Consider the following 57,671-nt stretch of genomic DNA (forward strand, 5'->3'; position numbering starts at 1 on the left):
AAATACGAGGTACAACACGGCTAGGTTTTAAACAACTTGAAGTTGATCGCTGGCCGGCTTCTCCGATCTATATTTTGACCATTGAAAACGGCGATGTTGCTCGGCGTTTAAGTGCTCAAGGCGTGGTACTTGAAGTGACCTTAGGTATTAAAAATAGGCAAAAAATGGTCGAGAATTTTTATATTAAAGACATAAAAGCATCTGATGGACGAGCTTGCAATAAAAACCAAGATGTTAAACTGAGTTTAAATACAATGGTTAACTCCGGTTTAATCAGTACCCAATATTGGCTTGATAGTGGAATGATAAAACGATGAATAACATAAATGAACAACTGCCTAAATCTTGGGAACACGTTTACCATGCATCAGCAGAAGCAATTGAATGGGTTAATCAAACACGTCATTCATCCAAACGTTTAAATAGTGAAGCAGATAATTTAATTCTTGATTTACGCCGTTTGCGTAATAGCGCTAAACGATTAGGTGAGGTCTCTACCAAATCGGTTGCGGTCGGTTTTTTTGGACTTTCTCAAGCGGGAAAATCATACCTGATTTCGGCACTTGCCGCAGGAGATAATGGCAAACTTGAAACGGTTGTCGATAACCAAATTTTAGATTTTATCGATCATGTCAATCCGGTAGGAAGTGGTAAAGAAGCGACAGGTTTAGTCACGCGTTTTAGTCGAACTGCTAAGGGTGGAATTGCCAACTATCCGTTAGAGTTAAAATTGTTTAGAGAGATAGAAATTGTCAAAATATTAATTAATGCTTTTTTTAAAGATTTTGACCAGCAAAAAGTCTCTAATAAAATTGAATTTTCACAATTAAATCAGTTAATCCAACGGTTGGAAAATAAAAAACAAACCAGTTATGTCGGCGGTATATCGGAAGATGATATCGTTGAACTTTACGATTATTTGTCTGAAAATTTCGGCAACGCTTTAGAAGGATTAAAAGGGGGATATTGGGAAAAAGCAGTACATTTACTTCCTTATCTATCTGTTTCTGAACGAGGCGAGCTGTTTGCGGTATTATGGGGTGGAATTGCAGAGCTAACAACAATCTATATTCAGCTTGCTAATACGTTATCTCGTTTACATCATGCTGAAACTGTGTATGCGCCGTTAACTGTTTTGATTAAAGAGCAAAATGGTATTAAATCGCAAATTGACAGTATTATGAATGTAGACATCTTAGAGCGATTAAATACCGATAAAGATTCATCGGTTACGATAACGCCTATTAACGGTGAACCAACGGATTTATCTTTGGCGCAACTGGCTTTTTTAACAGCGGAATTAATCTTTCCATTAGTGAACAAAACGCGAGTTTCAACATTTGAAAAAGTTGATTTGCTTGATTTTCCGGGATATCGAGGACGCTTGAATTTAATCTCGATTTCAGATGTTAAAGAAGGTAATCCCATTTCTCAACTATTATTACGGGGTAAAGTTGCCTACTTATTTGAAAAGTATACCGATAGCCAAGAGATGAATGTATTAGTGGTTTGTACACCTTCTGATAAGCAATCTGATGTGAATGATGTTGGGCCGGTGCTTGAACGGTGGATCGGTAAAACACAAGGTGAAACACCTGAAAAGCGAGCAACCAAAGAAGTTGGCTTGTTATGGGCGATTACCATGTTTGATAAACGGATATGTACATCGTTGACCTTGTCGGAAGATAATCTTAAAAATAGTTGGGGTAAAGGTGGATTATTACAACAAACTATTTTAGAACGTTTTGGAAGTTATGATTGGCTAATGAATTGGTCAAATAATCAGAAATTCAACAATGTTTATTTGGTTCGTAAACCTGGTTTTGATGTACCGTTTTTAAATGTCGATCCTGCTACACGCCAAGAACTGTCTCATAATGAGAATTATCAGACTAAAATGGACGTATTAAAAAAGACTTTTATCGATAATGTTGATGTTCAAGAGTATGTATCTCAACCAAATGAAGCGTGGGATGCCATGCTTAAACTTAACGATGGCGGTATAGGTCGAATTAGTCAATATTTAGAAAAAGTAGCGATTACTGAAGTAAAACAACAACGTATTGTTGAGCAATTAAATGAAAAAATTGATTACATCACAAATATGCGTTTTGATACGTGGTACCAAGCTGGTAGTGATGAAGAACTTGGTAAGAAAAAACACGTTATCGCAGATGTGGTGAAAGAGTTGCAGGGTAAAGCATTGTTATTAGGTGAATTACTCAAAACTTTAGAATTGCCGGATCAAACAATTCGAGCTTTGTATCATTCCAACCATGTAGAAAACCAGATAGCTAAAGATAATGATGATAATTTAGTCGGTAATTTATCCAATGATTTTGGCTTTAATACTGAATTTGACCTTTTTTCGGACATGAATAGCAATTTAACCAGTAAGCCAGCAGTGACTTTGCCGACTGAATCTAAATTTGCTAAGAGTGTTTTTACAACTTGGTTAGAGCACTTAAGAAATATCGTGCTGGATCAGCATATTTTACAGTTTTTTGGTTTAAGCCAAAAATCATTATCTTTTATTGTTGAAGAGCTTATTACAGGAGCCAATCGTTTGAAGATTGAACAAAATTTAACTGAAAAAATCTTAAATAACGAAAATACTGGCAGTAAACGTGATGATCTTGAATCAAGACAGATAAGTACAATTCATACTCAATTATCTGATTATATTGCGTGGTTAGGTTTTATTGAAGGTCAGGTGGATAACATTCCAATGAGTCGTGTTAATCATGGCAAGCGTATATTTGCATCACCGTTAAATGAGTTTGTTATGCAATCATCTCACCAGTTGCCAAAATTGGATAATAATACTAAAAATTATTCTCAATTTGCGATATTTGATTGGTTTATAGCTTTTGCTACGCTTGCACAAGAAAATGTCGGACATCATGCTGGACGGGAAATAAGTCAGGAACAAAATAGCCGTCTGGGTGAGATTTTGGCATGTTTTAAACAATCACAAATTAAATTGGATGATTTCTTGTAAATTAATGCAATAACAAAGTGAAGTGACAGGATAGAGGACATTATGGCATTAAGAATCGAATTAAATGGTTATAAACCGGGTATAGCTAAATTTTTGGCATATAAATGGAATGGTAGTGCTGATATTGAAATATTGATTCAACGTAATCAGGATAGTTATTATTTGTCTGGATTAAATCAATGGAGTCCAGAAAAAAGTTGGCATACGTTGGCTGATATGACTGTCGAACATGAACAGTTAACCGGGCTTGTTGGTGAATGGCTGGTTGATTCGTTATTAACTCAAGAAAGTACTGCACGATTTTTGGTACAGATTTGTGATAAGCAAAACGAAAATTACAGTGACCGAGGCGTCATTAACATAGCTGATGGTGTGATGACGTCAGCTGCATTAAACACGGTTACTACTATGTCTGATACGCATCTTGAACCTGAGGAGTGTGTAGATGTAATCCCCGATGACGAAAAAATGGATGGCGAAACACAAACCATTTACGAGCCTGAAATCGAAGAACTTGTTGAACCCGTCGTTGAGGAAGTCGTTACATCCGTACCCACATCTGAAACTGTAACGGAAGAGACGTTGACACAACCGATTAAACAAAAAAGAAAATCAGGTTTAATATTCGGCTTGATCATTGCTATTTTACTGTTAATTGTTATGGGTATCGCAATTTGGTATTTTCTATTCTTCCAAAATCAACAAGCTAAAGACGCTGAACCGGCTATATTAGGTCAATGTAGTTTAAGTCAAGTAGGAGATGATGATCTCACTTTTATTCAAAAATGTTTGCAAACTAAACCACTAACTCCAATGATTATTCAGTTGATCAATGATGCTAAAAAAGCAAAAAAATGTAATATTGCTCAGCGGTTATATGCTAATCAATCACAAGTAAATTCAACCATTGCCATTTTGTATGCCAAAGAATATGACGAAAAGTATTATCAAGCTAATAGCTGTTTTGAAGCTGATAAAGAAACGGCTATTTATTGGTACGAAACCGCATTGAATAATGATCCCGATAATAAAGACGTAAAAGCACGGTTAGCTGAGCTAAAAAAGTAGGTAGGAACAAAAATGGAAAATTTAGCTATCTCAAAAATTATGTTTGTATTGAGCTTAACTTGTTTACCCTTGATAAGTTTTGCCAATGAACCGCTTAAACAGCAAGGTAAAACAACACTGTATCAACGCGTACTAAGTACGCCAACGTGTGAGTTAAAAAAAGATATTAGCGAGGTTACAGGACAGCAAGTTCCTGCATTTTCTCGCTATTATGTTTATGAACGTAAAAATCAAAATAACCAAGAATGGTTAAGTGTTGGGCCTGATTCCTATGGAAAAACGGTAGGTTGGATTAATGGCTCATGCGCAATTGAATGGAATATGCAAATGACCTTGGTTTTTACTAATCCGGTTGAACGTGATCCTTTGCTATTTTTTAAAGATAAAGATTCACTCACGGCAATTGTTGATTCTGAACATCCAGAAACATTATTAAAACCCATTCGTGAGGCATTAAACGTTAACCAAACTTCGCCAAAAGTTATCGCTCAAGAGCCGGCGGAATTTGTTGATTTTAAAAATAACTTCTATTTATTACCTATTTTACAAGGTGAAGAGGTCATGAATGGACAAGGGTTTTATGAGCGTATATTAGAAGTCGCCTCTGTCAGTAAACAAGATAAATTAGTGGCAACAACTCAGAACGTTAAGTCATCCACTACCACTCAAAAAACAGATGATAGTACTAATCAAGTCGCTCCTTTTAAAGCTGCAATTGTGTTTGTGATAGACTCAACGATTTCCATGGATCCGTATATTTCAAGAACCAAAGAGGCCGTTGAACGCGTTTATCAGCATATTGAAAAAGAGAAGTTACAAGATCAAGTTAAATTTGGCTTGGTGTCGTTTCGATCAAGTTTAACCGCATCAGATAAACTTGAATTTGTGACAAAAGTTTTTGCCGATCCAAACCAAGTAAAAAATCGTGAAGATTTTAAAAAACTCAGTGCATCACTTAAACAAGCCTCGGTATCAACGGCTTATTTTGCCGAAGATTCATTTGCGGGGGTTGCACAAGCGTTGAATGATATTAATTGGAACAGTTTTGGTGCGCGTTATATGATTCTTATTACGGATGCAAGTGCAATTCCGGGGGATGATAAACTTTCAAGCACTGGTATGGATGCTGCGCAATTAAGGCTTGAAGCACAGCATAAAGGGGTTGCGATTTATGCATTACATTTAAAAACGGCAAGTGGCGAAAAAGATCACCAAATTGCTGCGACGCAGTATTCTGATTTAACGTACAATGATTTTATTCATAAATCACTTTACTACCCTGTTAATGCCGGTAATGTGAATGAGTTTGGTCAAAAAGTTGACTCTTTAGCCAAAGCCTTAGCCGAGCAAGTGAAACTTGCTTATAAAGGTGAAGCGTCAATAGGTAATGCGATTAATGCTAAAGATAGTAATGCCGATATGTTAAATGATGCATTATTACTGGGTAAAGCTATGCAGTTGGCTTATTTAGGTGAAACTAATGGGTCTAAAGCGCCTTCGGTCTTCAAAGCGTGGATTGCTGATAAAGATTTTATTAAACCCACTATTCCAACAGCTGAACCTCGAATCTTATTAACTAAATCTCAATTAAGTGATTTAAGCGATATTGTTAGTAAAATCGCCAATGCAGCAAATGATGGATTAATTTCTGCCGATGATATGTTTTCGCAGCTGCGATCGGTTGCTGCTGCTATGGGGCAAGACCCAAGTAAATTAAAATCGAACGCAGTCACAAAAATTGCCGATTTGGGGTTACTTGGGGAATATTTGGATAATATCCCTTATAAAAGTGATGTAACCGGGTTGGATCAAGAGTTGTGGAAAAGTATGAGTGGTCTTGAGCAGGAGAAATTTATTCGTAATTTAAATAGTAAAATTCGTTATTATCAGAAATGTAATGCGGATGTTGATCGTTGGATTTCATTAGCGGAAGGTAGTGATCCTCGTGAAAATGTTTATCCTATTCCTTTAGAGATGTTACCGTAAAACAGATGCTAACGATAAAAAAACTTGCAATCACGCGCTCAACTGGTAAATCTTTTTTTAGTGTTAACCTTCCAGCGCTGACCGTTAAAGCGGGTGAGGTAGTTATTATTCGAGGTGATAGCGGTTCGGGTAAAAGCACATTACTTGAAATGATAGGTATGATCCTAAAGCCTGACCATATTGGTTGCTACAATCTTACTATGGGTAATGGTGACGTTGATATTGCTCAACTAATCCAACACGATAAACTGGATAAGTTAGCGGATATGCGCGCAAATTATTTGGGTTTTATGTTGCAAACCGGCGGATTACTCCCTTTTTTAACGGTGCATGATAATATTTTGCTTTCAGTAAATGTGTTACAAAAAAAAGTGGATAAACAACGATTTGATTATTTAGTACAAAAGTTGAGTATTTCACACTTGTTAAGTAAATATCCTAAACAACTCTCGATTGGTGAAAGACAGCGAGCTTCTTTTATTCGTTCAATTATCCATAAACCTGCACTATTACTGGCTGATGAACCGACTTCAGCGCTTGATCCTTATAATGCCAATTTATTATTTGATTTAATTATTGAGCAAGCTCAGCAGGATAATATTGCTGCCTTGATTGTGACCCATGATTGGCAACGTATTGCTGATAAAGGATTATTTACTTTAACGTCTCAAATTACCTCTTCTCATTCATCCGAATTTTTACCCTTACAAGATGAGATATAAGCGATGATCACATTATTATCGAAATGGCGGCTTATTACTCGGTTATCTTTGTCGGATTTATGGTACGACAAGAAGGTTTCATTTTGTATTATTGCATCGGTGATCTCGGTAATTACCCCACTGTTGCTACTCTTTAGCTTAAAATATGGTGTTGTTTCACAGCTTCGCCAGCAGTTACTTAATGATCCGCAAAATTTAGAAGTTAAAATTGTGGGTAATTTACAGTTAGATCATTCAATGTTTGAATGGATTGCCCAACAACCTGAAACTGCGTTTGTGATTCCGTTGACACGTTCCCTTAATACTCAAGCTGATTTAATGAAAGATAATCGTCATTTTGTTAATAATGCTGAAATTATTCCAACAGCTAAAGGTGATCCGATAACTCAAAGTTTACCGCTCTTGCATCATGAACAACAGATTTTAATATCCGCTTTAGCCGCAGAAAAAATGCAGGCAAAGGTTGGTGATAAAGTAAAAATGGTTGTGACAAGGCAACTCGATGGCAAACTGGAAAAAGGTATAGTCGAGTTAGAGATCATCGGAGTGATTCCCGAAATTTATTATGGTCGGGCTGCCGCATTTGTGTCTTTAGCGCTTTTAATTGATATGGAACATTTTTATGACGGTTATCAAATAAATATTTTTCAATCAACCACAGGGCTTGTTAATCCGCCAGAACATAACTCATTTGCCAGAGCACGTATTTATGCAAGGTCACTTGATGATGTAGCGCCTTTGTCTTATAAACTACGTCAACAAAATATTGAAACACGTACTCAAGCTAATGCGATAGAAAATATGCAAGCGATAGATCGGGTTCTCAATTTTATATTTAGTGTCATTGCAATAACAGCTGTATTAGGGTGTATTTTATCTTTTACAGGATCATTTCTATCTAATATTGAACGTAAACGCAAAGATATCGCTTTGATGCGATTACTTGGATTTAAATCAAAAGGGATTATGCTTTATTTAATGACTCAAGCCATGATGCTAAGTTGTTTGGCATTTATCATTTCTTGCCTACTTTTTTTATTTGGCAACTATGCCTTTAATTTTGTGTTAGGTAAAAATTTAGTTTCACATCCAGTAGTTAGCCAATTACAATTTTATCATTTTATTATCGCATTTTTACTTACTTTATTGATATCAGCTATTGTAGTAACGGTAGGAGGTCGACGTGCTGTTAAGATTCAGCCTGCAGAAAGCTTGCGCGAAGTATAATCATAAAAAATGGCATTATTGGGGACTAATCTTAAGTTTTATCCCTTTATGCAGTTATGCTGAGCCTTGGGATAGTAAGTTTTATAATCCTAAACCTGCCAGTGATGATGTGATTTTGCCGATGCCTTGTGATGGGCGTTTGGTGATGAAAAGGGTATTTACGCCTACCAATAAACCACTTGAGGATGTAAAAGTAATTTTAGGCAGTAATCAAAAAGAGTTAGGTTTTGCTGAATACGCAACACCTAATTATATTTCTGGTAGCTTTTCTAATGAAAACGAAGAAAGGTATTATTTAATCGGTAAATATGAAATTACAGCACTACAATATCAAGCGGTGATGAATGATACTTGTCCAACGGCTAAAGTGAGTTTGATTTTCCCTGTGACTAATATTAGTTGGTTTGATGCTATTGCATTTAGTAATAAATATAACCAATGGTTACTGGAAAACCAATCTCAATTAAAAGCGTTGCCAAAAGGCTATGTACGTTTGCCAACGAATACCGAATGGGAGTACGCTGCACGGGGTGGCATGAAAGTCACTGAATCTGAATTTCGCGAGACAGTTTTTCCTATTACGAGTGGTTTGGAAAACTATGCCTGGTTTTCAGGGGCAAAGTCAGCCAATGGAAAATTACAACTTATTGGTCGGTTAGCTCCTAATCCACTGGATCTTTATGATATTTTAGGTAATGCCAGTGAAATGATGTTTGATTCATTTAGAATGAATAAATTAGATCGTTATCATGGACAACCAGGAGGCATGATTATTCGGGGCGGTAGTTATTTGACTCCTGAATCTTCAATAACAACTGCCTTTCGTAGTGAAAAGCCTTACTATGATAATAAAGGTGCTTATCAAAGCAAAGATGTTGGATTTCGTTTAGTGTATACCACTGAAGTTATGCACTCTAAAGTTTCGATTAAAGAATTAGAAAAACAGTGGAACGAACTTGGTAATGAAGTCGAATCGTCAAATGATAACAATGTGGTGAATGAACTGGAAAAAATTACTAAACAAGTTGAAGATGAAAAAACTAAAAAAGAGTTAAATCAACTTAATCTACTTTTACGAAGTGCGAACCAGTCACGGGATGAGCAGCGAGATCGTTCCATTCAATCTGCCTTACAATTGGGGGCTTTTTTATGTGCGAATGTCTCTGATCTTAATGATAAATATGAATATAATCATAATTTATATAATACAATGATTAATGAAATTTGTGATGCAAGCGACTCAAGTGAGCTAGAGAGTACAGATATGTGTTCTAAAACAAAGTTAAATAATTTAAATCAAGTTGTTATTGATTCAAGAAATGCACGCAATTTTATATTAAAATATTATGCTGATACTATTGTTAGCACTGCATCAAATTACGAAAAAAACACAATTAATGAACAAGCTAAAGCAACACAATTTATTTTACAAAGTAGTGGAAAGGCAAATATGAGCGATTATTTAAAGCTCTATTTAAAACATATCAATCAATACATTGTATCGGGTAAAATAGAACAATCAGTTTGGTTACAAACCTGCAATGAAATTAAAGGAAGGAAATAATGAAAAAAATAGTTGTCATAATAACATTATGTTTATCTGTTGTCTTAACTGGATGTCAATCATCAGGGTGGAGAACTAAAGACGTTGATCCTGCATTAACCAATAGTAATACATCTCAATTTTTTAGTAAATCAGCCTGGCAATCGTGTGTCGTTGGTGCAGGATTTTCTGGTCTTAGCTGTATTTTAGTTGGCGGAAAACCGGGTGTTTGTCTGGCTACAGCAGCGGTAGGGTGTGGTGTATTAATGGGCGCTAATTATTATCTTGATTCTAAGCGTGCTGAGTATGCAGATGAAGAAATGCGCATTGATGCTTATATTTATGATATTCAGCAAAATAATATGGAAGTACAAGCTGTCACTCAAAATGCGCAAGCCGTATTGGATAAAAATTTAGCAACTTTGAAAGTGTTAAATAGTCAGATTGAAAATAAAACGTTGAGTAAAAGACAGATTAAAAATGAGTTGAAGCAAATCGATGCAAATATTGCTTACTTAACTGACAAATTAGATCGTATGAAAGGCATTGAAAGTGATTGGGTTATGCTTTCAGCAAGGGAAAAACAATCAGGGATTAATATGTCAAAATTAGATAAACAAATTAATCAGCTTCATAAACAGATAGCATTACTTGAAAAACAAATTAATGTGGTAAGTCAACAACGTTCAGCAGTACAGGTGAGCTAATGATGAAAAAAAGATACCTTATATTATTCAGCCCTATTTTGTTGTTAATGGGCTGTTCAACCACAACCGAACAGTGTGATCCAACGAATACGAATATCGGTTTTTTTGATAAGATAAGTTGTCATTATTCTGGCAACTATCAAGCCCGAATTGATCAAAAACAGCAAATTTTAGAAGATGAAAAAAAGGCAAATCAACAATTTAAAGCGATCTATGCCAATATAGAAAGACAGAAAAATGACACTGCCTTAAGTATTAAGCAAAAGCAAGCACAACAACAAAAATTGAAAGATGATTTAACGAGTTTAACCAACGAAATTAAAGAAAAAGCGAAAGATCGAGCAGACTTGCAAGCACAAGTCGATGATATTGAAAAACAACTTAAGCAAGTGAATAATTCAAATTCTTCAGAAATTGAAAAGAAAGTTGAGTTAGATAAATTAAATAAAAAACTTCAACAATTACAGAAAGCTTTGAATATCTAAATTTGCGTATTCATTATATCAATAGTTAGCAAAAGCGATGTTTAACATAAGGAAACAAATTAGCAATGCAACGTATAACCAGAATGTTATTTGATCCTAATGATTTAGATAAAATCTCGTTATTTGATCAATATAATTCAGTTTTACAATTGTTAAAGCCTAATGTTAGCGAACGTAGTTTTTCGATTTTAGCAATACCGAGATTAATTGAAGGCGATCATTATCTTGGTTGGTATACGCATCTTGAAGGTCAACCCGTTGCCATTGAAGATATTATTAATGAAGCAGATAAAAAGCAGATTGAAAAAACACTTCAAACACGTTTAAATGATATTGAAAATACTATCAAAATCAAATCATTAACGGAAGATCAACAAACGCTTCTTTCTGCTTGGTTACCGAGAATGAGAAGTTTAGGTAATGTGATTTATGTCATTAATAATGAACCTGTGATTGTTCATCATTTTGATGAGCCAATCCTGACTAATGAAGTGGCTCCAGCCCTTCCTGTCAAGACAACAAAATCATTTTGGCGTAGGTGGTGGTTTTTGACCTTAGCACTTGCTTTTATCGGGTTACTTGGATATCTATATTATTTATATATAAAAGATAAAGCCCCCGTACCTATTGCTGAACTATTACCACCAACGACCTCAAACAATCCCACTTCTGAAGTAATTAGCTGTATTTCACAGGAAGAAATCCAAAAAAACGAGCAAACCTCTAAAATGGTGATGATATTTGATAACTCCGCTTCGATGTATTTAACGCTTACTGAACCTCAAGCAGAAATTGAAAAATATTTGTCAAATGGGATTGATCGTCTTACTTTCGAAGAAGCCAAGCAATATGAAGAAAGAATGACCCGATTACCGAATCGACTATCGAGTAGTAAGCAAGTTGCGTTATCCAGTATTGATAAAATACAACCTAATATCAATATTGCTCTTGTCACGTTAAATAGTTGTCCTGTCGCAAAGGCATCTGCATTTTATCATTTTGATAATAGAGAAAAATTGAAGAATGAAATTAATCGTTTAACACCATTAGAATACGATAGTGCTACTCCGTTATATAGTGGTGTAAAGCAAGCCAGTTCAATGCTTGATGGCGTAAATCATGATGATTATATTTTAATTATCAGTGATGGTGACGATAATTGTTCGGAAGATAATATTTGTACTTTAGCCAATGAAATTGCCAACCAACAACCACGTTTAAAAATAAATATAGTGGACATTGTGGGACAGCATAAGATTGATTGTTTAGCGGATAAAACGGGTGGAAAGGTCTATATTGCTAACAATGTCACCGAGCTTGTTGAACAGATGAATAAAGCGGTTTCTGATATGAATATCAGTAAACCTTTGTGTGAATAAGTAGCATTCGAATAGGATATTATTCAGTGATGATCTTTAATATTTGGATGTTCATGTTGAAGCTGAGGTAAAATTAGAATGATCTGTAAGGAAGTTAATTTATCATGCAGCGAATAACACGGCATTGTTTTGATAGCAGTGATTCACAAAAAATCAATTTATTAGAACAATATAATTCATTACTATCGTTATTAAAATCACATCTGACTGAACGGGCTTTTTCTGTCTTCGCTATTCCAAAATTGATAGAAGATGATCATTACATTGCATGGTCTACCAATCTGGAAGGACAACCCATATTATTAAGCGATATCAGTAATGAACTATATCGACAAACGGTAACGACAACGTTACAAACACGTATTATTGATATTGAAAATACCGTTAAATTGATGCCGTTAACCCCTGAACAACAAACACTGGTTTCATTTTGGATACCAAGAATTAAAAGTTTAGGTAATTCAATTTTTGTCATTAATGATGAGCCTGTTATTGTTCATACGTTTGAAGATCCTGTTTTACCGCCTAAAGTACCCGAACCCAAGCTTCCAACCAAATCGACTTGGCGTTGGTGGTCTATATTCCTTTTAGCATTGCTATTACTGGCATTAATTGGTGGGCTTTGGTATGTCTTTTATCCATTTAATAAAGATAGTGTGGATGAAGCAAGTCATGTTTCAGCACCAGTAATAACACCTGCTGATGAAGAGAAAAAACCTCAATTAGAGCCAGTTGATGTTCCTGTCCAACCTGAACCAGAAATCAAGCAAGATCCTAAACCTGTTGAGCACACAGAAACAGTGGTTGAAGAGAAAAAACCGGAACCAGAAGAAAAGCCTAAACCAAAAGTTAAAAATCCTGCTAATTGTATTACCAAAGAAGAATTGGTCAGTAATCCCAATCCTTCTAAAATGGTGATGGTATTTGATAATTCGTTGTCGATGATAGTGACATTAGCAGAGTCACCCGCTGAGGTTGAACAGTATTTTCAGTATTTGGGTTATGGTTTTCCACGCTATATGTCGGAACAAGACAAGCTAAACTACGAAAAACGTATGACTCGATTACCAAGCCGTTTATCAAGTAGCAAAAAGGTTGCTTTAACTAGCATTGATAAAATACAACAAAATATCAATATTTCACTAGTGACCCTAACGGGCTGTCCATCGGCCGAGGTTTCACCTTTTTATAGTTATAAAAACCGTGGAACACTGAAAAATAAAATTAATAAACTGACGCCAACCGCTGCTGGTGGTGGGGGAACACCACTTTATAATGGATTAGAAAAAGCCAGTAATATGCTTGATGGGGTAAAACGAGATGATTATATTTTAATTATCAGTGACGGTGAAGATACCTGTACTCATAAAAATATCTGTACATTAGCTCATCATATTTCAGTCTCAAAACCTCGTTTAAAAATCAATATTGTCGATATTGCTGGTGAACATAAGATTGATTGTGTTGCAAATGCGACAGGGGGCAAGGTATATATAGCTCAGACACCAAAAGATATGATTAAACAGATGAATAAAGCCGTTTCAGATATGAAAATTAATCGCCCTGTATGCCAATAAAGAATATGACAGATGAATATTCATCGTAGGCTATTTTAGCGGTGAGTATTAATAAAAAAACCAGACTATTTTGAGTCTGGTTTTTTATTCCAATTTGAGCTAATTAAAAATCTAAGTTAGCTGCTTTAAGAGCATTTTCTTCGATAAATAATCGACGAGGTTCAACTTCATCCCCCATTAGTGTGGTAAATAGTTGATCCGCTTCAATAGCATCTTTAATGGTCACTTGTAACATTCGACGACTGGTTGGATCCATTGTGGTTTCCCATAATTGTTCTGGATTCATTTCACCCAACCCTTTATAACGTTGGATAGTCAGACCACGGCGTGATTCTTTAATTAACCAATCAACGGCTTCTTCAAAAGAACTAACCGGTTGTTTTCGTTCTCCTCTTTGGATATAAGCACTCTCTTCTAAGAGTTCTCTTAACTGTTTACCCAAATGACAAATGTTACGATACTCATTACTGTGAATAAATACCTGATCTAATGCATAGTTATTATCTACTCCATGCGTTCTCACTTTGATGACAGGTACATAAAGTTGTGTTTTTTCATTATATTCAGCTGAATAACGGTAACTACTACCATGTTGTTCTTTATTCGATAAATTGTCGACAATGGTTTTTGCCCAATTTTCGACTAATTGCTTATCTTTAAGTATATTTTCATCTAATACATCATGGTAAACCAGTTCAGACAATAATGCTTTAGGATAACGGCGTTCCATTTTCGCGATGAGCTTTTCAACTTTTTGATACTCAGCAATCAATCTTTCTAAGGCTTCGCCAGCCAGTGCAGGCGCATGATCGTTAACATGCAATGAAGCATCTTCAAGCGCTAATGCTATTTGGAATTGCGTCATCGCTTCATCATCTTTGATGTATTGTTCTTGTTTCCCTTTTTTCACTTTATAGAGTGGTGGTTGCGCAATATAAACATAACCACGTTCGATAATTTCGGGCATTTGACGATAGAAAAAGGTTAATAGCAATGTTCGAATATGTGAGCCGTCGACGTCAGCATCGGTCATGATAATAATGCTGTGATATCGCATTTTATCTGGGTTGTATTCATCACGACCAATTCCACAACCCAATGCTGTAATCAGTGTAGCAACTTCTTGTGAAGAAAGCATTTTATCAAAGCGAGCTTTTTCTACATTCAAGATTTTACCTTTAAGCGGTAAAATGGCTTGGTTTTTGCGGTTTCGTCCCTGTTTTGCAGAACCGCCCGCAGAGTCCCCTTCCACTAAGTAAAGTTCAGATAGAGCAGGGTCTTTTTCTTGGCAATCAGCCAGTTTACCCGGCAAGCCACCTAAATCTAATGCACCTTTACGCCGTGTCATCTCTCGAGCTTTACGAGCGGCTTCACGTGCTCTTGCTGCATCAATAATTTTACCTACCACGATTTTTGCATCAGATGGGTTTTCAAGCAGATATTCCGCTAATTTTTCACCCATTACCGATTCAACAGCCGATTTAACTTCTGACGAAACTAGCTTATCTTTAGTTTGAGATGAGAATTTTGGATCAGGTACTTTGACCGATACAACCGCGATGAGTCCTTCACGAGCATCATCACCGGTCGCACTAATTTTCGCTTTTTTGCTGTATCCTTCCGCTTCCATATAATTGTTTAGGGTGCGGGTCATTGCTCCACGAAAACCGGCTAAATGGGTACCGCCGTCTCGTTGAGGAATATTATTGGTGAAACAATAAATATTTTCTTGGTAACCGTCGTTCCACTGTAAAGCGATTTCAACACCTATACCGTCTTTTTCCGTACTGAAGTAAAAGATTTTTGGATGAATCGGGTTTTTATTTTTATTCAAGTATTCAACAAAAGCTTGTATCCCACCTTCGTAGTGGTAATGTTCGCTTTTACCGGTACGTTCATCAAGCAATCTGATTGAAACACCTGAATTTAAGAATGATAGCTCACGTAAGCGTTTAGCTAAAACTTCATAAACAAATTCAATATTAGTAAAAGTTTCTGGGCTTGGCCAAAAACGCACATAAGTACCCGATTCACTAGTCTCGCCAATGATTTTTAACGGCTCTTGAGGGACACCTAAATGGTAAACTTGTTGGTGAATTTTTCCTTCACGATAAATGACCAATTCTAATTTATCAGATAGGGCATTAACGACGGAAACACCCACACCATGTAAACCACCAGATACTTTATATGAATTATCATCAAATTTTCCGCCAGCATGTAATACCGTCATAATGACTTCAGCTGCTGAAACTCCTTCTTCTTCATGGATACCGGTTGGAATACCACGACCATCATCTCGTACTGAGACTGAATTATCAGGGTGAATGGTCACTTCAATGTGATGACAATAGCCAGCTAATGCTTCGTCAATGGCATTATCAACAACTTCAAAAACCATATGGTGAAGTCCTGTTCCATCATCAGTGTCACCAATATACATACCTGGACGTTTTCGGACAGCATCAAGTCCTTTAAGTACTTTAATGCTAGAAGAATCATAAGAATTTGACATGGATCTCTCGACTTGTTTGATTTATTTATATCATTCTGTATATTTAGGAAATTATACCAGATTTTATGTGAAAAATCTTATCATTTTCGTCAATCATATGGGTTACTTGGTCTTGGCTAACCGCTGTGATAAACACTTGTGAATTCGCCATTTTTAACCGTTTTGCTAATAATGCTCGTTTATGATGATCTAATTCTGACGCAAAATCATCAATTAAATAGACACAAGGTTGTGCGCTTTGTTTTGAATAATATTCACCTTGCGCAAGACGTAGTGCACACATCAATAATTTTAATTGACCCCGTGATAAGAAATCTTCAACAGGTATATTGTCGATACGCAAACGGATATCGGCTTTATGTGGGCCTAATGAAGTATAGTTGAGTAATCTATCTCGTTCATACTGTTTGTGTAATATGTCGCTATAATTAATGTTTTGTTCCCACCCTTGATAATATTGACAATTAAGCAGATATTCAGGCAAAAAGTCATGGCAGGTTTGTATGATTTCGGGAAAAATATGCTGTGAATACTCCGAGCGAATTTGACTTATTTTTTCAGCAATGGGAGCCAGCTCTTTATCCCAAGGTAACAGTTGATTATAACTCGTGGATTGTTTTAATAAGGCATTACGTTGCTTAAATAACCGCTTTAAATTGTTCCATAAATGGATAAATTCAGGATAATGATGAAAACACCCCCAATCAATAAAAGCTCGTCGATATTTTGGTCCACCAATAAGTAAATCAAATCCTTCTGGTGTAATTAATTGAATGGGTAAGAGTTTAGCAAGATCGGTTAATCGAAATCCCTCATCACCATCAATTTTAATTCTATTATCATTATTACGTGCTTTGACTAACCCAATGGTTCGGGTTTGTTGATTAGATGATTCAATTTGGCTAAATAACGTTAATTCAGATTGTTCATGCTGAATAATACGATTGGACTGTATATGTCTAAATGCTCGTCCATGACCAAGCATATAGATAGCCTCAAGTAAGCTAGTTTTACCACTACCATTATCGCCAACAATAAAGTTGAAATGGGGGGATAAACACAGCTCGGTATAAGATATATTACGAAAATGATGGATTTTGATCTGTGAAAGAATCATATAAGCTAAGTTATTCCGGCCTAAGCCGGAAAGGTTAAATTTGATTATAAGCGCATTGGCATCACAACATAAATGGCTGACTGATCATTAATGTCTTCAATTTGTACACTTGATGTGGCATCAGTTAAAAGTAGTTGTACACTATCGCACTTCAACGTATTTAATATATCTAATAAATAGGTCACATTAAAGCCAATTTCAAGTTCTGCTGAAGAGTATTTTACATCAACCACTTCTTCTGCTTCTTCTTGTTCTGGGTTATTTGCTGTAATTTTTAATTGGTTGTTGTGAACATGAAGTCGGATACCGCGAAATTTTTCATTGGATAAAATTGCGACACGTGATAACGAATTTCTAAACTCTTCGCACGAAACTTCTAACGGTTTATCGGGATTACGTGGCAATACTCGTTTGTAGTCAGGGAATCTGCCGTCAATCAGTTTTGAGGTGAAGGTAAAATCACCGAGATTAACTCGTAAATTATTATTACCAATTTGTATATTGATAATATCGTCATTATCACTCACCAATTTTGCCAGTTCAATAACGCCTTTTCTTGGTAAAATTACAGAACAAGACGTTGCAATATTTTGACCAATCGGTTGCGAACAAAGAGCAAGTCGATGTCCATCGGTTGCAACAGATTTTAAAAGTCCATCTTCGATTTCAAATAACATACCATTAAGGTAGTATCTTACATCTTGGTTAGCCATCGAAAACTGGACGGCATCGATAAGACGTTTGATTGTTTTTTGTGGTACAGAAAGTTCGACATCGCTTTGCCAGTTTTCTAAGTTAGGAAAATCACTGGCAGGTAGTGTAGATAAGGAAAATTTACTTCGACCAGATTGAATCATCAATCGATTGTCATCAACAGTTATTGAAATCTGAGCATTGTTGGGTAAATTTCGACAAATATCAAGAAACTTTCTCGCTGGGACTGTGGTTGCACCGGGTTCGTTTGCTTCCGTAAGCGGGATATGAGCAATCATCTCTATTTCAAGATCGGTTCCCGTCATGGATAGTGTACTATCACTTACTTGTAACAATAAATTGCCTAAAATTGGTAGCGTCGGGCGACTGCTTAAAGGCGCACTAACAAGTTGCAATGGTTTGATAAGTTTTTCTCGATCAATAATAAATTTCATAATGTTGATTCTTTTATTAAGTTGATAATGTTCGAATTAAATTGGAATAATCCTCTTTAATATCATTGCTTTCTTCTTTTAATTCAGCGATCTTTCTGCATGCATGTAATACAGTCGTATGATCTCTTCCGCCAAAGCCATCACCAATTTCAGGAAGACTTTTATTTGTTAATTCTTTTGCTAATGCCATGGCAACTTGCCGCGGTCTTGCAACAGAACGGGAACGACGTTTGGAAAGTAGATCCGATACTTTAATTTTATAATACTCTGCAACCGTTTTTTGGATATTATCAATAGTAATTAATTTTTCTTGTAAGGCAAGTAAATCTTTCAGAGCATCTTTAACAAAATCAATCGTAATGGATTTGCCCGTGAAATTTGCATTGGCAATTACCCGATTTAATGCGCCTTCTAGTTCTCGCACATTAGAACGTAATCGTTTAGCAATAAAAAAAGCGACTTCTTCAGGTAATTTTATATTATTTTCTTCGGCTTTTTTCATCAAAATTGCGACTCGTGTTTCAAGTTCTGGTGGTTCAATCGCAATCGTTAAGCCCCAGCCAAAACGTGATTTTAAGCGATCTTCAACGCCATCAATTTCTTTGGGATAACGGTCTGAAGTTAAAATAATTTGTTGGTTACCTTCTAATAATGAATTAAAGGTATGGAAGAATTCTTCTTGTGATCGCTCTTTATTGGCAAAGAATTGGATATCATCAATCAGTAATGCATCAACAGAACGATAGTAAATTTTGAACTCTTCTATCGCATTATTTTGCAGTGCCTTTACCATATCTTGAACAAATCGTTCCGAATGCATATAGACTACTTTGGCATTACTTTTGACTTCCATGATTTGATTGCCTACAGCATGTAATAAATGGGTCTTACCTAAACCTGTAGAGCCGTATAAAAATAGTGGGTTATAAGCTTTTCCTGGATTTTGAGCAACCTGTTTGGCAGCAGCTACTGCGAGTTGGTTGGATTTACCTTCAACAAAGCTATTAAATGTATGTTTATGGTTTATTCCCGAGTGATAGGTATGATTATTATTACTTTCTTTGGTTGTTTTCCAAGCCGGCATTACGTCCGTTTTAGGCTGATTATTTTTAGTTTTTTTTTCCATTGACAATGTTGATCCCACCTCAAGGTATAGCTTTAGGGAATCATCATTGAAAAGTGTATTGATCAATTGAGATATGTTGTTAAGGTATTTATTTTTTACCCAATCTAATACAAATCTGTTTGGTGCATAAATATAGAGTTTGTTATCAATCATTTCCGCTTGCAATGGGCGAATCCATAAATTGAATTCCGTTGTAGGAAGTTCTTCTTGTAGTTGAGAAAGACATTCTTGCCAGATAGCGGTAGGCACAAATCACTCCTTTAATTTTTATTATTAACAGCACATCGTTAATTATAAACTTTTTTGTGGATAATTTATAGAGTTTTAATGTTTATTCACTAACTTATTAGCAATAAAAAACCCGGATTAACCGGGTTTTTATTGTTTTGGAAATCGAAAATTAGTGAGTTGTTTCTCTAACTTGTTGAAGGTTAGTTGCTTTCACTTCGATTTGTACACGACGATCTGGTGCTAAACATGCTTTTAATGTAGCGCCACGTTTGCCATTACATTCGCTGCCAGTTACTGGTTGAGATTTACCTACACCACGAGCACTGATGATCTCAGATGGAACACCTTTAGATACTAAGTATTTCATCACAGATTGAGCGCGTTGTTCTGAAAGTTTTTGGTTATAGTTTTCTGAACCGATACGGTCAGTATGACCAATTACTACGATCGCAGTTTGAGTAGGGCTAAGTTTGATAAGATCTTGTAATAATCTATCTAACTCTTCACGACCTTTTTCTTTTAAGTCAGCTTTTGCATAGGCAAATAGAACGTCAGCGTTTAAATCGTAAACTCGTTCAGAAGTTTTAACAACAACTGGAGCTTCAACAGCTGGAGAACCTAAACGGTAAGTGATACCTAAGCTTAAAGTTCCTGCATCTGGAGATGCGTCAGTTTTAGTATGGATATGGTTAACATATTGATACTCTAAACGAGTAGAGAAGTCTTCTGCAAAACGGTAGTCTAAACCTAATGCATAAACTGGAGAAACGTCAGTTTTTGTTCCGCCTTTGCCATAACTTTCTTTAACGTATCCACCGTTTTTCCATTTAGCGATAGTGATCATTGCACCTGCACGACCATAAACATCTAAATCATCAGAGATGAAAGATAATGGATAGCTTAATTTACCAGTTAAAGAAACACCTTGAGCAGAAACTTTACTATGACCTACGTCATAAGTTTTACCTGCATTGTGGTAAGATCTTTTATATTTAGCAGAACCTAACCAATCATAACCTAATTCGAATGCTAAATATGGGTTAGCTTGGAAGCCAAGGAATGCACCACCAGCAACATTACTTTTGTCAGTTGTGCTGATTTTAACATCACGACTAAATGCACGTACTTTACTTTGATCTAAACTATAAAGTTCTGACCAGCCTAATTTACCACCAACGTAAAAAGTGTTGTCTTCATATGCTGCATTTGCCGCAGTAGCTGTTAAGCTCGCAACTGCGATTGCTAGAGCTAATGTTGTTTTTTTCATTTTGTTGCCTCAACTTGAATGTTGTTATAGACGTTGTTTGCTTTCCTTTTAATTAAATTTTACTTTAAATAAAGGATCGATTACTTATTGTTTTTAATTATGATGCACATAATTTGATTTCAATTATAGCATATATTATACGCAGATCTATAATTAATGACACTTTATGTAAAAAAAGTTTACACAATCTTTTAAGTAATTTTATTGATGACGATATAAAAGTCATTGATTGTTGTTGATAATAAGTTCGCCATGATGAAAAAATCGGCTTCTAATTTTTTATCAAATTCATCAGCGCCAATATCCTCATTTTCATCTAAAACACTAGAATCAAATTTTATTCGCTTCAATGTTAAATCATTATTGACGATAAAATTCACACCTCTTTCGTCGATAATTTTCACTTTTGTTATCCATTTTCCCGAATCAAAATGTATCATCATTTCATCACTGGTGATATCTTGATTTTTGCAGCTAATAATCCCGTTTCCTTCAAGTGGATCTTTTAATTCGGCTTGATCACCTAATATAAAAGGTGCAAAGTTCAGTTTTTCTTTGACCCAAGTTGTCATGATTTGCTCAACTGGTTTTTCAATGGAGAGCGGTGTTAATGCAAGAACTCCCAATTCCTTACGTAGAATAGCCAAAATATCTTCTGCTTGCTTAAAACTGCTGGTATCAAGAATAATACGTTTATTTATGGTGTCTATCCATAACCAGTAATGATTGTATTTACTAAATGCTCTAGGCATAAGGTCGATCATGACTTCATCTTTTAACGTTGCCTTTTCATTTTTAGTTAACTTTCTACTCAGTGCTTGTTCTTGTTTATCAATTTTTTCAAGTAGAGCTTGTTTGATAACAGGAGCCGGTAAAAGTTTTGTTTCTTTTTTTATACGTAATAAAAGGTGACCTTGCATATCAACAATAAAATCATCGTGATAATTATCATTATAAGGTGAAACCCAACCCATTTTCATGGTATCTATATTTCCACATGGGGTAAAAGGTACCGATTTGATAGCTTTTTCAATAGCGTTTTTGTCAAGTAAAGTGTCATTATTAAGTTGGTAAATAATGGCATTTTTAAACCAAAGCATAATTTTGATTTCCTAAATTTATTTTAATGATATCCAAACTGTATCAGGATTAATTTGATTAAATCGTTTATCTATATTGTATGGGGTAAATAAAAAGTATTGAAATTAAAATTTATAAGAGACTCCCATATAAAATGAGGTTACAGTGCTTTTGTTAACCATTGGGCTATTAGCTGCATCACCGGTTAATTTGTCGACATGCATGCCACCGAACAGATTAAGATGTTCGGTTAATGTATATTGTGCACCTATTTCGATATAGGGTGTGAAAGATCCGTTAGCATGATAATAGCGTAAATCAGAACGAGAAGATTCTTTATGTGATATCCCATAGTAATAATTATTGTGTTTGTTATTTGCCCAGTTAATACCTATTGTTGGAACAATAATTAAATTACCTAGCATAAATGGTACGCTGTAATCGGCATTGACTAAGATGCTATTACTTTTATTTAGCATGTCTGCTCCAATGCTGCTTGAAAAACTGCCCCAATTGGTATCAATAGAGTACTCAATTTCTGCTAATAATGTTGCATGACGGCTATCAAGCCGTTTTAATTGGCGATTATTTGAGTCGTGTGGTTTGAATTCATTATCAAGATAACGGGCACCGATAGATAAACTTTGATTATCGTTATTAAAAACATACACACCAGCCGATAGATCATCGATAAAAAATGTATCATTATCGTAATCGATATGGGGAACTGGATAGTAACTGGAACTATAACCTTTGTAAGGTGAATTTGACCAACCGCCACCAACACCGATAAAAGTAGGATCTGCTAATGCGGTTTCACCAAATCCTAATGCAGATAACGCTAAAATAGGAATTATGCAGTGTGATTTTTTCATAGGGTTTATATCCATTTGGGTAACAATGCTATCCTCTAGCAGAAAATTATTTCGCTGAGTTTGATACTATCGTCACACAATCTATACAGTAATTGTACATTGTAACAAACAATTTTCTTGAATAATAATGCCACATTTTATCGTGTTTGAATATGGATTAGTGAGATAATTATGAGTAAACCAACTTTAGAAATGATTAATAGTCGTCCTGACGATGCAACATTATTAGCTGATGAAGCTAAATATTGCTCTTTTGGTGATACTGTTCATTATGTTGAACCACCAAAGATTTTTGATGGTTGCGAAGGTAGCTACATGTATGATAAAGAAGGTAAAGCTTTCCTTGATTTACAAATGTGGTATTCAGCATGTAATTTTGGCTATGCTAATGAGCGATTAAACAACGTACTTAAAAAGCAAATTGATACTTTACCACAATGTGCTAGCCAATATTTGCATCCAACCAAAATTGAATTAGCTAAAACCATTGCACAAGGTATGGAACAGCGTTTTGGTTATCAAGGACGAGTTCATTTTAACGTTGGTGGATCACAATGTATTGAAGATTCTTTAAAAGTAGTACGTAATGCTACTGGTGGTAAGTCATTAATGTTTGCGTTCCAAGGTGGTTATCATGGTCGTACACTTGGCGCATCTTCAATTACTTCTAGTTATCGTTACCGTCGTCGTTATGGTCATTTCGGTGATCGTGCTATGTTTGTTCCTTTCCCATATCCGTTCCGTCGTCCAAAAGGCATGACCGCAGAAGAGTATGGTGAACACTTAGTTGCTGAGTTTGCACGTCTATTTGAAACTGAATACCACGGTGTATGGGATCCAAAAGTAGGACAAGCTGAATATGCTGCATTTTATGCAGAACCATTACAAGCAACGGGTGGTTATATTGTTCCACCTCGTAACTACTTTAAAGGTTTGAAAAAAGTATTAGATCAATATGGAATTTTATTGGTTGTTGATGAAATCCAAATGGGCTTTTATCGTACAGGTAAACTTTGGTCAATTGAGCATTTTGATGTTAAACCTGATGTGGTTGTCTTTGCCAAAGCGTTAACTAATGGTCTTAATCCACTAGGTGGTTTATGGGCACGTGAAGAGTTGATTAATCCTGAGGTGTTCCCTGTCGGCTCAACGCATTCAACGTTTGCTTCTAATCCATTAGGTACAGCAGTTGGCCTTGAAGTGTTAAAAATGACGTCAGAAACTGATTACGAAACCATGGTTATGGAAAGTGGTGCTTATTTCCTTGAAGGTTTAAAAACACTTGAGAAGAAACATAAAGAGATTGGTGAAGTTGATGGTTTAGGTCTTGCGCTTCGTGCCGAAATCTGTACCGAAGATGGTTTTACCGCTAACAAAGCGTTAGTAGATAAAATGGTGGATATCGGTATGTCAGGTGATCTTGATTGGAAAGGTAATAAAATGGGCTTGGTGCTTGATATCGGTGGTTATTATAAAAACGTGATCACTTTTGCTCCATCGCTACATATTACTCGTCAAGAGATTGATCAAGGTATCGAACTACTTGATCAGTTAATTACCCGAGCGAAAAAAGAACTTTAATTGTTAATTTCTAACCTTCCCGTCAACTCTTGTTGGCGGGACTGCACATGATAGCCAATCGTTTAAATATATTTATGAAATACATCAATCAGCTAGAACCAAATGAATTAGTCGACAATTTTTTGACTTATCCACCGCATGATTTTACGGCGTGGCTGAGTGAAAATGGTGTGCCTGCTTTTGCTGCAAAGTTTGATTTATTAACTACTGCTGATGATGATTTTAAGCATAAGATCCAAAAACTCCCTTTTTTTAAAAAATGGCGACATTGGTTACAGCCGAAAACTTGTTTTATAGGAACAACCGTTTCTGAATATGCTCTATTGACCGATCAGGTAGAAGCAGAACAGTTAGCGGATAACATTAAAACCGCATATACAAAAAAGTCTCCTTTTGTTATTGTCAAAGATTTGCCTTTATCCTCGCCTTTACTTAGCGAACAAGACAATCATTATTCAAACCAGCTTATTTCGGCATTAAAAACAAGAGGGTTTATTGAAGTTGAAGGACAAGCATTAGCTTGGTTACCGATTGATTTTAGTGATTTAAATGATGTGTTTTCACGATTTTCGTCCAGCCGTCGCAAGAATTTTAGACGTAAATTAAAAGCTCGCGAAAAATTAGAGATTAAGGTTTTGCATAGTGGTGATGAGTGCTTTTTTGATGATGAGGTGTTAGATCATTATTACCAACTTTACCTCAATGTGTATCAACAGAGTGAGGTTCATTTTGATTTACTGACCAAACCGTTTTTTATTCAATTGCTGCAAAGTAAATCTATCCAAGCACGCATTTTTACCTATTATCACGATAATGAACTAATTGGCTACAATATCTGCTTTGTCGTAAATAATATGTTGGTCGATAAATATATTGGCTTGGTTTATCCTCAAGCTCGTGACTTTAATCTTTATTTTGTTAGTTGGTTTTTCAATCTGGAATATGCCATTGAGCAAGGATTTAGTCACTATATTGCGGGTTGGACAGATCCTGAGGTTAAACGATCGTTAGGTGCGCAATTTACTTTAACCAAACATTTGGTTTACATCCGTAATCCATTATTAAGATTTATTTTAAGCAAATTGATTGGTCATTTTGAAAGTGACAAGGAGAAAGTAGCATGACATATCCTATTATACTCAATTTCGATCAGAGTGTAGGCGAGATTAATAATGCTAAAATAATTGATGTAACTCAGTGGCAAGATACGATTCGCTTTGGTTGCTCTGAAAAAAAATTCTGCCAATTTAAAGCTGAATTACAGCAATCCTTACCTGAACATTATGGTACAGTCTTTATGGGAAGTGGTGATTATCACCATATTTCATTGCTGCTTATTGAACGGTTGGCTAAACACTATTCCGCCGATAATCCAATCCAAGTAATTGTGTTTGATAATCATCCTGATAATATGCGCTATTTATTTGGTATTCATTGTGGTTCATGGGTTAGCTATGTGGCAAGTTTACCCTTTGTCAGTCATGTTCATGTGTTAGGTATCACATCTCATGATATTGGACTTTCCCATTTTTGGGAAAATAGATGGAAACCCCTTTTTCAGAAAAAACTGACGTATTGGAGTTTGGATGTCAATGTGTCGTGGGCAAAAAAAATAGGTTTGGGGCAAGCTTTTCGCCATTTTTCTACTCCAGATGATCTGATTGCTAGTTTCTTATCCGAACAATACCATAGCGCCGAACCTGTGTATTTATCGATAGATAAAGATGTATTAAGTGAAAAGGTCATTCACACTAATTGGGATCAAGGTCAATTACAAACTTATCATCTGCTTGATACCATTACTTCGTTAAAGCAACGTATTGTGGCAAGTGATATCACTGGTGAATTGTCAATATGGCAACCCTCTAATTGGTTCAAACGGTTGCTGAGTTCATTAGATAAACAACCTACTATTGAGGCAGATAACTTACACAATTGGCAACAAGCACAACATCAGCTTAATTTAACATTATTAAAAGCTTTATCAGTATAACGACAAGTTTAGAAGCTGTAGCTGATTATTTAAGAAATCAACTACAGTTTGAATTAACTTTTATTGATGATTATCAGCGTTTTGCTTAGCCAATTGGCTTTCCGCTAAAGCCAAAAACAAGATACCTGATACAATAAGAATGGTGCCAATTAACTTATATAATGTGATTGGTTCATGAAACAGCCATATCGAAGCTATCATGACCGTGACAACTTCAAAGTGAGAGGCAGCAAAAGCTGGTCCAACAGGGGCTTTTTTTAATAAAGTCATCCAAGTAAAAAAAGTTAAAATATAACCAGCGATAGAGATGTATATCCATGGATTAGTAAATACCCTGACTAACCAATCAACACTCATTGCTAGTGGTTCGGCATGGATGGCAGTTAATTTAAAGCTACATTGTGCAATAGTATCGAAAAAAAGTAATACCGTAAAACCGATTAAATAGAATCTAGCCATATTAAGACATCCCTACAAAGATTACGCCAGCAGTAATGAGTAACATACCAATGAGTCGGTAAACAGTTAATAGTTCTTTGAAAAGCACTCGACCAACTAACATAATGGTGATGATATTAAATGATGCCAGCAACACCCCTTGAGAAAGTGGAACCAATGTTAAAAATGCTAACCATAATAAAAATTCTGCAACGTAAGAAATTATACCAATCCAGATCCAATGATTTTTAGCCAAATCAACCCAGTAATACCAGCCATCTCGATTATTAGGGGCGGTTGCTGCATATTTAAAAGCAACTTGCCCTAATGTATCAAAACAGATATTACTAACCCAAAGTATAATCACTAATAGCGACATTATGAATTGGTTCCTTCTGCTATTTCATTGAAGAATGATGCGCACTCTTTAATGACTTCACGACGTTGGCTATCAATTGTAATTAAATGATAACTATCATAAAGTACCACTAATTTTTTTGATCCTGAAACGTGTTTCTCAACTAATTTAGCGTTGGTTTCAATATCAGCTATGTCATCATGACCAGAATGCATAATCAAACACGGTGAAGTCACCTTAGGTAGTGCTTGGCGAACGTTTTTAGCTAACAATTGCATTTCGGCCAGTGCAGGAAAAGGATTTCCAGCAAGTCCGGCAGATGCCGCATCACCACTCAGCATACTTTCCGATACAACGGCTCGGATCCGCTCATCTTTAAGCCCATAAGGTGGCTTTTCGATGAAAGAAACCTTTTGGAAAAGCCCCAGTTTTTTCAAATACACCAGCAAGAAAAAGAATTTTTTAGCCCAAAATGGCATGCTCCAACCATCATAATAAAAAGTAGGTGCTAAAACACCCACACCTTTAATTTGCTCTGGTCTATCTGATGCAAGTTTAAGCGCAAGGAGTGCGCCCATGGATAAACCGGCAACAAAAACATTATCAACATGTTTTGCTAAAAAATCAGCACCATCTTTTACACTTTGATACCAATCTTGCCAAGTGGTTTTACAAAGATCCTCTTCAGTACCACAGTGACCCGCTAATTGTATAGCATAAACGGTAAATCCGGCTTTATGTAAACCATTAGCTAAAATACGCATTTCGTTGGGTGTACCTGTTAAGCCATGTATCAAAAGTACACCATTTTTGTTACCCGGTAAAAAATAAGATAAATCTTCAATTGTACTCATTATTATTCCTAATTATTTTACCATCATGACAGGGATAAGAGCATCTTGAGTTTTTTTCAGTGCTGTCGTGACATCGGCAAAACGTTGAATAGCACAGTGTTCAATCTTGTTGGTTTCACAATATTGAATCAATTTGTCTTTTGCAAATACAAAGTCCACATTATGAGATACACAATAATCGGATGTGCCATCACCTACATACAGTATTTGTGGAAAGAATTGTTGTTTTTTAACATGATTACATTTGCAATTTCCACTTTGTTTAATACAGTTTTTATTCGCATAAGGAAATTCAAGACGCCAACTACGCCCATTATCATGCATTAATTTATTGGCATATATCGGGATATGTGTTATACCGTGTCGTTTTAAAACAAATTGAATTGCGTAATCTAACCCATCACTCACAATATGAACTGGGATATTATTCTGTTCAGTATAATCAATGAATGATTTAAACGTTGAATCAATTTCGATTTGTGATAAAACGTGATTGAGTTCATCTAAACTGGCATCCATTAAGGCAATTTGTTTACTCATGCACTCTTGGGAGCCAATTTTACCGTTAACCCATAACTCTTCAAGCTCATCACAACCATCTTGACCAAAATGACTCAGCAATGTATCTGTCACATCTTTGACACTTATGGTGCCATCGAAGTCACACAAAACAATAGGAGTTTGATGTTGTGTATAAGATGGTGTATATAGATGACTAGTAATTGATGAAAAAGTATTCATATTTGAAATAAAAATAGTCTATTTATATATATTGGCGCAAATTTTCTCACAGAGTCGCTTTGAACATTGTAGGCTCTTTGTATATATTTTGTAACGAAGTTAAAATTGTCTGTATAATAAGGATTCTTTTAGCACAAGTTACGGTAATGAGAACCTAAGATGAGTGAACGTATTTTAATCATTGAAGATGATCAAAGGTTAGCTAATTTAATAAAAGTTTATCTGGTTCGCCAAGGATATCTTGTTGATTGGCATAATAGTGGTGAAGGTGCAGAAGAAAAAATTCAAGAAATAAATCCCGATTTGGTTATTTTAGATGTGATGCTTCCCGAAAAATCTGGTTTTGATATCTGTCGAGATATACGGACATGGTTTACAAATTATATTCTTATCATGACGGCTAGCGAAGATAATATTGACGAAATTGTCGGTTTGGAATTAGGAGCAGATGACTATCTGGCAAAACCAGTCGAGCCAAGGTTATTATTGGCACGCATTCGAGCTTTATTAAGACGAAAGCAAATTGAATCCGAGAAAGAAGTAAATAAAGATCCCGTCACGGCAACGAATAATAAAACGTTGATTTTTGATAATCTGATTATCGATGATGAAAATCGAAAAGTATTACTTGAAGGTCAAGAAATCGATCTCACCACAGCAGAGTTCGATCTACTTTGGTTGTTGGCGAATAATGCAGGTAAAATTTTATCTCGTGATGATATTTTTTCTCAAGTTCGAGGTATAGATTTTGATGGAACGGATCGTTCTATCGATGCTCGTATTTCTCGATTACGACGTAAGTTACTTGATGATCCTGATAACCCTTCACGTATTAAAACGGTTCGAGGTAAAGGTTATCTATTTATGAGAGAAGGGGATAATCATTGAGACAATTATTAGCAAAACCGCTGTTTTTTAATCGTCGGATTGTTTTTTATCTGGTTATCTTACTTTCACTACAATGTATTATTGCCTATGGTGCACTACTCGTTTTTGATTCTTTGCCTTCTTCATTAACGGATATCCCTGATGACCACATTGTCTTTCGTGAATCACAACGAGGTACGGTCAATCTGATTCGAATGCAAATTAATGAGAATAAAGATCGTCCTCTGCAAGAAGTGGTAGATGAACTGCAACCCTATTTTGGGTATCCGATTGAAGTTTTACCGAGTCATACTTCGTTACCCCATTCCATCAATAAAGAGCTAGCAGAACTTGGATTTGCCTATGATGGTGACAAAGAAGTGGTCTATATTGATTTAAAAGAGGGGCATCTTCTTCAGCTAGGCCCTATTATGATGCGGGATATTCTAGAATCAAACACGATGTCTTTAAGTGTTTTTCTCGTTATTTGGGCGCTTTTTAGTGCAATTGTCTTTTTTATTTTAATCTATTTTGCGTTTAGTGCTGTTTGGAAGGATTTGGTTAGTATCAGACAGACAGCCGAACAGCTTGGTCAAGGAAACCTTAAAGCGCGTACTGAAAATGTTAAAGGCTGGTTATTTAAACCGTTAGCAAATGTGTTAAATAATATGGGAACACACATTGAGCATTTAGTTAGCACTAATCAAACCATTTCGCATGCAATGGCGCATGAACTTCGTACGCCACTGGCTCGTATGCGATTTGAGCTCAGTATGCTTGAAGAATGTGATGATGTACAAGAAAAGTTATTGCTGCAAAAAGGAATGAGCGATGATATTAATGAACTTGAAACACTCATTAATGCCAGTTTAAGTTACTTTAAAATGCAGCAAAGTAATATTGAGTTAAATTTAACGTCGGTATCACTCAAGCAGTGGGCGGAAAAAGTTTGTCAATCTCTCGAATTATTCAAACCTAAAGAATTTGAGTTAGTTTGTCACAGTCAAGACGTAAAAGCGCTTATTGATACTAATCTGGTTGAAACCATAGTTAAGAATTTATTACTTAATGCGTTCAAATATGCAACGCATAAAGCGGTTTTAAATATTACAAAACAGAACAATCGAGTTATTATAGAGATTGATGACGATGGTCCCGGTATCCCGTTTGATGCACGTGAAAAAATTTTTATGCCCTTTGCAAGGCTTGATACCAGTCGAACTCGTTCAACAGGTGGATATGGTCTTGGATTAGCTTATGTAAAATTAATGGCAGAGTTTCATAATGGGAAAGCATTTGTTGTCACTAGCCCTTTAGGCGGTGCAAGATTTGTTGTTTCAATAAAGTCTGGTGAAGAATAATTTTATTGGGAATTCGTTTTTAGAAAACAGAAAAGCATATCAATTCAAATCATGCTGTTTTTTCATTTCAGAAAAACAAAAAATTTGTTATATTCTCAAGTCAAATGAGATAAGTAACCAAACTAATAGTTAAAATTTTGTATTAGCTAACAACAATCAGAGGTTTTTATGAGCGGTTCACTACCGACCGAGACAGAGACACGTCCAACTAACTTTATACGTCAAATTATCGATGCTGATCTTGCAGCAGGAAAATATAAAACGACGCATACACGTTTTCCTCCAGAACCAAATGGTTATTTGCATATTGGTCATGCCAAATCAATTTGCTTAAATTTTGGGATTGCTCAGGATTATCAAGGTAAATGTAATTTACGTTTTGATGATACTAATCCTGTTAAAGAAGATGTCGAATATGTTGAATCGATAAAAGAAGATGTTCGTTGGTTAGGGTTTGAGTGGGATGGTGAAATTTGTTACTCATCTGATTATTTTGACCGATTATATGAATATGCGATTGAGTTAATCAATAAAGGATTAGCCTATGTTGATGAGCTTTCGCCTGATGAAATTCGTGAATATCGTGGTACGTTGAAAGAACCGGGTAAAAATAGTCCTTATCGTGATCGTAGCATTGATGAAAATTTAGCATTATTTATTCAAATGAAAGAAGGTAAATTTGCTGAAGGTAAAGCATGTCTAAGAGCAAAAATTGATATGGCTTCACCTTTCATTGTTATGCGTGATCCGGTGTTATATCGTATTAAATTTGCAGAACATCACCAAACAGGCAATAAATGGTGTATTTATCCAATGTACGATTTTACCCACTGTATATCTGATGCGATTGAAAATATTACTCACTCACTCTGTACGCTTGAATTTCAAGACAATCGTCGTTTATATGACTGGGTATTAGATAACATAACGATTGAAGCTCGCCCACATCAATATGAGTTTTCTCGATTAAATTTAGAGTATGCTATTACCTCTAAACGGAAATTAAATTTACTCGTATCAGAAAAAATCGTTGATGGTTGGAATGATCCTCGGATGCCAACTATTTCGGGTCTCCGTCGTCGAGGTTATACGCCTGCTTCAATTCGAGAGTTTTGCCGTCGAATTGGTGTGACGAAACAAGAAAACACGGTAGAGATGAGTACGCTTGAATTTTGTATCCGTGAAGATCTTAACGAAAACGCGCCGCGAGCGATGGCTGTTCTTGATCCTGTTAAAGTGGTAATTGAAAACTATTCTGAAACAATTGATGAAGTTCTCAACGTACCTAATCACCCAAATCGTCCTGAACTTGGTCATCGTGAAGTGCCATTCACTCGTGAGCTGTATATCGATCGTGCTGATTTTAGAGAAGAAGCTAACAAAAATTACAAACGCTTAGTATTGGGTAAAGAAGTACGCTTACGAAATGCTTATGTCATTCGTGCTGATCGGGTTGAAAAGGATTCACAAGGCAATATTCAAACGATTTATTGTAGTTATGACCCTGCCACTTTAAATAAAAATCCGGAAGATGGACGTAAAATTAAAGGCGTTATTCATTGGGTTTCAGCCAAATTTGGTAAACCAGCAGAAATTCGCCTTTATGATCGTTTATTTAATACGCCTAATCCTGGGGCAGCAGACGACTTTTTATCAACCATTAACCCAAGCTCTTTAATCGTTAAACAGGGTTTTGTTGAGCCAAGTTTACAAAATGCTGAAGTTGGACATGCTTATCAATTTGAACGTGAAGGATACTTCTGTTTAGATAGTAAATATGCAATTGATGACAATTTAGTATTCAACCGAACGGTTGGATTAAGAGATAGTTGGAACGAAGCTTAAATTAACCAGATTTGCCGACATGATGTCGGCAAATCACTTTTTAAATGTGATTACTCACCGATTTTAAACAATTTTGTTTGTTGATCTAAATAGCTGAGAATATCTGGCATTCGGTATTTACCTGCCATTGATTGTATGTTTTTAGCTGCACTCGTTAGTGCTACACCAACTGAGGTTACATAAAGCGGGTGTTTACTATGACCTCGGACAACTTCCATTAAATAGTCACTATTGCCTGCAAAAGGTTTTTTAGCCACGCCGATAATAGGTACTTTTTTATTTAAAGCATTATATAAATGCCCACCCAAACCTATTTTACCTTCATTTAAATGCACATAACCATCAATGATAATTGTTGAAATTTTATTAAGATCGACTTTATTGAGCAGGGATAAAATGCAAGGTAATTCACGTTGATAAAATTGACCAGATTGATAAGGAGCAACATTATCTTGATAGTCAGTAATTATACTTTGAATGTCAGATTTTGAATCGCACCAATGATTAAATAACACCCCCACTGTTTTTGCTCGAGTATCGATATAATAAACATCAATTGCAAGTATCATATTAAATTCCGTTTCGATAAAACTTATTGATCATTAAATCAATATACTGAGATTAATTTAGTAAAACAAGTCAGTATTTTTAATAATTGGAGTGATTAATTTGATTAAATTTTGTTTTTTTTAACATTATAAATAACTTAATTTTTATACTTTATTTTATATTCATAATAAGAAATAGCCATAAATAAAAATAATAATCTAACACATAGGGTTAGTTAACCCTATGTGAAATATGTAATTTACTATTTATTAGCCTCATTATTTTCAACCTTTATTTTTGGCGGTAATGGTGCTAAATAACCGATGATTAGCATCAGTATTGCTATAGCAATAAATGCAAATGCTTTCAATAATCCCTCAAGTTCAATGCTATCAATCAAAATTAACTTGATTACGACAATAGTTTGGAGTGTTACTCCTGTAAACCATGTAATACGTTGTTGATAACGATGACCAATAGTGACTAAGACAACGGCACCAAGCGTCCATATAAGTGAAATTGTTGCTTGAATGATTTTGGAATTCCATAATTGATAAAACGACCAAGGTATATCAAGCCATTGACTTAAGCATCTCAAAATCATACTGTTGGTCCATAAACAAGCCATGACAATTAATAGTATGGTAGCAAAATTAGGCAATTTTTGATTAATGTTAGACAGACTAATTTTCTGATCATCAAATTGTATGAAATAAGCGCTGAATTTTATCCAAATTCGAATCATGAGTAAGGCAAAAATTGCACTCAATTCAAGCGGATTAAATATTGGTATATAAGGCCAATTGATTATTTGACCACTATAAAAGATAAATATGAATAATTTCACAAATAAATAAATTATGATAGGGGCTAAACCTATTAACCAATAAGTTTTACTAATCGCAAAATGAGTTAATAATCTTTTTTTAACAAGAAGATAAAATAATAATACAATACCGCTATCCAGGAAGAATAATGTACAGTATTGAATAGTCTCTAAGCTTAGTGGTAATAAACTTAAACTATTCTTAATTTCTAAGAATAACCAATCTAAAGTCATCAAAAACAAACTAATATGCAGGATTAAATAAAAATAATTTTGAGCCTTAATTAATCTGTCTTTGATAATATACAAATAAAAATAGCAACTCAAAAAGGCGATTGCCCAAACCATGTTCCAGTTAGTCTTCAATAAATTAGTATCAAATAAGAATTTTTCATTGATTAATCGTAAAAATAACATGATCGGCCAGAGCAGTAAAACAGCAAATTTGAGCATAGTCCATTTTAGTTTTTGACCGATGTAATACCAGACCCATGTAGCAATTAGGAAAGCTAAAAGTAAAATTGGTAGTTTATGTGCTATTTGGTCAATTCTTATAATGCTATATAGAATCCATATTACCCAAGCGTGGCTAGCCAATACAAAAAATACGATTTTGAAAATGTTACCCCAATTATTTTGATTACAGTAATAGTGCCAAATAAGAGCATTAATCAGTAAAATCAGGCTAATCAATCCTAAAAAGAGTATATTTTCTGTGACGGTAAAGACTAAATTAGGCAAATTATAACAGAAGTATAGCAAACTAAATGTATTAATGAATGCCCCTAGCATGGCAAATTTGAACTGTCTGTTATTGAGCATTACCCAACTTAATGCAGTGCCTTCAAAAAACCAAATTAATACTGTCCATTCAAGATTAAACCAAAGAGCAATCGCTAATGTAATAAAAGAGAGTCCTATTGCAATACCAAACAATGAACTTGTTCTTGATGTAAATCGATTATAATGTAACGTGATATAAAATATTGTTAAATAAAATATTCCAAATCCCAACGAAGAAAATGTCGGTCCAAGCGGCCATTGTCGCGTGATAGCATATTGCAACATAAAGGCAGTTATAGGGGTGCCAAAAAATAAAATAATATCAATAATATGTGGATGGTTTTTCTTATTAGTTTTATGACCAGCTAATGAGGTAGCTAAAATGCCATAGGTTATCATGTTAACGATGATAAAAAACTGGCATTCAGTATAAAATTCTGGGCGAAAATTAATTATTCCCCATGATGCGGTAATTACAAAAGTAAATACAAATCCTATTAAGTTAAGTATTCGCCATGATTGCCAAATACTAATTACTAAAATTGCACTCGAAATGACGGAATAATAACTGAATAATGTAATGTGATTATCTGAATTTGTTGATAACAATATCGGGGCTAAATAGCCACCAATACTGGCAATAATTGCCAAACTCATTGCGCGTTGTAAAACAGCGAATAAAACGCTCACTGAACAGAGGGTGATTAATAAAATAATAGCAACTAAGAATGGAATAAGTGCATAAAGTTTACAGGCTGCAAATATAGTTAAATATAAAATACCTACAGAACCGCCTTGTAATATTAAGGCATATATCCGTTTTTTTGTGCGTAAATACCAACCAAACACAAATAATACTAAACCTAAGATCAGTGCACCAAAAATACGAACATTAGGTAAGATTAATTGATTTTCAATACTATGCTTAAATAAATATGAAAGACCAAAAAATAGGATAATAATGCCAACTTTAGCTATCAAATTGCCTTGAAAAAGCCAGGTAAAAAACGAATTGAAAACACTGGAGTTTTTGCCTTGTTTGGTTGATTGATTTCTTAATGGCGAGCTTTCCCATGGTTGATGTTGTGATGTTTGTGTTGACGTTACCGGTTGAATATTGGTTAGTTGTTGTAAATCATTGGTGTTTTCTGATTGCTCAACATATTCAGATTTTTTTTCTGCGATTTTTACATCCTGTTCAATAGTGGCTTTGAGGTTGGAATGAACAAGATCAGATTCTACCGACTTAGTATTGTTTTCTGTTAATTCATAACGTTGAATTTTTTTTGTTAGCTCATTAATTTGAGATTGTAAATTGTCTAAACTTGAATTCAAACATAAACTGATTATTATCACTATTGAAATCAGTAGAACGAAAATCAATAGTATTGTAAATGTGCTTATCATATTTCTTATATTTCTGAGATATTTTTTTATTAGTTACGGTATATTATATGTAATCGATAACAAATAACAAGGTGAATTACAACACAATAAATGTTTTAAAGATAGCCACATTGTTTACTTTCTTTTATACTATTGCTCTATTTTTTACCTGTTTTTGGCTTAAAAAGAGTAATTAGCATGAAAATTTTAGCTGGTTCTTCTGCTGTATCTGCATTTCGTATTCATAAACTTCTCTCTGCTTGTTCTGAACAATCTATCCCTATTATGAGTGTTGAAGCACAATATTTGCATTTTATTGATTTGAAAGGTGAATTAACTTTTGCCCAGCAGCTAACCCTTGAGAAATTATTACAATACGGGCCGAAATCGGCTCAAATCACTGTTTCGAACAAATCAAACAAAACGCTTTTTTTAGTTATACCAAGAATAGGGACAATTTCACCATGGTCATCAAAAGCCACCGATATAGCGCATAATTGTGGTTTACGACAAATTCAACGCATTGAGCGAGGCATTGCTTATTATATTCAAACGAGTTCACCATTGACTGATATACAAAAAAACGATTTTTTGGCATTCATTCATGATCGAATGATGGAAACAGTTTTGACTTGTCTGGAACAAGCAGAACAGTTATTTAAAGTCGAACAACCTGTTCCTGTGACTACTATTGATTTGTTAGGTCAGGGGCGTAAGGCATTAGAAGCGGCCAATATTAAATTAGGCTTAGCTTTAGCGTCAGATGAAATGGATTATTTAGTTGAAAACTTCCAAAAACTCAATCGTAATCCAACGGATGTCGAGCTTTATATGTTTGCTCAAGCAAATTCAGAACATTGTCGACACAAAATTTTTAATGCCGATTGGATTATAGATGGTGAAAAACAGCCTAAATCGCTGTTTAAAATGATTAAAAATACTTATGAAAAGACACCCGATTATGTTTCTTCTGCATATAAAGATAATGCGGCGGTAATGGATGGCTCTCAAGTTGGACGTTTTTTTGCTGATAGTAGTAATCAAACCTACAGTTATCATCAGGAATATGCCGATATTTTGATGAAGGTTGAAACACATAATCATCCCACAGCGATATCACCTTGGCCAGGCGCAGCAACGGGTAGTGGGGGGGAAATTCGTGATGAAGGCGCAACCGGACGAGGCGCAAAACCGAAAGCGGGTTTAGTCGGATTTTCGGTTTCCAATTTGCGTATTCCCCATTTTGAGCAACCGTGGGAACACGATTTTGGTAAACCTGACCGAATTGTCAGTGCGTTAGATATTATGCTCGATGGCCCATTAGGTGGTGCTGCATTTAATAATGAGTTTGGTCGCCCTGCGCTATTGGGGTATTTTCGTACCTATGAAGAATACGTTAATAGCCACAATGGTTATGAGCTTCGTGGTTATCATAAACCCATAATGCTTGCTGGAGGCATGGGCAATATCCGTCGAGAACATATTCAAAAAGGTGAGTTTCCTGCTGGTTCTAAGTTAATTGTGTTAGGTGGGCCGGCAATGAATATTGGTTTAGGAGGAGGTGCGGCATCATCAATGACATCGGGACAATCTGATGCAGATTTAGATTTTGCGTCAGTGCAGCGTGATAATCCCGAAATGGAACGTCGTTGTCAGGAAGTCATCGATCGGTGTTGGCAACTTGGCAAAAATAATCCTATTTTATTTATTCACGATGTAGGGGCTGGTGGTCTATCAAATGCGATGCCAGAGCTGGTCAGTGATGGTGGCTGTGGTGGTCAATTTGAATTACGGAAAATTTTAAGTGATGAACCCGGAATGTCACCGCTAGAGATTTGGTGTAATGAATCACAAGAACGTTATGTTCTCGCCATTCACCCAGATAGTCTTGATGTATTTGATGAACTTTGTCAACGTGAACGCGCACCGTATGCGGTAATTGGTGAAGCTACGTTTAATAAAACGGTGACACTACATGATGAGTATTTTAATAATAATCCGATTGATTTACCTTTAGATGTTTTATTGGGTAAAACACCTAAAATGTTAAGAGAAGTCAAAACACAACAAGCACATGGCGATAATTTTTCAACGGCTGATATCAATTTATATGATGCGGTTAAACGGGTTTTACATTTACCGACCGTTGCTGAAAAAACGTTTTTAATTACTATCGGTGATCGCACTGTTACCGGTATGGTTGCACGAGACCAAATGATTGGGCCATGGCAAGTACCGGTCGCTGATTGTGCTGTGACAACGGCGAGTTTAGATAGTTATTATGGTGAAGCCATGTCAATGGGGGAACGGGCACCGGTTGCTTTACTTAACTTTGCTGCCTCGGCAAGACTTGCCGTGGGTGAAGCCATTACCAATATAGCGGCAACCAACATTGGCGATATCAAGCGAATTAAGCTTTCAGCTAACTGGATGGCTGCAGCAGGCCACCCAGGTGAAGATGCTGGACTTTATCATGCCGTAAAAGCGATAGGTGAAGAATTATGCCCAATATTAGGGTTGGCCATTCCGGTTGGAAAAGACTCCATGTCGATGAAAACCACATGGCAACAAAATGGTGAACAACAATCGGTAACCTCACCATTATCGTTAGTCATTTCGGCTTTTGCTCGTGTTGAAGATGTCCGTAAAACAGTAACTCCCCAATTACGAGTTGATGTTGATAATACTTTATTACTTGTTGATCTTTCCAAAGGTCATCAAGCACTGGGTGCGACTGCATTGGCACAGGTTTATCGTCACTTAGGGCAAAAAACAGCTGATGTACATGATGCTAAAGAGCTTTTAGCTTTTTATCAGGCTATCCAAACGCTTATCAATCAAGATGCGTTACTTGCTTACCATGATCGCTCAGATGGCGGATTAATTATCACATTAGCTGAAATGGCTTTTGCCGGTCATTGTGGGATTGATGTTGATATTGCAGCATTAGGTCACGATATGATTGCCACCCTGTTTAATGAAGAACTGGGCGCCGTCATTCAGGTGGCTAACGAGCATCTGGAAAGTGTCATGGCATGTTTTAATCAATATGGATTGTCACATACCGTTCATGTGCTTGGTGAAGCAAAGACGGGGCAACAATTTATTATTCGCAACAACTCAGCTGTAGTTTACAGTGAATCACGTACCACGTTACGAACATGGTGGGCTGAAACCACCTGGCAGATGCAACGTCTACGTGATAATCCACAATGTGCAGATCAAGAACATCAAGCGAAACAAAACGAAAGTGATCCTGGTTTAAATGTAAAACTTACCTTTGATCCTCAGAATGATATTGCTGCTCCTTATATAGTTAAAGGCGTTAAACCCAAAGTCGCCATTTTACGTGAACAGGGCGTTAATTCCCATGTTGAGATGGCTGCTGCATTTGACAGAGCGGGGTTTGATGCCATTGATGTACATATGACGGATTTATTAAAAGGTCGTGTATCATTGAGTCAATTTAGTACATTGGTTGCTTGTGGTGGCTTCTCTTATGGTGATGTTTTAGGTGCAGGTGAAGGTTGGGCGAAATCAATATTGTTTAACGAAAAAGTTCGACAAGAGTTTGAAAAATTCTTTCAACGTGATAACACTTTATCATTAGGCGTCTGTAATGGTTGTCAAATGATGTCAAATTTAAAGGATTTGATTCCTGGTGCAGAATTATGGCCTCGTTTTGTTCGTAATGTATCGGAACGTTTTGAAGCTCGCTTTAGCTTGGTACAAATTCAACAAAGCCCTTCTTTACTATTAAGTGATATGGCAGGTTCGCATATGCCAATCGCAGTTTCACATGGTGAAGGACAAGTTGAAACGCGTGATCAAGCGCATCTAAATGCGTTAGAAGCATCAGGTTTAATTGCTGTTCGTTATATCGATCATTTTGGACAAGTGACCGAGCAATATCCAGCTAATCCTAACGGTTCACCAAATGGAATAACTGCTGTCACATCACAAGATGGTCGAGCAACGATTATGATGCCTCACCCTGAACGAGTGTTTCGAACGGTAACCAATTCATGGCATCCCGAAAATTGGGGAGAAGATAGTCCTTGGATGCGTATTTTCCGTAATGCACGTAAGCAACTAGGCTAAAAAAATCGCCGGCAAATTGTCGGCGATAACATTTTATCTAAACTAACATGATTATGATTGTGGTGACTGTTTTTGTCGATTAAGTAATGGTTTTCCTAACAGGATATTCATTTTTCGTAACAGCTTATCGGTTGTTTCCCAATTAATACAAGCATCCGTCACCGATACACCATATTTAAAGTTTTCTTTTGGTTGCTCGGAAGATTGATTGCCTTCGTTTAAATTACTTTCAATCATCACACCAATAATAGCATTATTACCTTGTTCAATTTGGTCAATGATTGAGTTCGCAACAATGGGTTGATTTCGATAATCTTTATTAGAATTAGCATGGCTGCAATCAATCATAAGATTAGGTAGTAAGCCTGCTTTTTGCATTTGGATCTCACAGAGTGCAACATTTTCAGCATCAAAATTAGGTGCTTTACCACCTCGTAAAATGACATGTCCATTTGGATTGCCCAGTGTTTGAAGTACGGTAACTTGTCCTTGCTGATTAATCCCGACAAAACGGTGTGCCATTGAAGCCGATTTCATCGCATTTATAGCGACATCTAAGCTACCATCAGTCCCATTTTTAAAACCAACAGGCATTGAAAGACCCGATGCCATTTCACGATGAGTTTGTGATTCTGTTGTTCTTGCCCCAATTGCAGCCCAACTAATTAAATCACCAATATATTGCGGTGTGTTGGGATCGAGAGCTTCGGTCGCGATTGGTAACCCAATTTTGACGATATCAAGTAATAATTTACGTGCTTTTTTTAGACCAAATTCAATATCAAACGAACTATCCATATGCGGATCATTGATCATACCTTTCCAACCAACAGTGGTTCGTGGTTTTTCAAAATAGACACGCATAACAATAAATAGATTATCTTTAACTTCGTCAGCTAGTTTTTTTAACTTATGTGCATATTCAATGGCAGCATCAGTATCATGAATAGAGCAAGGGCCGCATACAATTAATAAGCGGTGATCTCGGCGTTCTAAAATATCAACTATGGTTTGACGTGATGATGCAATTTGCGTTTCTAATTCATGTGATAAAGGGTAAAGCGCTTTTATTTCTTCAGGGGTAATTAACATGTGCTCATCTCGAATTCGGACATTATTGAGTGTATCTTTTAACATTTTGCATTCCTTATGAGAGTCATTTAAATATTTTATATGTAAAATATTTATTACATAAACGGACAATATGTAAACACAAAAATACAATGTAGTAAACCAAATTTTTTAAATCTTAAATAATAAAGATTGTTTTATGTGTTGTATCTATAAATTATCTGTTTTTTATAGATTACAATGAATAGATCGATAATATTATTTTAACTGTAATTAATTTTTTACAATCTATATAGATTAATCGATATACGTGTAATGACACAGGCTTTAAAACCTGCTGTTAATGGTTTGAATAATTGCAGGAGGGGAGTGATATTTCATTTATATTAATAAATTTTAAGAGGGAACATATTTGGTAATAAATCTCATTTTTATAAATAGACGCTAATAAAACCTGATAGTGACTTAATCGCTCAATATTATCCGTGCTTGGATTGATAACGATAAAAACGTCACTATTAGTTAATTAGTTCAATTTAAGTTCGCGCTATCGATTGTATGACTACATTTTTATCAATTCCATCAATCACTTCAGCATGACCAATCTGGGTTGGAATCACTAATCTCAGTTTGCCTGATAAGACTTTTTTGTCACGGAGCATGTGTGGTATATAAGATTCAATCGACATTTGTGTTGGTCTAACAACGGGTAGATTGGCTTTTATAAGTAAATTTTTAATGCGATCGACTTCTGTCACTGAAAGTTTACCCAGTATGGATGCAGTATGCGCAGCCATGACCATTCCCACACTGACAGCTTCACCATGTAGCCAATTGCCATAGCCAAGTTCGGCTTCGATCGCATGTCCATAAGTATGACCAAGGTTTAGTATTGCTCGCATATCTTGCTCGGTTTCATCTGCGGCTACCACTTGGGCTTTAAGCTCACAGCATCGATAAATACAGTAACTTAGTGCATTTACATCTAAATTGAGTAAATCATTAATATGCAGCTCTAACCAATTAAAAAAATCACTATCTAAAATAATGCCATACTTAATCACTTCTGCTAAACCTGCCGAAAGTTCACGCTGTGGTAGCGTTTTTAGACAATGAAGATCAATGACAACTGCTTGCGGCTGATAAAATGCGCCGATCATATTTTTGCCCAATGGGTGATTAATCGCGGTTTTACCCCCTACCGATGAATCAACTTGGGAAAGTAACGTCGTGGGTACTTGGATGAATTGAATACCACGTTGATAAGCTGAAGCTGCAAATCCTGCTACATCACCAATCACGCCACCACCTAATGCAATCAGGATTGAATTACGGGTATGGTTATTGGCAAGTAACGCCGTTAACATCTTGTTCCATGTTTCCATCGTTTTGTATTGTTCACCGTCAGGAACAATAACACAATCCGTTTCAATGCCATGCGTTTTAAGCATGTCGATTAGATTTTGCAAATAAAGTGGTGCAATGGTTTCATTTGTTGCAATCATTACCCGTTGACCTGCTTGAAGTTTAAAATGTTCAAATTCATTAAGAAGGTTTTCACCAATAGTGATGGGATAGCTACGTTTTGCTAGTGCCACATTTAGAATTTTTTGCATAATTATTTCCAAACAAGTTCAAGTCGAGTTAATGTTGCATGTTAGCGATAAAAATGTGGCAGTGCAACATAGAATCATTTAAACTTATCGGCAATTTTGTTTTATGAAATTAAATTTTATATGGCTATATCTATTGTTTTAGCACAAAAAAATTGGCGTGTGGGTGATATAGAAGGCAATACTGAGCAGATCATTGAACTGATCAAGCGCCATTCATGCCACGACCTGATTATATTCTCTGAACTGGCTTTATGTGGTTATCCACCAGAGGATCTTATTTTCCGCTCCGATTTTAAAGCTCGTTGCCAAAAAGCATTATTGTCTATTCAAGATGCAAGCAAGCAGTGTGCTGTTATAGTAGGTCATCCATCTTGGCAAAATGGAGAAATCTATAATTCACTTTCATTTTTTTCTGAAGGAAAACAGTTGGCTTGTTATCATAAGCAACTATTGCCAAACTATGATGTCTTTGATGAAAAGCGCTATTTTACAGCCGGAAATCAAAGCGGTGTTGTCTCTTTCAAAGGAAAGAAAATAGGTTTATTGATTTGCGAAGATCTTTGGCAAAATGATCCTATCGATCAGCTTAGTGAACAAAAAGTTGATTTGGTGATCACAATAAATGCTTCTCCTTATGATTATCAAAAACAGAAAAATCGTCAAGCATTGATCCAAGATCATGCTACACGAACACAACTACCGATTGTTTATGTTAATCAAATTGGAGGGCAAGATGAGTTAATCTTTGACGGCGGTTCGTTTGTTTGCAATGAAAAAGGTGAGATTGTTTGTCAACTTAATCATTTTGAAGAACAAATTACTCATTTTGAATTTGGTCTCGATCATCCAGCATTGGAAATTCGTCAGAATCATGATTTAGCTTCTGTTTATGATGCGTTAGTGCTTGCGACACGTGATTATATTACGAAAAATGGTTTTCAAGGCGCAGTATTAGGGCTTTCAGGAGGGATTGATTCTGCTTTAACACTCGCCATTGCGGTTGATGCGCTAGGTAAAGATAAAGTACAAGCGGTAATGATGCCGTTTCGATATACTGCTGATATCAGTATCGCTGACGCTAAAGAAGAAGCCGAAATTTTAGGTGTAGAATTTGATATTGTATCAATAGAACCAATGTTTGATGCATTTATGTCGTCTTTAAGTCCAATGTTTGCCGGTACACAAAAAGATACTACTGAAGAGAATTTACAAGCCCGTTGTCGGGGTGTCATTTTAATGGCACTTTCTAATAAACGTCGCAGACTGGTGTTAACAACGGGTAATAAAAGTGAAATGTCGGTCGGTTATGCCACGCTTTATGGGGACATGGCAGGCGGATTTGATGTACTTAAAGATGTACCTAAAACCTTGGTTTTTGCATTATCCAAATATCGAAATACACGATCTTATGTTATTCCAGAACGCGTCATTACGCGTCCGCCTTCTGCCGAACTTGCACCTGATCAGAAAGATGAAGATAGTTTACCTCCTTATGATATTTTAGACGGTATTTTAAAAGGCTATGTTGAGCAGGATCTTTCCGTTGCAGAACTGGTTGAGCAAGGCTATGATGAATCAACAGTAAGACGAGTCATAAAATTAGTTGATATTAATGAATATAAACGACGCCAATCAGCAGTAGGACCTAAAATTACGGCACGTAACTTTGGTAAAGGCAGACGCTATCCGATTACTTCTGCTTTTGGATTTAAGAATTGGTAATATCGAATAAAAGGCAAATAGAGATGAAAAAAATTGAAGCGATTATCAAACCCTTTAAATTAGATGACATTCGAGAGGCGCTTGCTGATCAAGGTATTACTGGTATGACGGTGACCGAAGTTAAAGGTTTTGGTCGCCAAAAAGGACATACTGAGCTTTATCGTGGTGCTGAATATATGGTGGATTTTTTACCCAAAGTAAAAATTGAACTGATAGTTCCTGATGATATTTTGGAAATGTGTATTGAAACAATTATGAAAACAGCACAAACAGGAAAAATTGGGGATGGTAAGATTTTTGTGTATAACGTAGAACAAGTAATACGTATTCGAACGGGTGAAATGGACGAGTTAGCAATTTAATTCATCAAATGTTACTGGATATCAGGGCGTTCTCGCCTAAGCAGTTCAGATGTGACGGCGCCTTGAATCGAACACATAAGTAAAGTCATACTGCCGTTTTTCTCAAGTAATAGCAATTTTTCAATCGTATTTGGTGCAGGAATCGTTTTCACACCAACAACAGTACCTGTATTAGTATGCCAAACTTGATTATCATCATTGAGGCTCCGAATTTTAGGATTGGCAATATAAAGCTGGTTATCTTCCATGTTTTTCCAGTTGAGATAATTTAATGTATTTTTGATCTGATTAATATCATTATCAATGATGAATCCCCAAAAATAATATTTGCCAATTTTACCTAAATCCATTGCACTGTCATAGTAACCTTTTATGGTTAAATTTTTGTATTTGATAGGCAGCGAAAAATACATAAAATTTTTACCCGTATCAAATCGATTAGTGACAGGAATATAAGCCAGATTACCGTCAAAAATTTGGACATTGGTAAAACGTTTTAACTCATCTTTATTGCTATAAACAGTATTGAAAAAATTTGGATTACACAGGACGAACGAATCTATTAGTGGTTGTCGATCAGCAGATGCCACAAACGAAAAAAATAGAGAAAATAAACCAAAAATTTTTTTAATCATGATAATGGATAAAGACAAAATGAATTTAATAAAATCTACTGGAACAGATTGTATAATTATTAAGTCAGAATAACAATCTTTAAGCTACTTTTCTTTTGGAATTCTGGGGCGAAATACACCTAAAATTTACAATTGCAACACTTTTTTTGATATTTGTCAGTAATAACAATAAATCTTTCGATAATTAATAACTTTTGTCTAATTATGGAAGACAGATCGCAATATTGATTAATGGATACGAAAATTAGTTGGAGTATTGAGTAAAATACGATAGTTTTGATTTGATAATTAAGTTGGTTAAGTGATTTAGTACAGAATTAAGTAAAAAAATGGAAATAAAATATGAGTTCAACCTTTGCAAATCAAATATTAACAAAATTCTCTGGCTTTAGTGGCATTTCAATTAAAACCTTTTTTGGTGGGTTCAGCATTAGTAGCGATACAACAATGTTTGGATGGATAAGTCAAACGGATTTTTATTTAAGAGGACATACATCATACCGTTCATTCTTTATTGAACAAGGTATGCAACCGCTAACGTTATCATCAGGTGTTTTAACCAAATTACTTGATTATTATAAAGTTAAGGATGAGTGGCTCAATGATCTGCCAAAACTACATTCATTGGCTAAAATGGCAATTGAATATGCTAAACAAGAAAAACATGAAAAAAACGAAATAAAAACGAATCGAATAAAAGAGCTACCCAATATGACATTGTCATTAGAACGATTATTGTGTAGTGTTGGAATTAAAGATGTCGAGACTTATCGTAAAATAGGTTATTTAGAAACCTATCATAAAATTAAGTCTAAAAAAGCTGAAATCTCTAAAAATATTCTTTTTGTCTTATATGGTTCATTGCATCGATGCCATGTTGCATCATTATCAAAAACGACTAAAAATGCAATAGAGACTGCATATCAAGCTTTTTTAAAGCAACGAAAAAAAGACTAACATTTCAATCGTCATTTTTGGGTGTTAATTGCACAAATAAAATAATCACTATAGTTATCTAAAAAGCATTACTGTTTAATGATAATTTTAGATAACTATATTTATGATGATCAAAAGATCAGTTATGACGATGATCTTCTTCTGGGTGGACGTCTAAACGCTTTTGGCGCTGGTAAGTCCGTCAACAAGGCCGAAGGATCATATTGACTAACAGGGATTGCATGCGCAATGGCTTTTTCAATGGCTGGCAAATTTTGTGAGTATCGTTCACAAGCTAAAGAAATTGAATTACCTTCAGCGCCTGCTCGTCCAGTACGACCGATTCGGTGACGGTAATCATCGCAATCATCAGGGAGATCATAGTTAAAAACATGTGTTACATTCGGGATATGTAATCCCCGTGCTGCAACATCTGTTGCAACGAGAATATCAATATCACCTCGCGTGAATTGTTCCAAAATAGATAAACGTTTTTTCTGAGCAATATCACCCGTTAATAACCCAACTCGATGACCATCAGCAACTAAATGACGCCAGATTTTTTCACATGCAATTTTAGTATTCGCAAATATGATACAACGCTCAGGCCATTCTTCTTCAATAAGTGTTTGCAATAAAGCTAATTTATCTTCATTGGAAGGGAAAAATAGTTCTTCTTTAATACTATGTCCGATTTTCTGTTCTGGTTCTACTTCAACATATTGAGGATTATTCATATGCTCAAAAGCAAGTTCACGCACATTGTGTGTCAACGTTGCAGAAAATAACATCGTTAAGCGTTTTTCAGGTGGTGTCATATGTTTAAAAATCCAACGTACATCTCGAATAAAACCGAGATCAAACATACGATCTGCTTCGTCTAGAACCACAACTTGAATTGATTCTAAATTGATATATTTTTGTTTAGCATAATCAATTAAGCGACCTGTTGTTGCAATTAAAATATCTACACCTGCGGATAACATTTTTAATTGTTTATCATAGCCATCACCACCATAGGCTAGTCCTAATTTTAGCCCGGTTTCTTTAGATAATAACTCTGCATCATGATAAATTTGCACAACTAATTCACGCGTTGGGGCAATAATGATAGCCCTAGGTTGATTCGCTTTATGATCTGGCAAGGGTTGATGATTCAACAAGTAGTTAAATGTTGATGCCAAAAACGCCATTGTTTTGCCTGTTCCAGTTTGTCCTTGACCGGCGATATCAATTCCTTTTGTTGTAAAGGGTAAAGCTTGTTCTTGAATTGGCGTACAATAAACAAACCCTTTTTTCTCAAGTGCTTTAATCACTAATGGATGAAGCGGAAATTGATTAAATGTTGTTTTTGTTAGATAAGATTGAATCATTGTGGTTTTAAGTTTAATTATCGGAATAGTGGGATTATAACATATTAAACTTACGGTCATCACTAATAATTATACCCTATTATAATAATTACTAGCGAAGAAAACGAAAATATCCTAATATAAAACCATGTAATTCTATATTTGGAGAAAATAAATGAGCAATAATATTGTTTCTCTTTCTGAAACTACTTTTGATAATACAATCAAAGAAGCAACAAAACCTGTATTGGTTGATTTTTGGGCTGAATGGTGTGGGCCGTGTAAAATGTTAGCCCCAATTTTAGAAGAAGTTGCCCAAGAATATAGTGATAAAATTGTGATTGCAAAATTAGATGTGCAAGAAAACCCAAATATTGCACCGAAATTTGGTATTAGAGGCATCCCAACACTATTGATTTTTAAAAATGGTCAAGTGGTTGCAACTCAAGTTGGTGTATTGTCTAAAGCTCAACTTAAAAGTTTCATTGATGAACAACTTTAATGTTGTTTTAGATTTTTCGAATAAATTAATTTTAGTACCTAAAGCATAAAAAGAGTAATTAAATTGCGTATTACTCTTTTACTCATTTACTTATTGTAATAATAATATTTACAAATTTATTAAAACAAACTGAATTTATTATAGACATATTACTGTTTTTAGTGTAAATTGCTAGCTCTTACGAAGACCCCTTTCTACAATTCATTGTTTTTCTTGATAAAGTGGTGAAAATTCTATATTCAGATATTAAATTATCATTAAAAGCTTCATAACAGATTGAATTTGTGTATTGTCAGAGAGAGAATTTTTTTTATAAGTAAATGAAACGAATATACAAAAATAACATTAATTGCAAACATATCAATTTTATCCTCAAGAATTTTTAAAATTATGAATTTAACTGAATTAAAAAACACATCTGTTTCCGAGCTAGTAGCGCTTGGTGAAAAAACAATGGGGCTAGAAAATCTTGCCCGTCTTAGAAAACAAGACATTATCTTTGCAATCCTTAAACAACATGCCAAAAGCGGTGAAGATATTTTTGGTGATGGTGTGCTTGAAATTTTGCAAGATGGATTCGGATTTTTACGCTCAGCTGATAGCTCTTATTTAGCGGGGCCGGATGATATTTATGTCTCACCAAGTCAAATTAGACGATTCAATTTAAGGACTGGTGATACCATAGCAGGTAAAATCAGACCGCCTAAGGAAGGCGAGCGTTATTTTGCTTTGTTAAAAGTGAATGAAGTCAATCACGACAAGCCTGAAGATGCCCGCAATAAAATTCTTTTCGAAAACTTAACTCCACTTCATCCTAATTCTCGTTTACGTATGGAACGTGGGAATGGATCAACTGAAGATATCACCGCCAGAGTACTTGATTTAGCTTCGCCAATTGGTAAAGGTCAACGTGGTTTAATCGTTGCTCCGCCGAAAGCGGGTAAAACAATGTTGTTGCAAAATATTGCTCAAAGCTTAGCAGTTAATCACCCTGAGTGTGAACTGGTCGTATTGATGATTGATGAACGTCCAGAAGAAGTTACCGAAATGCAACGTTTAGTTAAGGGTGAAGTGGTAGCATCAACCTTTGACGAACCAGCAGCAAGACATGTTCAAGTTGCTGAAATGGTTATTGAGCGAGCAAAACGCTTAGTTGAACATAAAAAAGATGTCATTATTTTGTTAGACTCTATTACGCGTTTAGCTCGAGCTTATAACACAGTGGTTCCGTCATCGGGTAAAGTATTAACCGGTGGTGTAGATGCCAATGCGTTACATCGTCCAAAACGCTTTTTTGGTGCTGCTCGTAATGTCGAAGAGGGTGGGAGTTTAACGATTATTGCTACTGCGTTGATTGACACAGGTTCAAAAATGGACGAAGTCATTTACGAAGAGTTTAAAGGTACGGGTAATATGGAAGTGCATTTATCTCGTAAAATTGCTGAGCGTCGTGTCTTCCCAGCTATTGATTTTAACCGTTCAGGTACGCGTAAAGAAGATTTAATGACTTCACCAGATGAACTACAAAAAATGTGGATCTTACGCAAGATTCTTAACCCTATGGGTGAAATCGATGCAATGGAGTTTTTAATTGATAAACTTGCCATGACTAAAACGAATGACGAGTTTTTTGAAATGATGAAACGCTCATGATTTTTAGGGTAGAGATGTTAAACCAGTAAAGTTATAAAAATGCCGTATTCTATGCTGATACGGCATTTTTTGTGGCAAATATAGCATAATTTTATTTTATAAAACTTATTTAAAGTTTTGGATGTTGTTAAAAAACCTTATTAGAAAGGTTATATAAGATTAAATAAAGGAGCCAAATCATGTCTAAACAACAAATCGGTGTTATTGGAATGGCGGTCATGGGGCGTAACCTTGCGCTCAATATTGAAAGTCGTGGGTTTTCTGTTGCTATTTACAACCGTTCTAAAGATAAAACAGAGCAAGTTGTCGCCGAGCATTCCGATAAACAATTGGTTCCTTACTTTACGATTGAAGATTTTGTCAATGCTCTGGAAAAGCCGCGTCGTATATTAATAATGGTTCAAGCAGGTAAAGGGACTGATGCGGTGATTGATGAATTACGTCCTTTACTTGATAAAGGCGATATAATCATTGATGGTGGTAATGCTTATTTTGAAGATACGATTCGCCGTAATAAAACACTTTCTGAAGAAGGATTTAACTTTATTGGTGCTGGTGTTTCTGGTGGTGAAGAAGGAGCATTAAAAGGCCCTTCGATTATGCCAGGCGGTCAAAAAGAAGCTTACGAATTAGTCGCTCCAATCTTGGAAAAAATTGCCGCTAAAGTAAATGGCGAGCCTTGTGTCACCTATATCGGACCAGATGGGGCAGGTCATTACGTCAAAATGGCTCATAACGGTATTGAATATGGCGACATGCAATTAATTGCTGAAAGTTATTCTTTATTAAAACACGCAGTAGGTTTAAATAATGACGAGCTTGCTCAAGTTTTTACTGAATGGAACAAAGGTGAATTAGATAGTTATCTCATCGAAATTACGGCTGATATCTTTAAACATAAAGATAAAGACGGTAATTATTTAGTGGATGTGATTCTTGATGCAGCGGGTAATAAAGGAACGGGTAAATGGACTAGTCAAAGTGCTTTAGATTTAGGTGAACCCTTATCATTAATTACTGAGTCAGTATTTGCACGCTACCTTTCAGCAATTAAAGAGCAACGTGTTGTGGCATCTAAAGTTTTAAGCGGACCGAAGCAGGTTGCTTATTCGGGAGATAAACAAGCGTTAATTGAAAAAATCCGTAAAGCACTTTATATGGGTAAAATTATCTCTTATGCTCAAGGTTTCGCTCAATTAAAAGCCGCTTCTCATCAATATCAATGGAACTTGAATTATGGTGAAATTGCGAAAATCTTTAGAGCAGGTTGTATTATTCGTGCTCAGTTCTTACAAAAAATCACTGATGCCTATGCGGCGAATAACGAGATTGATAATTTATTACTCGCTCCATACTTTACGCAAACCGTTGAAGCTTATCAACAATCACTGCGTGATGTTGTGTCTTTAGCTGTACAACAAGGGATTGCTGTGCCGACATTATCTGCCGCTATAGCATATTATGATAGCTATCGTTCAGCAGTATTACCAGCTAATCTAATTCAAGCACAACGAGATTATTTTGGTGCTCATACTTATAAACGTACCGACAAAGAAGGTGTTTTCCACACTGATTGGTTGAATAATGAGTCATAAAATATAAAAAATCACTCCTGTTTGACAAAATAAAGTGCAAGTGAGTCTTGCACTTTTTCTTTGTGCTTGAAATTTCTTTGCAAAACAACCTTTCTTATCTTTAGGCTTTACATATCAAAAGACTTGTCGTACTTGGCTTGAAGCGTGTCAAGTAATTTAATTTCGTAAAATATCTAGAAAAACACAATATATGGTGTATAATCTCAATATATCTACTATATATAGTATTATTTAAGCTATGTGAAAATCTCTGTCTATCTCAAAAAACACTTAATATTCTTACGAGAAACGAATAATTCTTAATAATTACAATGAATATTAATATGTGAACTAAACCTTGCCCCAGCGCTAATTATTAATGAATATTGAGGAGTATATATGCCTGTAGTTATCAAACGCGATGGTTGTCAAACTGCATTCAATGAGACTCGAATTAAAGATGCTATAGTTAAAGCTGCGGTTGCAGCGAATGTTAATGACCCGGATTATTGTGCTGACGTTGCTCGTATGGTGACCAACCAGATGAGCGAACGCGAAAGCGTTGATATCAACGAAATTCAAAATGCTGTTGAAAATCAATTAATGTCAGGCCCTTATAAAAAATTAGCGAGAACTTATATCGAATATCGTCACGACCGTGATCGTGCTCGGGAAGAACGTAGTCGTTTAAATCAAGATATTCGTGGGCTAATTGAACAAAGTAATGTGGCTATTTTGAACGAAAATGCCAATAAAGATAGTAAAGTGATTCCAACTCAGCGTGATTTACTGGCAGGCATTGTGGCAAAGCATTATGCCAAACAGTATTTGTTACCAAAAGATGTTTCTCGTGCTCATGATATTGGTGAAATCCATTATCATGATTTAGATTATGCGCCTTTCTTTCCAATGTTTAACTGCATGTTAATTGATTTAGATGGAATGTTAACCAATGGTTTTAAAATGGGAAACGCTGAAATTGAACCACCAAAATCTATTGCAACTGCCACTGCGGTCACCGCACAAATAATTGCTCAAGTTGCAAGTCATATCTATGGTGGAACAACAATCAATCGCATTGATGAAATATTAGCGAAATTTGTAACCATCAGTTATCAAAAACATAAACAGATTGCTGAAGAATGGCATATTCCTAATCCTGAAGCTTATGCAGAAAGTCGAACACAAAAAGAGTGTTATGATGCGTTTCAATCGCTTGAATATGAAGTCAACACCTTACACACCGCTAATGGTCAAACCCCTTTTGTAACGTTTGGCTTTGGTTTAGGTACCAGTTGGGAATCACGTTTAATTCAAGAATCCATTTTAAAAGTACGAATTAAAGGTTTAGGTAAAAATCACAAAACCGCAGTTTTTCCTAAACTTGTTTTTGCTATTAAAGATGGTATTAATCGTCAACCTGATGACAAAAATTACGATATTAAACAACTTGCATTAGAGTGTGCAAGTAAACGCATGTACCCTGATATTTTAAACTACGATAAAGTTGTTGAAGTGACTGGTTCATTCAAAACACCTATGGGATGTCGAAGCTTCTTAGGTGTTTATGAAGAAGACGGTGAACAACTTCATGACGGTCGTAATAATTTAGGTGTGATTAGTTTAAACTTGCCACGTATTGCCATTGAAGCAAAAGGTAATGAAGCAAGCTTTTGGGAACTTTTAGATAAACGTTTAACGCTTTGCAAAAAAGCCCTGATGACACGTATTGCCCGTCTGGATGGCGTTAAAGCACGTGTTGCACCAATTTTATATATGGAAGGGGCATGTGGCGTAAGACTAAAAGAAGATGATAGTGTATCTGAAATTTTCAAAAATGGTCGAGCTTCAATTTCGCTTGGTTATATTGGACTTCATGAAACTTTAAATGCGTTATATGGCAATCAAACACATCCTTTTGATAGCGAAATTTTACGAGAAAAAGGCGTAGCTATTGTCGAACATTTACGTAAAGCGGTTGAGCAATGGAAAGAGGAAACCGGTTATGGATTTAGTCTATACAGTACACCAAGTGAAAACTTATGTGACCGTTTTTGCCGTCTTGATACAGCTGAATTTGGTGTTATACCAGGAGTGACAGATAAAGGTTACTATACCAATAGTTTCCATTTAGACGTTGAGAAAAAGGTCAATCCGTACGAAAAAATTGAGTTTGAAAAAGCATATCCTGCGGTGGCAAATGGTGGGTTTATCTGTTACGGTGAATATCCAAATATGATTAACAATGTTAAAGCGTTAGAAGATGTTTGGGATTATAGCTATTCTCGAGTACCTTACTATGGTACTAATACGCCAATTGATGAATGCTATGAATGTGGTTATACCGGTGAATTTTCATGTACCAGCAAAGGGTTTGTTTGCCCAAGTTGTGGTAATCATGATTCGGCTAAAGTCTCAGTAACTCGCCGTGTTTGTGGATATTTAGGTAGTCCCGATGCACGTCCATTTAATGCAGGTAAACAAGAAGAAGTTAAACGTCGTGTTAAACATTTGGATAATGGGCAAATTGGTTAAAAAATTATTACCTATTTATGAACTATCATCGTTACTATCCTGTTGATGTTGTAAATGGTGAAGGTACTCGATGTACGCTTTTTGTTGCTGGCTGCGTTCATCAATGTCGTGGCTGCTACAATAAAAGTACATGGTCATTAGATTCGGGTTTACCATTTACACAGTCAATAGAAGATCAAATCATCAAAGATTTACAAGATACAGAAATAAAACGTCAAGGATTATCGCTTTCTGGCGGTGATCCTTTGCATCCTCAAAATGTGCCTACAATTCTAAAATTGGTCAAACGTGTAAAAACAGAATGTGACAACAAAGATATTTGGCTTTGGACAGGGTATAAACTTAATGAATTAACACCCGAACAACAGGCTGTTATTCCTTATATTGATGTCTTAATTGATGGCAAATTTGTTCAAGAACAAGCCGACCCAAAGTTATTATGGCGAGGAAGCAGTAATCAAATTATCTACCGCTTCAAATAAATTTTAGCCAATAATTATTGATCTTTGTGTAAATTTAAAAGATAAGAAATCGCTTCCCGATAATTAATCTCAAGATTTTCGCTACTTGATGAAGTAATATGTAAATCGGTAATCTTACCATTATCAATGCCATACACCCAACCATGCAAATTGACTTTTTGACCGCGTTGCCATGCTGACTGAATAATGGTTGAATGACCTAAATTATAAACCTGTTCAATAACATTTAATTCGCATAATATATCCATGCGAAGTTCTGGCGCAAATTTACCAAGTAGTGAACTATTTCGAAACCATAGGTCACGAATATGTAACAACCAATTATTGATTAAACCGAGATCTGGATTTTCGACTGCAGCTCGAATGCCCCCACAGTCTAAATGACCACAAACGATAATATCTTCAATTTTTAGCACATCAACAGCATATTGCACGACCGATAAACAGTTAAGATCTGTGTGAATTACTTGATTACCGACATTTCTATGGACAAACATCTCTCCTGGTTTGAGTTTGATCAGTTTTTCTGCTGGAACACGGCTATCCGAACAGCCGATCCATAAAAATTTAGGATTTTGTTTAACTGCAAGTTGTTTAAAAAATTCAGGATCTTCCTGCTCAATCTTTTCTGACCATTCGTGATTAAAACGAATTAAATCGTTTACGTCAAACATAATAATTATTTCCTAATTTATTTCATCGATATGATTAAACTAATTTATTATTTAATTAACAGTATGCAGTCTAATATAATTTATTCCATTTTTATATGCTGAATTTTACTTTTCATGATTAATTTACGCCAAAAAGGGGTAGTTAATATTTTGGCTTTGACTATTTTACTGTATAGCTTTAATCGTAACGGCAAAGTTTTAAAATAATATCGTTTATTTGGATCGGGATCAGTGCTATTTAAGATCTTACTTAAAATCTCGGCGCTATCAAGCGCATAACTAATGCCCTCTAAAGAACTGGCACTAATAAATCCTGCTGCTTCACCGATTAAAAAAATGTTCTCGTTTCCTGTATAAAAATCACGAAAGCGGTTTGGATAAATCACTAAGCATTTTTCTGTCTTATGGGGTTCTCCGAAAATAAATCCTTGCTGAGTTAATTTTTTTTTCAGATTTTCAAAATGTTGATTGGCTGTTTTTTTAGGAAATGCGCCACCAAAAATAAATGACCCGTCTTTTGAAATGCTCCAAGCATAACAATTGGTTGATTGATTATCAAAAATACAAGAATAAAAAGGATGGGGATGCTTTTCTGCAAACCATTGTTGTATAGCAACATACTGTCTTATTGAATGGGAAGGATAGCGCATTCGTCTGACTAGTGAATTTGCGCCATCTGCGCCAACAACATAACGAGTTGTGATTTTTTGCTCTATGTTATTTTCATCAATATAAGTAATTTGATAACCTTCTATAATACGCATTATTTCTTTGCATAATGTATTGTGATGCACTTCAACAGAGAGTGGAATCAGTGATTTCAACCATAAATCGAATTTATGCCGATCGAAACTAACATAAGTACGTTGATAATTACGAATAAGATTAGTCTGTAGATCATAAGTTTTTACGCTGAAAATTTGCGGATCAGACAAAATATCAGTAGGTAAATTCAGTTTTTGCCGAATAAATGATTTTTGTGCATCATTTGCTAGTAATCCACCACAAGGTTTATGAAAACCTGCATCACCGGATTGATGTTTTTTATCAAATGCAATAATTTTAAATGATGGGCTAAGTAAACGTGCTAAGGTACTGCCTGCAGGTCCAAGACCTACAATTGCGATATCATAATCCATACTATTAAGTCAGTTATCCTATAAATAATAAATTGGGTCTATGTTATCATATTTGGATTTAATATTACTATTATGTATGCGGTTTAGGATATGTGATTTGTCTTCAAATGATCGGTAAATAGACCTTTTTGTAAAAAAGCTAGTTCAGTTCAGCTAATCTAAAAATTTATGTTGAAAGCAAGTTATATTTTTTTGCTTTGATTAGAGGGAACAAATGAATTAAAAAAGTCCCCGATTAATTGAAAAAATGGATTTTTATTACATAAAAGTCAATAAAATTTAACCGTTATTAAATGGCAATAAAGAAGAGTGAATACCATATAATTTTTTAATAACGGAATAAATTGATGTAATAACCTATTGAATGCAAGTTAACGATTATATTTCCATGGTTTTTAAAAATGCCTGATTCAACTCGTCAAAAGGTAAGGGGCGACTGATAACGATTAACTTCGACTCTTTCTCTTGTTCATTTTGCCAAGGCGAACCATAATCAAATCCGACTACTTTATGAACGCCTTGCACTATTAAACGTTGAGCATTCCCTTTGATAGCCAATACACCTTTATAACGCAACATGTCATTACCATATTGCTCAACAAGTTGTTCCATAAATGAACCTATCTTTTTTAAATTAAGTTGTTTTGCTTCGAAAAGATAGGAACAGATTTCATCATTTTT

At 35.5% G+C, this 57,671-nt stretch carries 46 protein-coding genes (2 of these 46 running past the window's edge); 26 read left to right on the forward strand and 20 right to left on the reverse strand.

From position 1 onward, the window contains the following. From ACGH4F_RS01115 to ACGH4F_RS01165, 11 genes are all read left to right on the forward strand, one after another. Positions 1-317, forward strand: partial view of a virulence factor SrfB gene (locus ACGH4F_RS01115; protein ID WP_267379767.1) — the 3' portion only. It extends 2,710 nt beyond the left edge of the window; 317 of the gene's 3,027 nt are visible here — the last part of the coding sequence; its start codon lies off the left edge, out of view; it ends in the stop codon at positions 315-317. Next, complete coding sequence (locus ACGH4F_RS01120) at positions 314-3,001, forward strand: putative virulence factor (protein WP_411589659.1); 2,688 nt, start codon at positions 314-316, stop codon at positions 2,999-3,001. The genes ACGH4F_RS01115 and ACGH4F_RS01120 overlap by 4 nt, the downstream gene beginning before the upstream one ends. Before the next feature lie 42 nt (positions 3,002-3,043). Then, a complete protein-coding gene (locus ACGH4F_RS01125; protein WP_411589661.1) occupies positions 3,044-4,069 on the forward strand; it encodes a hypothetical protein in 1,026 nt (341 codons plus the stop codon). Between the two features lie 12 nt (positions 4,070-4,081). Then, positions 4,082-6,055: a vWA domain-containing protein gene (locus ACGH4F_RS01130; RefSeq protein WP_411589662.1), complete on the forward strand. Its 1,974-nt coding sequence runs from the start codon at positions 4,082-4,084 to the stop codon at positions 6,053-6,055. Between the two features lie 5 nt (positions 6,056-6,060). Continuing rightward, positions 6,061-6,777, forward strand: a complete 717-nt coding sequence (locus ACGH4F_RS01135; RefSeq protein WP_411589664.1) for an ABC transporter ATP-binding protein — start codon at positions 6,061-6,063, stop codon at positions 6,775-6,777. Between the two features lie 3 nt (positions 6,778-6,780). Next, positions 6,781-8,004: an ABC transporter permease gene (locus ACGH4F_RS01140; protein WP_267379780.1), complete on the forward strand. Its 1,224-nt coding sequence runs from the start codon at positions 6,781-6,783 to the stop codon at positions 8,002-8,004. After that, positions 7,961-9,568 (forward strand): SUMF1/EgtB/PvdO family nonheme iron enzyme, encoded by a 1,608-nt coding sequence (locus ACGH4F_RS01145; protein WP_411589666.1) that lies wholly within the window; start codon positions 7,961-7,963, stop codon positions 9,566-9,568. The genes ACGH4F_RS01140 and ACGH4F_RS01145 overlap by 44 nt, the downstream gene beginning before the upstream one ends. After that, positions 9,568-10,254: a hypothetical protein gene (locus ACGH4F_RS01150; RefSeq protein ID WP_267350403.1), complete on the forward strand. Its 687-nt coding sequence runs from the start codon at positions 9,568-9,570 to the stop codon at positions 10,252-10,254. Before ACGH4F_RS01145 ends, ACGH4F_RS01150 begins: the two co-directional genes overlap by 1 nt. Beyond that, positions 10,254-10,739 carry a hypothetical protein gene (locus ACGH4F_RS01155; RefSeq protein WP_267358827.1) on the forward strand — a complete coding sequence of 162 codons (486 nt, stop codon included), beginning with the start codon at positions 10,254-10,256 and terminating at the stop codon, positions 10,737-10,739. The genes ACGH4F_RS01150 and ACGH4F_RS01155 overlap by 1 nt, the downstream gene beginning before the upstream one ends. Before the next feature lie 65 nt (positions 10,740-10,804). Continuing rightward, positions 10,805-12,118, forward strand: a complete 1,314-nt coding sequence (locus ACGH4F_RS01160) for a vWA domain-containing protein (protein WP_411589669.1) — start codon at positions 10,805-10,807, stop codon at positions 12,116-12,118. A 104-nt stretch (positions 12,119-12,222) separates the two neighbouring features. Continuing rightward, positions 12,223-13,695 carry a VWA domain-containing protein gene (locus ACGH4F_RS01165; protein WP_411589671.1) on the forward strand — a complete coding sequence of 491 codons (1,473 nt, stop codon included), beginning with the start codon at positions 12,223-12,225 and terminating at the stop codon, positions 13,693-13,695. Positions 13,696-13,798: 103 nt separating this feature from the next. Here ACGH4F_RS01165 and gyrB read toward each other — a convergent pair whose 3' ends face one another. The 7 genes from gyrB to ACGH4F_RS01200 form a co-directional block, all read right to left on the reverse strand. Then, entirely contained in the window at positions 13,799-16,210 is a 2,412-nt protein-coding gene (gene gyrB, locus ACGH4F_RS01170; RefSeq protein ID WP_220216396.1) for a DNA topoisomerase (ATP-hydrolyzing) subunit B, read from the reverse strand. A 43-nt stretch (positions 16,211-16,253) separates the two neighbouring features. Further along, a complete protein-coding gene (gene recF / locus ACGH4F_RS01175; RefSeq protein ID WP_220216397.1) occupies positions 16,254-17,327 on the reverse strand; it encodes a DNA replication/repair protein RecF in 1,074 nt (357 codons plus the stop codon). A gap of 44 nt (positions 17,328-17,371) precedes the next feature. Further along, a complete protein-coding gene (dnaN, locus tag ACGH4F_RS01180) occupies positions 17,372-18,475 on the reverse strand; it encodes a DNA polymerase III subunit beta (protein WP_267350413.1) in 1,104 nt (367 codons plus the stop codon). 16 nt (positions 18,476-18,491) lie between these two features. Then, complete coding sequence (dnaA, locus tag ACGH4F_RS01185; RefSeq protein ID WP_267350415.1) at positions 18,492-19,850, reverse strand: chromosomal replication initiator protein DnaA; 1,359 nt, start codon at positions 19,848-19,850, stop codon at positions 18,492-18,494. A gap of 151 nt (positions 19,851-20,001) precedes the next feature. Then, positions 20,002-21,099, reverse strand: a complete 1,098-nt coding sequence (gene ompA, locus ACGH4F_RS01190) for a porin OmpA (protein ID WP_267350416.1) — start codon at positions 21,097-21,099, stop codon at positions 20,002-20,004. A 191-nt stretch (positions 21,100-21,290) separates the two neighbouring features. Beyond that, positions 21,291-22,199 carry a recombination-associated protein RdgC gene (locus ACGH4F_RS01195; protein WP_267350418.1) on the reverse strand — a complete coding sequence of 303 codons (909 nt, stop codon included), beginning with the start codon at positions 22,197-22,199 and terminating at the stop codon, positions 21,291-21,293. Positions 22,200-22,304: 105 nt separating this feature from the next. Continuing rightward, positions 22,305-23,054 carry a MipA/OmpV family protein gene (locus ACGH4F_RS01200; protein ID WP_411589675.1) on the reverse strand — a complete coding sequence of 250 codons (750 nt, stop codon included), beginning with the start codon at positions 23,052-23,054 and terminating at the stop codon, positions 22,305-22,307. A 171-nt stretch (positions 23,055-23,225) separates the two neighbouring features. Here ACGH4F_RS01200 and ACGH4F_RS01205 point away from each other — a divergent pair, with 171 nt between their 5' ends. Genes ACGH4F_RS01205 through ACGH4F_RS01215 form a run of 3 tightly spaced genes read left to right on the forward strand, consistent with a single transcriptional unit; the run spans position 23,226 to position 26,628 of the window. Beyond that, positions 23,226-24,635: an aspartate aminotransferase family protein gene (locus ACGH4F_RS01205; protein ID WP_143425959.1), complete on the forward strand. Its 1,410-nt coding sequence runs from the start codon at positions 23,226-23,228 to the stop codon at positions 24,633-24,635. Between the two features lie 47 nt (positions 24,636-24,682). After that, positions 24,683-25,759, forward strand: a complete 1,077-nt coding sequence (locus tag ACGH4F_RS01210; protein WP_411589676.1) for a GNAT family N-acetyltransferase — start codon at positions 24,683-24,685, stop codon at positions 25,757-25,759. Further along, positions 25,756-26,628 carry an arginase family protein gene (locus ACGH4F_RS01215; protein ID WP_267350423.1) on the forward strand — a complete coding sequence of 291 codons (873 nt, stop codon included), beginning with the start codon at positions 25,756-25,758 and terminating at the stop codon, positions 26,626-26,628. The genes ACGH4F_RS01210 and ACGH4F_RS01215 overlap by 4 nt, the downstream gene beginning before the upstream one ends. Positions 26,629-26,688: 60 nt before the next feature. Here the strand turns inward: ACGH4F_RS01215 and ACGH4F_RS01220 are convergent, their stop codons facing one another. The 4 genes from ACGH4F_RS01220 to ACGH4F_RS01235 are packed head-to-tail and all read right to left on the reverse strand — an operon-like array spanning position 26,689 to position 29,019. Continuing rightward, positions 26,689-27,087: a DMT family transporter gene (locus ACGH4F_RS01220; protein ID WP_065558651.1), complete on the reverse strand. Its 399-nt coding sequence runs from the start codon at positions 27,085-27,087 to the stop codon at positions 26,689-26,691. 1 nt (position 27,088) lies between these two features. Beyond that, on the reverse strand, positions 27,089-27,445 hold the full coding sequence (locus ACGH4F_RS01225; protein ID WP_065558652.1) for an EamA family transporter: 357 nt from the start codon (positions 27,443-27,445) through the stop codon (positions 27,089-27,091). Continuing rightward, entirely contained in the window at positions 27,445-28,278 is an 834-nt protein-coding gene (locus ACGH4F_RS01230; RefSeq protein WP_411589678.1) for an alpha/beta hydrolase, read from the reverse strand. The genes ACGH4F_RS01225 and ACGH4F_RS01230 overlap by 1 nt, the downstream gene beginning before the upstream one ends. Before the next feature lie 12 nt (positions 28,279-28,290). Next, positions 28,291-29,019: an MtnX-like HAD-IB family phosphatase gene (locus tag ACGH4F_RS01235; RefSeq protein ID WP_081299083.1), complete on the reverse strand. Its 729-nt coding sequence runs from the start codon at positions 29,017-29,019 to the stop codon at positions 28,291-28,293. A gap of 159 nt (positions 29,020-29,178) precedes the next feature. On the opposite strand from ACGH4F_RS01235, the gene ACGH4F_RS01240 reads away from it, so the two are divergent. From ACGH4F_RS01240 to glnS, 3 genes are all read left to right on the forward strand, one after another. Then, positions 29,179-29,907: a winged helix-turn-helix domain-containing protein gene (locus ACGH4F_RS01240; RefSeq protein WP_267350428.1), complete on the forward strand. Its 729-nt coding sequence runs from the start codon at positions 29,179-29,181 to the stop codon at positions 29,905-29,907. Then, positions 29,904-31,247, forward strand: coding sequence for an ATP-binding protein (locus ACGH4F_RS01245; protein WP_411589680.1), 1,344 nt, complete (start codon positions 29,904-29,906; stop codon positions 31,245-31,247). Before ACGH4F_RS01240 ends, ACGH4F_RS01245 begins: the two co-directional genes overlap by 4 nt. 168 nt (positions 31,248-31,415) lie before the next feature. Further along, the gene (glnS, locus tag ACGH4F_RS01250; protein WP_411589681.1) at positions 31,416-33,092 is read left to right on the forward strand and encodes a glutamine--tRNA ligase; all 1,677 of its coding nucleotides are present in this window, start codon (positions 31,416-31,418) and stop codon (positions 33,090-33,092) included. Between the two features lie 50 nt (positions 33,093-33,142). Here glnS and ACGH4F_RS01255 read toward each other — a convergent pair whose 3' ends face one another. Continuing rightward, positions 33,143-33,661: an endonuclease V gene (locus ACGH4F_RS01255; RefSeq protein WP_411589682.1), complete on the reverse strand. Its 519-nt coding sequence runs from the start codon at positions 33,659-33,661 to the stop codon at positions 33,143-33,145. A gap of 242 nt (positions 33,662-33,903) precedes the next feature. After that, complete coding sequence (locus ACGH4F_RS01260) at positions 33,904-36,585, reverse strand: DUF2339 domain-containing protein (protein ID WP_411589683.1); 2,682 nt, start codon at positions 36,583-36,585, stop codon at positions 33,904-33,906. Positions 36,586-36,834: 249 nt separating this feature from the next. Here ACGH4F_RS01260 and purL point away from each other — a divergent pair, with 249 nt between their 5' ends. After that, positions 36,835-40,737 carry a phosphoribosylformylglycinamidine synthase gene (gene purL / locus ACGH4F_RS01265; protein WP_411589684.1) on the forward strand — a complete coding sequence of 1,301 codons (3,903 nt, stop codon included), beginning with the start codon at positions 36,835-36,837 and terminating at the stop codon, positions 40,735-40,737. A 51-nt stretch (positions 40,738-40,788) separates the two neighbouring features. Here the strand turns inward: purL and ACGH4F_RS01270 are convergent, their stop codons facing one another. Both ACGH4F_RS01270 and aroB read right to left on the reverse strand, forming a co-directional pair. Next, positions 40,789-41,874: a 3-deoxy-7-phosphoheptulonate synthase gene (locus ACGH4F_RS01270; RefSeq protein WP_411589686.1), complete on the reverse strand. Its 1,086-nt coding sequence runs from the start codon at positions 41,872-41,874 to the stop codon at positions 40,789-40,791. A 470-nt stretch (positions 41,875-42,344) separates the two neighbouring features. After that, on the reverse strand, positions 42,345-43,424 hold the full coding sequence (gene aroB, locus ACGH4F_RS01275; protein ID WP_267350439.1) for a 3-dehydroquinate synthase: 1,080 nt from the start codon (positions 43,422-43,424) through the stop codon (positions 42,345-42,347). A 120-nt stretch (positions 43,425-43,544) separates the two neighbouring features. Here aroB and ACGH4F_RS01280 point away from each other — a divergent pair, with 120 nt between their 5' ends. Together ACGH4F_RS01280 and glnB are read left to right on the forward strand one after the other, a co-directional pair. Beyond that, entirely contained in the window at positions 43,545-45,146 is a 1,602-nt protein-coding gene (locus ACGH4F_RS01280) for an NAD+ synthase (RefSeq protein WP_267350441.1), read from the forward strand. Positions 45,147-45,169: 23 nt separating this feature from the next. Then, a complete protein-coding gene (glnB, locus tag ACGH4F_RS01285; RefSeq protein ID WP_065558663.1) occupies positions 45,170-45,508 on the forward strand; it encodes a nitrogen regulatory protein P-II in 339 nt (112 codons plus the stop codon). Positions 45,509-45,519: 11 nt separating this feature from the next. Here glnB and ACGH4F_RS01290 read toward each other — a convergent pair whose 3' ends face one another. Next, positions 45,520-46,143, reverse strand: coding sequence for a hypothetical protein (locus tag ACGH4F_RS01290; protein ID WP_267350443.1), 624 nt, complete (start codon positions 46,141-46,143; stop codon positions 45,520-45,522). Positions 46,144-46,485: 342 nt separating this feature from the next. Between ACGH4F_RS01290 and ACGH4F_RS01295 the strand changes: the two genes are divergently transcribed. Continuing rightward, on the forward strand, positions 46,486-47,100 hold the full coding sequence (locus ACGH4F_RS01295) for a TfoX/Sxy family protein (RefSeq protein WP_267350444.1): 615 nt from the start codon (positions 46,486-46,488) through the stop codon (positions 47,098-47,100). Between the two features lie 122 nt (positions 47,101-47,222). Here ACGH4F_RS01295 and rhlB read toward each other — a convergent pair whose 3' ends face one another. Next, positions 47,223-48,452 (reverse strand): ATP-dependent RNA helicase RhlB, encoded by a 1,230-nt coding sequence (gene rhlB, locus ACGH4F_RS01300; RefSeq protein WP_411589703.1) that lies wholly within the window; start codon positions 48,450-48,452, stop codon positions 47,223-47,225. 154 nt (positions 48,453-48,606) lie between these two features. Here rhlB and trxA point away from each other — a divergent pair, with 154 nt between their 5' ends. The 5 genes from trxA (at position 48,607) to nrdG (ending at position 55,177) form a co-directional block, all read left to right on the forward strand. Beyond that, positions 48,607-48,933, forward strand: coding sequence for a thioredoxin TrxA (gene trxA / locus ACGH4F_RS01305; RefSeq protein ID WP_267350445.1), 327 nt, complete (start codon positions 48,607-48,609; stop codon positions 48,931-48,933). A gap of 390 nt (positions 48,934-49,323) precedes the next feature. After that, positions 49,324-50,586 carry a transcription termination factor Rho gene (gene rho / locus ACGH4F_RS01310; protein WP_025314498.1) on the forward strand — a complete coding sequence of 421 codons (1,263 nt, stop codon included), beginning with the start codon at positions 49,324-49,326 and terminating at the stop codon, positions 50,584-50,586. Positions 50,587-50,765: 179 nt separating this feature from the next. Beyond that, complete coding sequence (gndA, locus tag ACGH4F_RS01315) at positions 50,766-52,181, forward strand: NADP-dependent phosphogluconate dehydrogenase (protein WP_411589688.1); 1,416 nt, start codon at positions 50,766-50,768, stop codon at positions 52,179-52,181. 378 nt (positions 52,182-52,559) lie between these two features. After that, a complete protein-coding gene (gene nrdD / locus ACGH4F_RS01320; protein WP_267350450.1) occupies positions 52,560-54,695 on the forward strand; it encodes an anaerobic ribonucleoside-triphosphate reductase in 2,136 nt (711 codons plus the stop codon). A gap of 17 nt (positions 54,696-54,712) precedes the next feature. Further along, entirely contained in the window at positions 54,713-55,177 is a 465-nt protein-coding gene (gene nrdG / locus ACGH4F_RS01325) for an anaerobic ribonucleoside-triphosphate reductase-activating protein (protein ID WP_411589689.1), read from the forward strand. A gap of 14 nt (positions 55,178-55,191) precedes the next feature. On the opposite strand, the gene can is transcribed toward nrdG, so the two are convergent. From can to ACGH4F_RS01340, 3 genes are all read right to left on the reverse strand, one after another. Beyond that, entirely contained in the window at positions 55,192-55,851 is a 660-nt protein-coding gene (can, locus tag ACGH4F_RS01330; protein WP_065558670.1) for a carbonate dehydratase, read from the reverse strand. Positions 55,852-55,931: 80 nt separating this feature from the next. Then, positions 55,932-56,990, reverse strand: a complete 1,059-nt coding sequence (locus ACGH4F_RS01335; RefSeq protein ID WP_411589691.1) for an FAD-binding protein — start codon at positions 56,988-56,990, stop codon at positions 55,932-55,934. A gap of 378 nt (positions 56,991-57,368) precedes the next feature. Beyond that, positions 57,369-57,671, reverse strand: partial view of a CobW family GTP-binding protein gene (locus ACGH4F_RS01340; RefSeq protein ID WP_267358792.1) — the final stretch only. It continues 738 nt past the right edge of the window; 303 of the gene's 1,041 nt are visible here — the last part of the coding sequence; its start codon lies beyond the right edge, outside the window; the stop codon is at positions 57,369-57,371.

The sequence above is a fragment of the Gilliamella sp. CG35 genome (assembly GCF_046635745.1).
Classification (GTDB): Bacteria; Pseudomonadota; Gammaproteobacteria; order Enterobacterales; family Orbaceae; genus Gilliamella; species Gilliamella apicola_I.

Coding starts and splice junctions, on each gene's coding strand:
- gndA (WP_411589688.1), top strand. CDS start 50,766: ATGTCTAAACAACAAATCGGTGTTATTGGAATGGCGGTCATGGGGCGT.
- ACGH4F_RS01225 (WP_065558652.1), bottom strand. CDS start 27,445: ATGTCGCTATTAGTGATTATACTTTGGGTTAGTAATATCTGTTTTGAT.
- ACGH4F_RS01210 (WP_411589676.1), top strand. CDS start 24,683: ATGATAGCCAATCGTTTAAATATATTTATGAAATACATCAATCAGCTA.
- ACGH4F_RS01205 (WP_143425959.1), top strand. CDS start 23,226: ATGAGTAAACCAACTTTAGAAATGATTAATAGTCGTCCTGACGATGCA.
- ACGH4F_RS01280 (WP_267350441.1), top strand. CDS start 43,545: ATGGCTATATCTATTGTTTTAGCACAAAAAAATTGGCGTGTGGGTGAT.
- ACGH4F_RS01195 (WP_267350418.1), bottom strand. CDS start 22,199: ATGCTTTGGTTTAAAAATGCCATTATTTACCAACTTAATAATGACACT.
- aroB (WP_267350439.1), bottom strand. CDS start 43,424: ATGCAAAAAATTCTAAATGTGGCACTAGCAAAACGTAGCTATCCCATC.
- ACGH4F_RS01165 (WP_411589671.1), top strand. CDS start 12,223: ATGCAGCGAATAACACGGCATTGTTTTGATAGCAGTGATTCACAAAAA.
- ACGH4F_RS01335 (WP_411589691.1), bottom strand. CDS start 56,990: ATGGATTATGATATCGCAATTGTAGGTCTTGGACCTGCAGGCAGTACC.
- nrdG (WP_411589689.1), top strand. CDS start 54,713: ATGAACTATCATCGTTACTATCCTGTTGATGTTGTAAATGGTGAAGGT.
- ACGH4F_RS01295 (WP_267350444.1), top strand. CDS start 46,486: ATGAGTTCAACCTTTGCAAATCAAATATTAACAAAATTCTCTGGCTTT.
- ACGH4F_RS01155 (WP_267358827.1), top strand. CDS start 10,254: ATGATGAAAAAAAGATACCTTATATTATTCAGCCCTATTTTGTTGTTA.
- dnaN (WP_267350413.1), bottom strand. CDS start 18,475: ATGAAATTTATTATTGATCGAGAAAAACTTATCAAACCATTGCAACTT.
- ACGH4F_RS01270 (WP_411589686.1), bottom strand. CDS start 41,874: ATGTTAAAAGATACACTCAATAATGTCCGAATTCGAGATGAGCACATG.
- ACGH4F_RS01120 (WP_411589659.1), top strand. CDS start 314: ATGAATAACATAAATGAACAACTGCCTAAATCTTGGGAACACGTTTAC.
- nrdD (WP_267350450.1), top strand. CDS start 52,560: ATGCCTGTAGTTATCAAACGCGATGGTTGTCAAACTGCATTCAATGAG.
- purL (WP_411589684.1), top strand. CDS start 36,835: ATGAAAATTTTAGCTGGTTCTTCTGCTGTATCTGCATTTCGTATTCAT.
- ACGH4F_RS01255 (WP_411589682.1), bottom strand. CDS start 33,661: ATGATACTTGCAATTGATGTTTATTATATCGATACTCGAGCAAAAACA.
- ACGH4F_RS01125 (WP_411589661.1), top strand. CDS start 3,044: ATGGCATTAAGAATCGAATTAAATGGTTATAAACCGGGTATAGCTAAA.
- glnB (WP_065558663.1), top strand. CDS start 45,170: ATGAAAAAAATTGAAGCGATTATCAAACCCTTTAAATTAGATGACATT.
- ACGH4F_RS01130 (WP_411589662.1), top strand. CDS start 4,082: ATGGAAAATTTAGCTATCTCAAAAATTATGTTTGTATTGAGCTTAACT.
- ACGH4F_RS01140 (WP_267379780.1), top strand. CDS start 6,781: ATGATCACATTATTATCGAAATGGCGGCTTATTACTCGGTTATCTTTG.
- ACGH4F_RS01160 (WP_411589669.1), top strand. CDS start 10,805: ATGCAACGTATAACCAGAATGTTATTTGATCCTAATGATTTAGATAAA.
- can (WP_065558670.1), bottom strand. CDS start 55,851: ATGTTTGACGTAAACGATTTAATTCGTTTTAATCACGAATGGTCAGAA.
- ACGH4F_RS01215 (WP_267350423.1), top strand. CDS start 25,756: ATGACATATCCTATTATACTCAATTTCGATCAGAGTGTAGGCGAGATT.
- gyrB (WP_220216396.1), bottom strand. CDS start 16,210: ATGTCAAATTCTTATGATTCTTCTAGCATTAAAGTACTTAAAGGACTT.
- ompA (WP_267350416.1), bottom strand. CDS start 21,099: ATGAAAAAAACAACATTAGCTCTAGCAATCGCAGTTGCGAGCTTAACA.
- recF (WP_220216397.1), bottom strand. CDS start 17,327: ATGATTCTTTCACAGATCAAAATCCATCATTTTCGTAATATATCTTAT.
- ACGH4F_RS01150 (WP_267350403.1), top strand. CDS start 9,568: ATGAAAAAAATAGTTGTCATAATAACATTATGTTTATCTGTTGTCTTA.
- ACGH4F_RS01200 (WP_411589675.1), bottom strand. CDS start 23,054: ATGAAAAAATCACACTGCATAATTCCTATTTTAGCGTTATCTGCATTA.
- ACGH4F_RS01220 (WP_065558651.1), bottom strand. CDS start 27,087: ATGGCTAGATTCTATTTAATCGGTTTTACGGTATTACTTTTTTTCGAT.
- rho (WP_025314498.1), top strand. CDS start 49,324: ATGAATTTAACTGAATTAAAAAACACATCTGTTTCCGAGCTAGTAGCG.
- rhlB (WP_411589703.1), bottom strand. CDS start 48,452: ATGATTCAATCTTATCTAACAAAAACAACATTTAATCAATTTCCGCTT.
- trxA (WP_267350445.1), top strand. CDS start 48,607: ATGAGCAATAATATTGTTTCTCTTTCTGAAACTACTTTTGATAATACA.
- ACGH4F_RS01230 (WP_411589678.1), bottom strand. CDS start 28,278: ATGAGTACAATTGAAGATTTATCTTATTTTTTACCGGGTAACAAAAAT.
- glnS (WP_411589681.1), top strand. CDS start 31,416: ATGAGCGGTTCACTACCGACCGAGACAGAGACACGTCCAACTAACTTT.
- ACGH4F_RS01135 (WP_411589664.1), top strand. CDS start 6,061: ATGCTAACGATAAAAAAACTTGCAATCACGCGCTCAACTGGTAAATCT.
- ACGH4F_RS01240 (WP_267350428.1), top strand. CDS start 29,179: ATGAGTGAACGTATTTTAATCATTGAAGATGATCAAAGGTTAGCTAAT.
- ACGH4F_RS01290 (WP_267350443.1), bottom strand. CDS start 46,143: ATGATTAAAAAAATTTTTGGTTTATTTTCTCTATTTTTTTCGTTTGTG.
- ACGH4F_RS01235 (WP_081299083.1), bottom strand. CDS start 29,019: ATGAATACTTTTTCATCAATTACTAGTCATCTATATACACCATCTTAT.